This is a genomic window from Dactylosporangium sucinum (assembly GCF_014647515.1).
GTDB lineage: Bacteria > Actinomycetota > Actinomycetes > Mycobacteriales > Micromonosporaceae > Dactylosporangium > Dactylosporangium sucinum.
Genome location: NZ_BMPI01000002.1, coordinates 282,142 through 334,690, shown reverse-complemented (window position 1 = coordinate 334,690; position 52,549 = coordinate 282,142). Strand labels below are relative to the sequence as shown.

Annotated in this window: 55 protein-coding genes and 1 pseudogene (1 of these 56 cut by a window edge); 32 read left to right on the top strand and 24 right to left on the bottom strand. The window is 73.0% G+C overall.

Translation table 11 applies throughout. From position 1 onward, the window contains the following. Both IEZ31_RS56015 and IEZ31_RS02570 read left to right on the top strand, forming a co-directional pair. A partial coding sequence (locus IEZ31_RS56015; protein WP_229834004.1) for a tetratricopeptide repeat protein occupies positions 1-1,617 on the top strand: 1,617 nt, incomplete at its 5' end. Beyond that, positions 1,610-2,611 carry an HAD-IIA family hydrolase gene (locus IEZ31_RS02570; protein WP_190248032.1) on the top strand — a complete coding sequence of 334 codons (1,002 nt, stop codon included), beginning with the start codon at positions 1,610-1,612 and terminating at the stop codon, positions 2,609-2,611. The genes IEZ31_RS56015 and IEZ31_RS02570, both read left to right, overlap by 8 nt. A gap of 92 nt (positions 2,612-2,703) precedes the next feature. On the opposite strand, the gene IEZ31_RS02565 is transcribed toward IEZ31_RS02570, so the two are convergent. Further along, on the bottom strand, positions 2,704-3,042 hold the full coding sequence (locus tag IEZ31_RS02565) for an SCP2 sterol-binding domain-containing protein (protein WP_190248031.1): 339 nt from the start codon (positions 3,040-3,042) through the stop codon (positions 2,704-2,706). 119 nt (positions 3,043-3,161) lie between these two features. On the opposite strand from IEZ31_RS02565, the gene IEZ31_RS02560 reads away from it, so the two are divergent. From IEZ31_RS02560 to IEZ31_RS02530, 6 genes are all read left to right on the top strand, one after another. After that, a complete protein-coding gene (locus IEZ31_RS02560; RefSeq protein WP_229834003.1) occupies positions 3,162-3,827 on the top strand; it encodes a hypothetical protein in 666 nt (221 codons plus the stop codon). Then, entirely contained in the window at positions 3,824-4,021 is a 198-nt protein-coding gene (locus IEZ31_RS02550; protein ID WP_190248029.1) for a hypothetical protein, read from the top strand. The genes IEZ31_RS02560 and IEZ31_RS02550 overlap by 4 nt, the downstream gene beginning before the upstream one ends. 16 nt (positions 4,022-4,037) lie before the next feature. Beyond that, positions 4,038-4,829: a TlyA family RNA methyltransferase gene (locus IEZ31_RS02545; RefSeq protein WP_190248028.1), complete on the top strand. Its 792-nt coding sequence runs from the start codon at positions 4,038-4,040 to the stop codon at positions 4,827-4,829. A gap of 80 nt (positions 4,830-4,909) precedes the next feature. Beyond that, on the top strand, positions 4,910-5,803 hold the full coding sequence (locus IEZ31_RS02540; RefSeq protein ID WP_190248027.1) for an NAD kinase: 894 nt from the start codon (positions 4,910-4,912) through the stop codon (positions 5,801-5,803). 38 nt (positions 5,804-5,841) lie between these two features. Continuing rightward, entirely contained in the window at positions 5,842-7,599 is a 1,758-nt protein-coding gene (gene recN, locus IEZ31_RS02535; protein ID WP_190248026.1) for a DNA repair protein RecN, read from the top strand. 253 nt (positions 7,600-7,852) lie between these two features. Then, positions 7,853-8,599, top strand: coding sequence for a DedA family protein (locus IEZ31_RS02530; RefSeq protein ID WP_190248025.1), 747 nt, complete (start codon positions 7,853-7,855; stop codon positions 8,597-8,599). Positions 8,600-8,609: 10 nt separating this feature from the next. Here IEZ31_RS02530 and IEZ31_RS02525 read toward each other — a convergent pair whose 3' ends face one another. Next, positions 8,610-8,822 (bottom strand): PASTA domain-containing protein, encoded by a 213-nt coding sequence (locus IEZ31_RS02525; RefSeq protein ID WP_190248024.1) that lies wholly within the window; start codon positions 8,820-8,822, stop codon positions 8,610-8,612. 195 nt (positions 8,823-9,017) lie between these two features. On the opposite strand from IEZ31_RS02525, the gene steA reads away from it, so the two are divergent. The 9 genes and pseudogenes from steA to paaI all read left to right on the top strand — a co-directional run bounded on the left by steA (position 9,018) and on the right by paaI (position 19,864). Then, complete coding sequence (gene steA / locus IEZ31_RS02520; protein ID WP_190248023.1) at positions 9,018-10,190, top strand: putative cytokinetic ring protein SteA; 1,173 nt, start codon at positions 9,018-9,020, stop codon at positions 10,188-10,190. Positions 10,191-10,215: 25 nt separating this feature from the next. Beyond that, on the top strand, positions 10,216-11,160 hold the full coding sequence (locus IEZ31_RS02515) for a copper transporter (RefSeq protein ID WP_190248022.1): 945 nt from the start codon (positions 10,216-10,218) through the stop codon (positions 11,158-11,160). Next, a pseudogene (locus IEZ31_RS02510) lies at positions 11,150-11,962 on the top strand (hypothetical protein); the annotation flags it as partial. The gene IEZ31_RS02515 and the pseudogene IEZ31_RS02510, both read left to right, overlap by 11 nt. 203 nt (positions 11,963-12,165) lie before the next feature. Further along, positions 12,166-13,737 (top strand): murein biosynthesis integral membrane protein MurJ, encoded by a 1,572-nt coding sequence (gene murJ / locus IEZ31_RS02505; RefSeq protein ID WP_190248021.1) that lies wholly within the window; start codon positions 12,166-12,168, stop codon positions 13,735-13,737. Positions 13,738-13,796: 59 nt separating this feature from the next. Further along, on the top strand, positions 13,797-14,828 hold the full coding sequence (locus IEZ31_RS02500; RefSeq protein ID WP_373294482.1) for a glycosyltransferase family 4 protein: 1,032 nt from the start codon (positions 13,797-13,799) through the stop codon (positions 14,826-14,828). Continuing rightward, positions 14,828-16,942: a hypothetical protein gene (locus tag IEZ31_RS02495; RefSeq protein WP_190248019.1), complete on the top strand. Its 2,115-nt coding sequence runs from the start codon at positions 14,828-14,830 to the stop codon at positions 16,940-16,942. The genes IEZ31_RS02500 and IEZ31_RS02495 overlap by 1 nt, the downstream gene beginning before the upstream one ends. A 131-nt stretch (positions 16,943-17,073) precedes the next feature. Further along, the gene (pyrG, locus tag IEZ31_RS02490; protein ID WP_229834002.1) at positions 17,074-18,777 is read left to right on the top strand and encodes a CTP synthase; all 1,704 of its coding nucleotides are present in this window, start codon (positions 17,074-17,076) and stop codon (positions 18,775-18,777) included. 83 nt (positions 18,778-18,860) lie between these two features. Further along, complete coding sequence (locus IEZ31_RS02485) at positions 18,861-19,451, top strand: NUDIX domain-containing protein (protein WP_190248018.1); 591 nt, start codon at positions 18,861-18,863, stop codon at positions 19,449-19,451. Beyond that, positions 19,451-19,864 carry a hydroxyphenylacetyl-CoA thioesterase PaaI gene (gene paaI, locus IEZ31_RS02480; RefSeq protein WP_190248017.1) on the top strand — a complete coding sequence of 138 codons (414 nt, stop codon included), beginning with the start codon at positions 19,451-19,453 and terminating at the stop codon, positions 19,862-19,864. The genes IEZ31_RS02485 and paaI overlap by 1 nt, the downstream gene beginning before the upstream one ends. Here paaI and IEZ31_RS02475 read toward each other — a convergent pair. From IEZ31_RS02475 to arfB, 3 genes are all read right to left on the bottom strand, one after another. Further along, a complete protein-coding gene (locus tag IEZ31_RS02475) occupies positions 19,848-20,501 on the bottom strand; it encodes a Rossmann-fold NAD(P)-binding domain-containing protein (protein WP_190248016.1) in 654 nt (217 codons plus the stop codon). The two genes, paaI and IEZ31_RS02475, sit on opposite strands and share 17 nt — an antisense overlap. Beyond that, positions 20,498-21,208 carry an RlpA-like double-psi beta-barrel domain-containing protein gene (locus IEZ31_RS02470; RefSeq protein ID WP_229834001.1) on the bottom strand — a complete coding sequence of 237 codons (711 nt, stop codon included), beginning with the start codon at positions 21,206-21,208 and terminating at the stop codon, positions 20,498-20,500. The genes IEZ31_RS02475 and IEZ31_RS02470 overlap by 4 nt, the downstream gene beginning before the upstream one ends. A 164-nt stretch (positions 21,209-21,372) precedes the next feature. Continuing rightward, entirely contained in the window at positions 21,373-21,798 is a 426-nt protein-coding gene (gene arfB / locus IEZ31_RS02465; RefSeq protein ID WP_373294479.1) for an alternative ribosome rescue aminoacyl-tRNA hydrolase ArfB, read from the bottom strand. A gap of 111 nt (positions 21,799-21,909) precedes the next feature. Between arfB and IEZ31_RS02460 the strand changes: the two genes are divergently transcribed. Then, positions 21,910-22,320, top strand: a complete 411-nt coding sequence (locus IEZ31_RS02460) for an ATP-binding protein (protein ID WP_190248015.1) — start codon at positions 21,910-21,912, stop codon at positions 22,318-22,320. Here the strand turns inward: IEZ31_RS02460 and IEZ31_RS02455 are convergent. Together IEZ31_RS02455 and IEZ31_RS02450 are read right to left on the bottom strand one after the other, a co-directional pair. Continuing rightward, positions 22,302-22,676, bottom strand: a complete 375-nt coding sequence (locus IEZ31_RS02455) for a YchJ family protein (protein WP_190248014.1) — start codon at positions 22,674-22,676, stop codon at positions 22,302-22,304. The two genes, IEZ31_RS02460 and IEZ31_RS02455, sit on opposite strands and share 19 nt — an antisense overlap. After that, the gene (locus IEZ31_RS02450) at positions 22,673-23,608 is read right to left on the bottom strand and encodes an AraC family transcriptional regulator (RefSeq protein WP_190248013.1); all 936 of its coding nucleotides are present in this window, start codon (positions 23,606-23,608) and stop codon (positions 22,673-22,675) included. Before IEZ31_RS02450 ends, IEZ31_RS02455 begins: the two co-directional genes overlap by 4 nt. 81 nt (positions 23,609-23,689) lie before the next feature. Between IEZ31_RS02450 and IEZ31_RS02445 the strand changes: the two genes are divergently transcribed. Next, positions 23,690-24,175 carry an anthrone oxygenase family protein gene (locus tag IEZ31_RS02445; protein WP_190248012.1) on the top strand — a complete coding sequence of 162 codons (486 nt, stop codon included), beginning with the start codon at positions 23,690-23,692 and terminating at the stop codon, positions 24,173-24,175. Between the two features lie 3 nt (positions 24,176-24,178). On the opposite strand, the gene IEZ31_RS02440 is transcribed toward IEZ31_RS02445, so the two are convergent. Then, positions 24,179-24,880 (bottom strand): RICIN domain-containing protein, encoded by a 702-nt coding sequence (locus tag IEZ31_RS02440; RefSeq protein ID WP_190248011.1) that lies wholly within the window; start codon positions 24,878-24,880, stop codon positions 24,179-24,181. Positions 24,881-25,033: 153 nt separating this feature from the next. Here IEZ31_RS02440 and ald point away from each other — a divergent pair, with 153 nt between their 5' ends. After that, entirely contained in the window at positions 25,034-26,149 is a 1,116-nt protein-coding gene (gene ald / locus IEZ31_RS02435) for an alanine dehydrogenase (RefSeq protein ID WP_190248010.1), read from the top strand. A 14-nt stretch (positions 26,150-26,163) separates the two neighbouring features. Then, entirely contained in the window at positions 26,164-27,129 is a 966-nt protein-coding gene (gene xerD, locus IEZ31_RS02430; RefSeq protein WP_190248064.1) for a site-specific tyrosine recombinase XerD, read from the top strand. Here xerD and IEZ31_RS02425 read toward each other — a convergent pair. Continuing rightward, on the bottom strand, positions 27,068-28,177 hold the full coding sequence (locus tag IEZ31_RS02425) for an NAD(P)/FAD-dependent oxidoreductase (protein ID WP_190248009.1): 1,110 nt from the start codon (positions 28,175-28,177) through the stop codon (positions 27,068-27,070). The two genes, xerD and IEZ31_RS02425, sit on opposite strands and share 62 nt — an antisense overlap. A 96-nt stretch (positions 28,178-28,273) precedes the next feature. Between IEZ31_RS02425 and IEZ31_RS02420 the strand changes: the two genes are divergently transcribed. Beyond that, the gene (locus IEZ31_RS02420) at positions 28,274-28,843 is read left to right on the top strand and encodes a TetR/AcrR family transcriptional regulator (protein WP_190248008.1); all 570 of its coding nucleotides are present in this window, start codon (positions 28,274-28,276) and stop codon (positions 28,841-28,843) included. 34 nt (positions 28,844-28,877) lie between these two features. Here the strand turns inward: IEZ31_RS02420 and IEZ31_RS02415 are convergent, their stop codons facing one another. The 4 genes from IEZ31_RS02415 to IEZ31_RS02400 form a co-directional block, all read right to left on the bottom strand. Then, a complete protein-coding gene (locus IEZ31_RS02415; RefSeq protein WP_190248007.1) occupies positions 28,878-29,087 on the bottom strand; it encodes a hypothetical protein in 210 nt (69 codons plus the stop codon). 235 nt (positions 29,088-29,322) lie between these two features. Beyond that, complete coding sequence (locus tag IEZ31_RS02410) at positions 29,323-30,513, bottom strand: hypothetical protein (RefSeq protein WP_190248006.1); 1,191 nt, start codon at positions 30,511-30,513, stop codon at positions 29,323-29,325. Next, complete coding sequence (locus tag IEZ31_RS02405) at positions 30,440-31,066, bottom strand: SigE family RNA polymerase sigma factor (RefSeq protein ID WP_190248005.1); 627 nt, start codon at positions 31,064-31,066, stop codon at positions 30,440-30,442. The genes IEZ31_RS02410 and IEZ31_RS02405 overlap by 74 nt, the downstream gene beginning before the upstream one ends. A 67-nt stretch (positions 31,067-31,133) precedes the next feature. After that, positions 31,134-32,384, bottom strand: coding sequence for a serine/threonine-protein kinase (locus IEZ31_RS02400; RefSeq protein ID WP_229833999.1), 1,251 nt, complete (start codon positions 32,382-32,384; stop codon positions 31,134-31,136). A gap of 168 nt (positions 32,385-32,552) precedes the next feature. Here IEZ31_RS02400 and IEZ31_RS02395 point away from each other — a divergent pair, with 168 nt between their 5' ends. From IEZ31_RS02395 to IEZ31_RS02380, 4 genes are all read left to right on the top strand, one after another. Beyond that, the gene (locus IEZ31_RS02395) at positions 32,553-33,488 is read left to right on the top strand and encodes a ParA family protein (protein ID WP_190248004.1); all 936 of its coding nucleotides are present in this window, start codon (positions 32,553-32,555) and stop codon (positions 33,486-33,488) included. 55 nt (positions 33,489-33,543) lie between these two features. Beyond that, positions 33,544-34,647 (top strand): segregation and condensation protein A, encoded by a 1,104-nt coding sequence (locus IEZ31_RS02390; RefSeq protein ID WP_229834010.1) that lies wholly within the window; start codon positions 33,544-33,546, stop codon positions 34,645-34,647. 695 nt (positions 34,648-35,342) lie between these two features. Continuing rightward, entirely contained in the window at positions 35,343-36,110 is a 768-nt protein-coding gene (gene scpB / locus IEZ31_RS02385; protein ID WP_190248062.1) for an SMC-Scp complex subunit ScpB, read from the top strand. Positions 36,111-36,189: 79 nt separating this feature from the next. Further along, on the top strand, positions 36,190-36,888 hold the full coding sequence (locus IEZ31_RS02380; RefSeq protein ID WP_229834008.1) for a pseudouridine synthase: 699 nt from the start codon (positions 36,190-36,192) through the stop codon (positions 36,886-36,888). 178 nt (positions 36,889-37,066) lie between these two features. Here the strand turns inward: IEZ31_RS02380 and IEZ31_RS02375 are convergent, their stop codons facing one another. Together IEZ31_RS02375 and IEZ31_RS02370 are read right to left on the bottom strand one after the other, a co-directional pair. Continuing rightward, entirely contained in the window at positions 37,067-37,867 is an 801-nt protein-coding gene (locus tag IEZ31_RS02375; RefSeq protein ID WP_190248002.1) for an ABC transporter permease, read from the bottom strand. Further along, entirely contained in the window at positions 37,864-38,799 is a 936-nt protein-coding gene (locus IEZ31_RS02370) for an ATP-binding cassette domain-containing protein (protein WP_190248001.1), read from the bottom strand. Before IEZ31_RS02370 ends, IEZ31_RS02375 begins: the two co-directional genes overlap by 4 nt. 90 nt (positions 38,800-38,889) lie before the next feature. Between IEZ31_RS02370 and IEZ31_RS02365 the strand changes: the two genes are divergently transcribed. After that, a complete protein-coding gene (locus tag IEZ31_RS02365; RefSeq protein WP_190248000.1) occupies positions 38,890-39,864 on the top strand; it encodes a helix-turn-helix transcriptional regulator in 975 nt (324 codons plus the stop codon). 60 nt (positions 39,865-39,924) lie between these two features. Here the strand turns inward: IEZ31_RS02365 and IEZ31_RS02360 are convergent, their stop codons facing one another. Then, positions 39,925-40,485: an NADPH-dependent FMN reductase gene (locus tag IEZ31_RS02360; protein ID WP_190247999.1), complete on the bottom strand. Its 561-nt coding sequence runs from the start codon at positions 40,483-40,485 to the stop codon at positions 39,925-39,927. A 114-nt stretch (positions 40,486-40,599) separates the two neighbouring features. Here IEZ31_RS02360 and IEZ31_RS02355 point away from each other — a divergent pair, with 114 nt between their 5' ends. From IEZ31_RS02355 to der, 3 genes are all read left to right on the top strand, one after another. After that, entirely contained in the window at positions 40,600-41,121 is a 522-nt protein-coding gene (locus IEZ31_RS02355; protein WP_229833998.1) for a MarR family winged helix-turn-helix transcriptional regulator, read from the top strand. Between the two features lie 75 nt (positions 41,122-41,196). After that, entirely contained in the window at positions 41,197-41,868 is a 672-nt protein-coding gene (gene cmk / locus IEZ31_RS02350) for a (d)CMP kinase (protein ID WP_190247997.1), read from the top strand. A 50-nt stretch (positions 41,869-41,918) separates the two neighbouring features. After that, a complete protein-coding gene (der, locus tag IEZ31_RS02345) occupies positions 41,919-43,268 on the top strand; it encodes a ribosome biogenesis GTPase Der (RefSeq protein WP_190248061.1) in 1,350 nt (449 codons plus the stop codon). On the opposite strand, the gene IEZ31_RS02340 is transcribed toward der, so the two are convergent. Further along, entirely contained in the window at positions 43,228-43,548 is a 321-nt protein-coding gene (locus tag IEZ31_RS02340) for a hypothetical protein (protein ID WP_190247996.1), read from the bottom strand. The genes der and IEZ31_RS02340 overlap by 41 nt on opposite strands. Positions 43,549-43,752: 204 nt before the next feature. Between IEZ31_RS02340 and IEZ31_RS02335 the strand changes: the two genes are divergently transcribed. Continuing rightward, a complete protein-coding gene (locus tag IEZ31_RS02335; RefSeq protein ID WP_190248060.1) occupies positions 43,753-45,315 on the top strand; it encodes a Rieske 2Fe-2S domain-containing protein in 1,563 nt (520 codons plus the stop codon). A gap of 268 nt (positions 45,316-45,583) precedes the next feature. Here IEZ31_RS02335 and IEZ31_RS02330 read toward each other — a convergent pair whose 3' ends face one another. The 7 genes from IEZ31_RS02330 to IEZ31_RS02300 form a co-directional block, all read right to left on the bottom strand. After that, a complete protein-coding gene (locus IEZ31_RS02330) occupies positions 45,584-45,934 on the bottom strand; it encodes an MmcQ/YjbR family DNA-binding protein (RefSeq protein ID WP_190247995.1) in 351 nt (116 codons plus the stop codon). A 421-nt stretch (positions 45,935-46,355) separates the two neighbouring features. Then, positions 46,356-46,781, bottom strand: coding sequence for an Hsp20/alpha crystallin family protein (locus tag IEZ31_RS02325; protein ID WP_190247994.1), 426 nt, complete (start codon positions 46,779-46,781; stop codon positions 46,356-46,358). Between the two features lie 96 nt (positions 46,782-46,877). Continuing rightward, positions 46,878-48,275 (bottom strand): VWA domain-containing protein, encoded by a 1,398-nt coding sequence (locus IEZ31_RS02320; protein WP_190247993.1) that lies wholly within the window; start codon positions 48,273-48,275, stop codon positions 46,878-46,880. Continuing rightward, positions 48,275-49,237, bottom strand: coding sequence for a VWA domain-containing protein (locus IEZ31_RS02315; protein ID WP_190247992.1), 963 nt, complete (start codon positions 49,235-49,237; stop codon positions 48,275-48,277). The genes IEZ31_RS02320 and IEZ31_RS02315 overlap by 1 nt, the downstream gene beginning before the upstream one ends. Before the next feature lie 27 nt (positions 49,238-49,264). Continuing rightward, a complete protein-coding gene (locus IEZ31_RS02310; protein ID WP_190247991.1) occupies positions 49,265-50,170 on the bottom strand; it encodes a DUF58 domain-containing protein in 906 nt (301 codons plus the stop codon). Positions 50,171-50,173: 3 nt separating this feature from the next. Further along, a complete protein-coding gene (locus IEZ31_RS02305; protein ID WP_190247990.1) occupies positions 50,174-51,169 on the bottom strand; it encodes an AAA family ATPase in 996 nt (331 codons plus the stop codon). A gap of 23 nt (positions 51,170-51,192) precedes the next feature. Further along, positions 51,193-52,008 (bottom strand): S1C family serine protease, encoded by an 816-nt coding sequence (locus IEZ31_RS02300; RefSeq protein ID WP_190247989.1) that lies wholly within the window; start codon positions 52,006-52,008, stop codon positions 51,193-51,195. Between the two features lie 103 nt (positions 52,009-52,111). Between IEZ31_RS02300 and IEZ31_RS02295 the strand changes: the two genes are divergently transcribed. After that, positions 52,112-52,549, top strand: partial view of a winged helix-turn-helix domain-containing protein gene (locus IEZ31_RS02295; protein WP_190247988.1) — the 5' portion only. Its footprint extends 129 nt past the window's final position; 438 of the gene's 567 nt are visible here — the first part of the coding sequence; the start codon lies at positions 52,112-52,114; its stop codon lies beyond the right edge, outside the window.

Below are 52,549 nucleotides of genomic sequence, written 5' to 3'. Positions count from 1 at the left end.
CGTCCGTCCGGCGGGTACCGGGGTGACCGGGACGGCGGGCCGCGCGGCGACCGGCCGTCCGGCGGGTTCCGGGACCGCGACGGTGCGCCCCGTGGGGACCGTCCAGGAGGCTTCCGGGACCGGGACGGCGGCCGCGCCGGCGGGCTCCGTGGGGAGCGCCCCGGTGGGTACCGGGGCGGGGACCGCCAGGACCGGTTCCGCGACCGGGAGCGGCCGCGCGACGGGCAGTCCGACCGGTTCCGCGACCGGGACTCGGGTGGTCACCCGGGTGACGGGCTGCGGCGGACGGACGCCGGTGGGTACCGGCCGCGGCTGAGTGACCCCGGGTTCGCCGGGGGCGAGGACGTCGAGGGTGCCGTGAGCCGGGTGTCCGACCCGGTGCTGGACGAGGGAATCTCGCCGGCGGAGCTGGACCGCGAGGTGCGGGCGGAGCTGAGCTCGCTCGCCCGGCCGGTCGCCGAGGAGGTGGCGCGACGGCTCGTGGCCGCCGGGCAGCTGCTCGACTCCGACCCGGAGCTGGCGCTCGCCCACGCGCTCGTGGCGCGGCGGAAGGCCTCGCGGGTGGCGGTGGTGCGGGAGGCGGCCGGGCTGGCCGCGTACCACGCCGGGGAGTGGCAGACGGCGCTCGGGGAGTTGCGCACGTACCGGCGGATGACCGGGCGTGAGACGCACATCGCGATCATCGCCGACTGTGAGCGGGCGCTCGGGCGGCCGGAGAAGGCGATCGACATGTTCCGGGAGGCGGACCGCGAGAAGCTGTCCGCCGAGGAGATCGTCGAGCTGCTCATCGTGGCGGCCGGGGCCCGTGGGGACCTCGGGCAGAACGACGCCGCCGTGGCGATGCTGCAGGTGCGCGAGCTGACGTCGGCGCCGGACGCGCCGTGGGCGGCGCGGCTGCGGTACGCGTACGCCGATGCGCTGCTGCGGGCCGGGCGGCGGGAAGAGGCGCGCGAGTGGTTCGCGCGGGCCGCCGACCTCGACGAGGAGCTGCGGACCGACGCGGCCGAGCGGCTGCTCGAGCTCGACGGGATCGTGCTCGACGGCGACACCGACGACGAGTCGGACGAGGACGTCGAGGACGAGTTCCGGGGCCGTGCCGCCGCCGGCGAGGACGACGACGAAGGCGACGAGGACCTCGACGACGAGGACGACGACCGCGACGAGGACGACTACGCGGACGACGAGGACGACGACGAGGACGCGGACGATTACGACGACGAGGACGACTACGACGACGAGGACGAAGACGACCTCGACGACGAAGACGACGACCTCGACGACGATGAGGACGACGATTACGACGACGAGGACGACCTCGACGACGACGAAGACGACCAAGACGACGCCGAGGGTGACGACTTCGACGACGAGCGGGACGGGGACGCCGACGACGAGGACGAGCACCTCGGCGAGGACGCGGACGACGAGGACGAGAAGGACGGCGACGCGGCCGAGCCGGACGACGAGCTCGACGGCGACCACGGTGACGACGCCGACCAGCACGGCGGCAAGGACAGTGGCAAGGACGACAGCAGGGACGACAGCAAGGACGACGGCAGCGGCGCCGGGTCGGTGAGCAAGGACGACGAGCGTGAGGAGCGCGGGCCGCGTGGCTGACGGGCAGGCGGGCGAGGGGGACCTGGTCGGGCACTACGACCTCGTCATCTTCGACCTCGACGGCGTCCTGTACCTGGTCGACCAGGTCATCCCCGGCGCGGCCGAGGCGTCTGCGCGGCTGCGCGAGCGGGGGATCCCCAGCGCGTACGCGACGAACAACGCCTCGCGGCTGCCGCAGGACGTCGCCGCGCTGCTGACCCGGATCGGGATCCCGGCCGAGACCGGCGAGGTGGTGACGTCGGCGCACGCGACGGCGCTGCTGCTCGCCGAGCGGTACCCGGCCGGGACGCCGGTGCTCGTGCTCGGCGCCCCGGCGCTGCGCGACGAGGTGGTCGGGGCCGGGCTCACGCCCGTCACCGAGGCCGGGGAGGCGCGGGTCGTGGTGCAGGGGTACGGGCCGGACGTGCGGATGCGCGACCTCGGCGACGCCTCCGTGGCGATCCGCGGCGGCGCCGACTGGATCGCCACCAACGCCGACAAGACGCTGCCGTCGCCACGGGGGCCGCTGCCCGGCAACGGGTCGCTCGTGGTCGCGCTGGCGACGGCGCTCGGCCGGCAGCCGGACATGATCGTCGGGAAGCCCGACCCGGGGTTGTTCCTGGAGGCCGCCCGCGAGCGCGGCGCCAGCCGGCCGATCGTGGTCGGGGACCGGCTGGACACCGACATCGAGGGCGCGTACCGGGCCGGGATGGACAGCCTGCTCGTGCTGACCGGGGTCTCCGACGCCGCCGAGCTGCTCGCCGCCCCGGTCGAGCGGCGGCCGACGTTCGTCGCCGAGGACCTCGGTGGGCTGTTTGAGCCGGCACATGCGGCACACCCGGGGGAATGGACCGTCAAGGAGCTCGACGGGGCCTGGGAGCTCTCGGGCGACGGGCGGGCCGTGGACGCGCTCACCGCGCTCTGTGCGGTCGCCTGGGCCGCCGGTGCCGTGCGGCCCGTCGTCGGATCCGGGGAGGCCGCCAAGGCCGCCCTGCGTCGCCTGAAGCTCGCGTAGAAGGGCCGGCAGGCACCCGGCGGAGAGGCCCAGCGGCCGCCCGGAAAGGCGGCTGGGGGCGAGGCTCCGGTGCAGCGGCTCGGAGCGCCGGGCTAGAGGAGCTTGCGGAGCTTCAGCAGGTCGAAGACGCCCGCGTCGATCTTGATGCGGCCGCTCGTCCAGGCCGACATGACGTTGAGCTCGCCGTTGACGAGGGCGACCAGGTCGTCGCTCGACGCGGTGAGCTTGATCTTCGCGCGGGGGTCGTCGCCGTCGGTGAGGCCGCTGATCTGGCCGCCCTGCAGCTGGCCGTGGAAGGCGATGTCGAGGTCGGTGACGCGGCAGGCGAGCGACCGGTCGAAGTCGAGCTTCTCGCGCGCCTCGGCGGCGTTGGCCGCGAGCTTTGCCGCGAGCTTCTGCAGCGCCTCGCGGCACTCGTCGACCGTGGCCATCCGATCCCCCGTTCCGTCCACTACGGACGCTGTGACACGTGGAAACCGACGGTACCGTACGCCGCCCCGAACCGCCCGGTAGCGTGAAGGCGGTACACCACTTGGAGGAGAGACGCAATATGGCGCAGGAAGCATGGCGGGCGTACCTGGAACTGGCCTACGGCATGACCGAGGCGACGACGAAGAAGGCCACCAAGACGGTGCGGCGCCTCGTCGGCAAGAGCGGGGCGACGGCGGAGCAGCTCCAGGCGATGGCCGAGGACCTGCTGAAGGCCGGCTCGGCGAACCGTGAGGCGGTGACGAAGCTGGTCCGGTACGAGCTGGACCGGGCGCTCGGGGCGGTCGGCCTGGCCACCGCCGACGAGGTCTCGGCGCTCACGACCCGGGTGCACGAGCTGGAGGCGCAGCTCAAGGCGGCCACGGCCGCTCCGGCGGTGCCGGCGGCGCCCGCCGAGCCGGTCGGAGCCGAGGCGGTCAAGGCGGCTCCCGCGAAGGCTCCCGCGAAGGCTCCCGCCAAGGCTCCCGCGAAGCGGACGGTGGCGAAGAAGACGGCCGCGGAGCCGGTCGGGGCCGAGGCGGTCGCGAAGCGGACCACGGCGAAGAAGGCTGTGGCGCCGGTCACGCCGCCGCCCGCGAAGCGCGTCCCGGTGAAGAAGAGCGCGCCCGCGAAGAAGGTCGCCGCGAAGGCCGCCATCAACCAGATCGCCGAGGCGTCCGAGGCCGGGCCCGCCTCTGACAAGCTGCCGGTGAAGAAGACCACCCGCGCGCGGAAGACGGCGTCGTGACCGCCCCGGTTCCCGGGCCGCCCGTCCCCGGTCCGGTGCCGGGTCCGCCCGGCGCGGCCAGTTTGGGGCGGGTCGAGGCGGCGGTCGAGTCGTTGCGCGAGGTAGCGTCGCTTCCGCTGAAGCAGCAGGTGTCCGTCTACGCCGACGCTCACCGCACGCTCCAGGAGACGCTGGGCACGATCGAGGAACGCTGAGGGAGCTGCAGGCAGGATGGCGCGCCGGACCCGACTCGACGCGGAGCTGGTGCGCCGCGGGCTGGCCCGCTCGCGCGAGCAGGCGGCCGCGCTGATCGCCGAGGGGCGGGTCGAGGTGCGTGGCAACGTGGCGGCCAAGGCCGCCGCACAGGTCGACCCGGCCGACCCGGTGCGGGTGGTGGAGGTCGCCGGCGACGAGTACGTGTCGCGGGGCGGCCACAAGCTCGCCGGGGCGCTCGACGCGTTCGAGAAGCTGCCGGTGCGGGGGCGCCGCTGCCTCGACGCGGGCGCCTCGACCGGCGGGTTCACCGACGTGCTGCTGCGCCGGGGCGCGGGCTCCGTCGTCGCGGTGGACGTCGGCTACGGCCAGATCGCCTGGTCGCTGCGCACCGATCCGCGCGTGACCAACATCGAGCGCACCAACGTGCGCACGCTCACCCCGGACGCGATCGGCGGGCCCTGCGAGCTCACCGTCGCCGACCTGTCGTTCATCTCGCTGCGGCTGGTGCTGCCGGCGCTCGCCGCGTGCACCGCGCCGGACGGCGACCTGGTGCCGATGGTGAAGCCGCAGTTCGAGGTCGGCAAGGAGCGCGTCGGCGACGGCGGCGTGGTCCGCTCGCCCGAGCTGCGCACCGAGGCCGTGCTGGACGTGGCCGCGGCCGCCGCCGGGCTGGGGCTGGGCGTGGCCGGGGTGACGGTGAGCCCGCTGCCCGGGCCGTCGGGCAACGTCGAGTTCTTCCTGTGGCTGCGGCGGGACGCGCCGCCCGTGGACCCGGCGGCGGTGGCTTCCTGTGTGGAGGGTGCGTGAGCGGTCCGGAGCGCAGCGGAGGGGCCGGTCACCAGGGGCTCAGCGAGGAGCTCGGGCGACCGGAGCGAAGCGGAGGTCGAATGAGCGCGCGTGAGGCCCTGCTCGTCACGCATACCGGCAAGGCGAGCAACAACGAGCACGCCCGGGTCGTCGCGGCCGACCTCGTCGACAACGGCTTCACCGTGCGGGTCCTCGCCGAGGAGGCGGCGCAGCTGGAGATTCCGCGTGCGGTGCCGGTGAGTGGTGAGGCTGCCGCGCAGGGGGTCGAGATCGTGTTCGCGCTCGGCGGCGACGGCACCCTGCTGCGCGCGGCGGAGCTGGCCCGGCCCGCGAAGGCGCCGCTGCTCGGGATCAACCTGGGCAAGGTCGGGTTCCTCGCCGAGGCCGAGATCGGCGACGTCGACAAGGCGGTGCGGGAGGTCGTCGAGGGGACGTACACCGTCGACGAGCGGCTCACGATCGACGTCACCGCCGAGCACGACGGGCGGCTCATCGGGAACTCCTGGGCTCTCAACGAGGTCACCGTCGAGAAGGGCGCCCGCGAGAAGATGCTGGAGCTGCTCGTCGAGGTCGACGGGCGGCCGTTGTCGCGGTACGGCTGCGACGGGGTGGTGTGTGCCACGCCGACCGGCTCGACCGCGTACGCGTTCTCGGCCGGCGGCCCCGTCGTGTGGCCCGAGCTGGAGGCCCTGCTGCTCGTGCCGATCAGCGCGCACGCCCTGTTCAGCCGGCCCCTGGTGATCGCGCCGTCGTCGACGATCACGGTCAACGTCGAGCCGTTCACGAGCTTCGCCCTCCTGTCGTGCGACGGACGGCGGGTCATGGATCTCGCGCCCGGATCGACGGTGACGGTACGGCGGGGAGCGTTGCCCGTCCGCGTGGTCCGGCTGCGTGAGCGGGCGTTCACCGACCGGCTCGTGGCGAAGTTCGGTCTCCCGGTCGAGGGTTGGCGGCACAACAAACGGCACGGCTGAGTGGAGAACTGTCGTACCTCGCGGCTAGTGTCTCTGACGTGCTGGAGGAACTCCGCATTACCGGACTGGGCGTGATCGAAGACGCCACGCTGCCCCTCGGGCCGGGCCTGACCGTGATCACAGGTGAGACCGGCGCGGGCAAGACCATGGTCGTGACCAGCCTCAACCTGCTCTTCGGCGGCCGCGCCGACGCGGGGCGGGTGCGCGCCGAGCCGGGCCGGGCCACGGTCGACGGCCGGCTGACCCTGCCCGCGCACGTGCGCGCCGCCGTGCAGAGCAGGGTGTCCGAGGCGGGCGGCGAGGTCGAGGACGACGGCACCCTGCTGATGAGCCGCACGCTGACGGTCGAGGGCCGCTCCCGCGCCCACGTCGGCGGGCGCACGGTGCCGGTCGCGGTCCTGGCCGAGGTCGGCGAGCGGGTGTTCGCCCTGCACGGCCAGTCCGACCAGCTGCGGCTGCTGCGCCCGGCCGAGCAGCGGGGCGCGCTCGACCGCTACGCGGGGCCGGAGCACGAGAAGCTGCTCGGCCGGTTCGCCGAGGTCTACCAGCGGTGGCGGGCCGTCGAGGAGGACCTCGCCGACCGCCGCGCCAACGCCCGGCAGCGTTCGCAGGAGGCCGACCTGCTGCGGCTCGGCCTCGACGAGATCAGCCGCGTCGACCCGCAGCCCGGCGAGGACGAGCTGCTCCGCGAGGAGGCCCAGCGCCTGGAGCACGTCGAGGGGCTGCGCAGCGCGGCCCAGCTCGCGCACGTGGCCCTCGCGGGCACCGGCGAGGGCGACGACGTCACCGACGTGCTGAGCCTGATCTCGACGGCCCGCCGCACCATGGAGGCCCAGGCCGGCGTCGACCGCGTGCTCGGGGAGCTGGCGGCCCGCCTCGACGAGGTGGCGACCCTCGCCGGTGACGTGTCGACCGAGCTGGGCACCTATCTGGCGTCGCTTGACGCCGACCCCGGGCGCCTCCAGGAGGTGTATGAGCGGCGGGCGGCGCTGCGGGCCCTCACGCGGAAGTACGCCGAGGACGTCGACGGGGTCGTCGCCTGGGCCGACAAGGCCCGCACCAAGCTCGCCGAGCTCGACACCTCCGACGAGCTGCTCGAGGAGCTCGACCGGGAGCGGCAGCGGCTCCACGGCGAGGTCGCCGAGCTGGCGACGGTGCTGTCCACCGCGCGCCGCGAGGCCGCCGGCCGCTTCGCCGCCGACGTGACGGTCGAGCTGGCCGGGCTGGCGATGCCGCACGCCCGCATCGAGGTCGTCGTCGTCCCCAAGCCGGCCGGCAACGGCCCGACCGTCCCCACGCCCACCGGCGCCGAGTGCGGCGTCGGCCCGGACGGCGCCGACGACATCGAGCTGCGCCTCCTGCCGCACCCGGGCGCCCCCGCCCAGCCGCTGCAGAAGGGCGCCTCGGGCGGCGAGCTGTCCCGGGTGATGCTCGCGATCGAGGTCGTGTTCGCGGGCGTCGGCGGCCCGCCCACCCTGGTCTTCGACGAGGTCGACGCGGGTGTCGGTGGCACGGCGGCGGTCGAGATCGGCAAGCGGCTGGCCCGGCTGGCCCGCGACCACCAGGTGCTCGTGGTGACGCACCTGCCGCAGGTGGCCGCCTTCGCCGACCGGCATCTGGTCGTGGCGAAGGACACCGGGGGCGCGGTCACGACGAGCGGGGTGCGGGTCGTGGAGCACACGGATCGGGCTCGGGAGCTGGCGCGGATGCTGGCCGGGTTGCCGGATTCGGATCTGGGGATCGCGCACGCCGAGGAGCTGCTGTCGGTGGCGGATCGGGAGAAGGCGTCGCACTAGTCCGGGCGGCCTCCCTCCGGCCCTGGGGGAGGGGTGTGCCCGCCGCAGGGTGTCCCGTGGGGTGAGGTCCGCAGCGGACCTGCTGCCCGTCGGGGGTTCGGGTGCGCCGGTGACGGGGTGCGACACTCGGCTGGGCCGTCGTGGCATCGGAGTAGGTCGAGGCGGGTGGCGTCCGGGTTCCGCGGGCGAGTTGACCTCGTGCGGTCAACAATGAGCCGCTTGGTGTTCGTCTCGTCGCCGTAGGTTGCGCGCTGTGGTGGACACCGTCGCGGCCTCGCCCTGGATCATCGTGATCGTGTTCGTGGTGGCCGGCCTCGACGCCATCGTGCCGTTGTCGCCCAGCGAGTCCACGTTGATCGCTGTCGCTGTTGCCTCCGCCGAGACCGGGCATCCCGCCATCGCGCTCGTCATCGCGGCCGCCGCCAGTGGGGCTTTTGTCGGGGATGTCGTTTCGTACCGGATCGGGGTCCGGGCCGGGGCCGGGGTGCTGCGGCGGCTGCAGGGGAAGTCCCGAGGGCTGGCCGCGTACTCCTGGGCTCGCCGCACCCTCGCCAGCCGGGGTGGGCAGGTGCTCGTCTTCGCGCGGTACCTGCCCGGTGGGCGGTCGGCCTCGGCCCTTGCCGCCGGAGTCGTCGGCTATCCGCCGCTGCGCTTCCAGGCCTGGACGGCGGTCGGGGTGAGCGTCTGGGCGACGATGGCCGGACTCATCGGGTACGCCTGCGGGCTCTTCTTCCAGGGCCGGCCGTGGAAGGCGTTGCTGCTCGCGTACGCCGGGGCGGCCCTGCTGCTCGGGTTCGCCGAGCTCGTCCGGCGGTGGACGCCGCCGCCACCGGCCGAGCTCGCCGAGGCGCCGGCCAGCCCCGCCGCGGAGGAGGGCGCGGTCGTGGGTGAAGGCGCGGTGCTGGGTGACGGCGCGGTCGTGGGGGACGGCGCGGTCGTGGGAGAGAGTGCGGTCGTGGAGCGGTCGGATCGTGCCGCGACCGAGCCGGACGGTGCGTAGCCCGGGCGGGTCACCCGACGAGGAGGTTCACCCGGGTTCCCACCGGGGCCACCGTCAGGGCGAGCGTCGACTGCTCGCGGACCGTGGGGCGGGTGGAGGCGCCGACCTCGCGGATCACGCCCAGCTCCAGGCCCGCGGCGCGCAGGGCGGCCGCGGCCTCGGTCGGGGTCTGGCCGGCCAGGTTGGGCACGCGGGTCAAGCGGATCGACGACAAGGTCTCCATCTGGCGCTCCTCACGGTGGTCCCTCTGCAGACTTGAGGGGGCGGGGAGCGTCGTAAATACGCACGCCGAGTGTCGGCTGCTTGACACTACCGGGACGTGACGGGCGTCACGTCCAACCCCTGAAGAGGGCGTTCCACCTGGTCGTGAACATGTCGCGCGCGGCTTTCCGGAAGGGTCCATGCCAGGATGGATGCGATGCGACTACCAACTCTACGCCGCACCCGGCCCGCCGAGCCGGGTGTCATCGGTGGCGTTGTGCGGCTGGATCGGCGGACGAAGCGCCTGGTGGGTCGCCTGCGCCCGGGTGACATCGCGGTCATCGACCACGTCGACCTGGACCGGGTCGCGGCCGACTCTCTCGTGGCGGCCGGGGTGGCGGCGGTGCTGAACGCGAAGCCGTCGGTCTCCGGCCGCTATCCCAACCTGGGGCCCGAGGGGCTGGTCAAGGCCGGCATCCCGCTCGTCGACGGCCTGGGCGAGGAGCTGTTCGAGCGGCTGCGCGAGGGCGACGTGGTCCGCGTCGAGGGTGACACCGTCTACGTGGGCGAGGACGCCGTCGCCAAGGGGGTGCGGCAGGACGCCGACTCCGTGGCCGAGGCGATGGCCGACGCGCGCGAGGGGCTGTCGGTGCAGCTCGAGGCGTTCGCCGCGAACACGATGGAGTATCTCAAGCAGGAGCGCGCCCTGCTGCTCGACGGCGTCGGCGTGCCCGAGGTGCAGACCGAGATCGCCGGGCGGCACTGCCTGATCGTCGTGCGTGGCTACGACTACAAGGCCGACATCGACGTGCTGCGGCCCTACATCCGGGAGTACAAGCCGGTCCTCATCGGCGTCGACGGCGGCGCGGACGCGCTGGTCGAGGCCGGGTACACGCCCGACATGATCATCGGCGACATGGACTCGGTGAGCGACGACGTGCTGCGCTGCGGCGCGGAGGTCGTCGTGCACGCGTACCCCGACGGGCGCGCGCCCGGCCTCGCCCGCGTGCAGCGGCTCGGGGTCGAGGCGATCACCTTCCCGGCCGCCGCGACCAGCGAGGACATCGCGATGCTGCTGGCCGACGAGAAGGGCGCGTCGCTCCTGGTGGCGGTCGGCACCCACAACACCCTCATCGAGTTCCTCGACAAGGGCCGCGGCGGCATGGCCTCGACCTTCCTGACCCGGCTGAAGCTCGGTGGCAAACTGGTCGATGCCAAGGGTGTCTCCCGGCTGTACCGGCAGAGCCTCTCCGGCTCGTCGCTGATCCTGCTGCTCGCATCGGCAATCGCCGCGATGGCCGCCGCGCTGGCCGTCACCACGATCGGGCGGGCCTACCTCAGCGTCATCGCCGAGTGGTGGGACAACCTGATCTTCACGCTGTTCTCGTAGTGGGCGACTAGACAGGCGATTTGTTGTGATCAACTTCCGGTACCACGTGGTGTCGCTGGCCGCCGTCTTCCTGGCGCTCGCCATCGGCCTCGTCGTGGGGACCGCGGCGGCCAACGGGCCGCTCGCCGAGAACCTCAACGACCAGGTCAACAAGATCACCGACGAGAAGCAGCAGCTGCGGGACGACCTGGAGCAGTCGCGGGCGGAGCTGAAGAAGAACGCCGACTTCGCGACCGAGGTCGCCCCGATGCTGCTCAACGGCAAGCTGACCAACCGCAACGTGCTCCTGGTCAAGTTCGACGGCAGCGACGACGACGTCGACGCGGCCACCGAGGGCATCGCCAACACGCTCGAGACGGCCGGCGCGAAGCTCACCGGCACGCTCACCATCAAGGAGAAGTTCACCGCCGCCACCAGCAGCGACTTTCTGCTCGACCTGGCCGACTCGTCGGCGCCGCCGGCCGTGAGCGGCGCGCTGCCCGCCGAGTCCAACGGCGTCGACACCTCGGCCGCGCTGCTCGCCGCGGTGCTCGTCGGCAAGTCCGGCGCGGCGCAGGTCGAGGGCACGCGCACGGTGCTCAGCAGCTACGAGAGGAACGGCTTCATCGGCCTGCAGGGCGACTTCAAGACCCCCGCGGAGGCGGTGATCGTGGTCGCCGGGGCGCCCGCCAGCGGCAAGGACGCCAAGGAGCGCAACGCCGCCGCGCTGACCATCGCCAGCCGGTTCGACCTGGCCGGGCGGGTCGTGGTCGCCGGGCTCTCCGCCAACGGCCTGGTGTCGGCGGTCCGAGGTGACGCCTCGATCGCCAAGTCGGTGTCCACGGTCGACAACGCGGTGACGGCGTACGGGCAGGTCGCCGCGGTCATGGCGGTGGTCGAACGGCTGGGCGGCAAGACCGGCCACTACGGCATCGGCGACGGCGCGACCAGCCTGCTACCGAAGACGGTGAGCGCGGCCAATGGTTCGTAGGCTGCTCCGCCTGCTGGCCGGTCCGGTCGGCGGCACCGTCGCCCGCGCCTCCGTGCGCGCCCTGGCCGGCAACCCGGCGCTCGACCGCACCAACTTCCGCGGCCGCACCGTCTCCCTCGCGGGCGGCCCGGCCCTGGCCCTGGGCGCCACCGCGGGCGCCGTCGTCGGCGCGGCCACGGGTCGGAAGGCGGGCGGCCGGGTGGTTGCCGCGACCGCGGTGGCGGGCCTCGGCGCCGGTGCGGTCGGGTTCTACGACGACCTGGTCGGCGGGCGGCCCGAGCACGCCGCCAAGGGCTTCCGCGGCCACGTCGGCGCGCTGCGCGAGGGCCGGGTCACCAGCGGCCTGGTCAAGATCGCCGGGGTCGGCGCCGCCGGCCTGGTCGCGGCCGCGCTGCTGCCCCGCAAGCGGGCGGTCGACGTGCTGCTCGGCGCCGGGGTCATCGCCGGCGCCGCGAACCTGTTCAACCTGCTCGACCTGCGCCCCGGCCGGGCCGTGAAGGCGGGCCTGATCGTCGGCGCGCCCCTGGCGGGCAGCGGCATCGCGGCCGGCACGCTCGGCGCCGCGAGCGCGCTGCTGCCGGCCGACCTCGACGAGGAGATCATGCTCGGCGACGCCGGGGCCAACGCGCTCGGCGCGCTGCTCGGCACCGCGTACGCCGCCCGCACCGGGACCTTCGGCCGCGCCGCCGCGCTCGCCGGGATCGTCGCCCTGACCGCGGCGAGCGAGAAGGTGAGCTTCACCAAGGTCATCGAGCGCAACGCCCTGCTGCACCGCATCGACCAGTGGGGCCGCCGTCCGGCCGGCGCCCCCGTGGACGCGGCCGACGAGGCCGGCGAGCGGGCGGAGGAGGCGCTCTGGGAGGTGCGGGCCGACCGCCAGGCGCGGGAGGCGCTGGGCGGCATGGACGACCGCCAGGCGCGGGAAGCACTGTGGGAGGTCGAGGCGGACGACCCGGGGACCGACGAACGAGACGGGCGGCGCAGGCCGCGGCCGTATCCGCGCGGGTGACGCCGAAGCGGCTGTTCGGCGCGGCGGTCCTCGTCGCGGGCCTCACCGTTCTGAGCCGCCTTGCCGGATTTGCCCGCATTCTCGTCTTCAACTGGTCCGTCGGCCCCACGTACCTCGGCAACGCCTACCAGGCCGCCAACACGATCCCCAACATCATCTTCGAGCTGGTCGCCGGCGGCGCCCTCGCCAGCCTCGTCGTCCCCCTGCTCGCCGGCCCGGCGGCCAAGGACGACCGCGAGACCGTCGGCCGGACCGTGTCCGCCCTGCTCACCTGGGTCGTCCTGCTGCTCACCCCGATCGCGCTGATCACGGCGCTCGCCGCCCGGCCGCTCGTCGGCCTGCTCACCGACGGCCAGCCGGCCGAGGTCGTCGACGCGGGCACCGGCATGCTGCGGGTCTTCGCGCCCCAGCTGCCGTTGTACGGCGTCGGCATCGTCCTGGCGGGCGCGCTCCAGACGTACCGCCGCTTCGCCTGGCCCGTCATCGCCCCGCTGCTGTCGAGCCTCACCGTGATGACCGTCTATGTGGCCTTCGGTCTGCTCGCCGGCCGTGGCACGGATCTCGGCCGGGTCAGCGGCGGGCACCTCCTGCTGCTGTCGGGCGGCACCACCCTCGCCGTCGCCGTCCTCTCGCTGTGCCTGGTCGTCCCGATGAGCCGCCTCGGGCTGCGGGTCCGGCCGTCGACCCGGCTGCCGGTCGAGACGGTCCGGACGCTGCGCCCGCTCGCCGTCGCCGGCATCGTCACCGTCGGCACCCAGCAGCTCGTGCTGGGCCTGGCCATCCGCCTCGCCAGCTACGCCGGGGAGGGGGCGATCGTCGTGTACAGCCTGGCGCAGACGATCTTCCTGCTGCCCTGGGCGGTGCTTGCCGTGCCGGTGGCGACCACGACCTACCCGGCGCTCGCCGAGCACGGCGCCAGGCAGGACCGCGCGGGGTTCGCGCGGGTCCTCGCCCCGGCCGTGCGCACCGTCGTGCTGCTCACCACGCTCGGCGCCGCCGGGCTGATCGTGCTGGCCCGGCCGATCGCGGTGCTGCTCGCCGCCACGGCTTCCCACCCGCCCGCCATCGGGCCGCTGGCGGGGGCGATCGCCTGGTTCGCGCCCGGCCTGCTCGGCTACGGGCTGTTCGCGCTGCTGTCCCGCGCCCTGTACGCGGGGGCCAACGCGTACCCGGCCGCGGCGGCGACCGCGCTCGGCTGGGCCGCGGTCGCCGGCGCCGCGCTGCTGCTCGCGGTCGTCCTGCCGGTCGCCGACCGGGTGCCGGCGCTCGCCGCGGCGAACTCGGCCGGCATGGTCGTGCTCGGGGCGGCGCTGCTGTTCGCGATCCTCGGCAGGGCGGGCGCGGCGGCGTTAGCCGGCACCCTCCGTACCCTCGCCGCATCCGTCGCGTCGGGAACCGTCGCGGTCGTCGCCGGGCTCGCCGCCCGTGGCGCGATCAGCACCCCCGGTGCGGGTGGAGCCGTTGCGCAGGGCATGCTGTGCGGAGTCGTGGTGGTGGTGGTCTTCCTCGCCGGGGTGGCGGTCGCCGACCGCCCGGCCTTGCGGCGAATCGTCAAGAGAAAGGGCTGAGCGTGCGCATCGCGTTCGTGCTGGCCTCGACCACGGGCGGCACCGGACGGCACGTCGGCATGCTGGTCGACGGCCTGGTGGCGCACGGCGCGCAAGTCAGCGTGCACGGGCCGGCGGCGACCGACCAGCAGTTCCGCTACGCCGAGCGCGGCGCCGTGTTCGTGCCGGTCGAGATCCCGCCCAACCCGCAGCCGGGCGACGTCCTGGCCGTGCGCACGCTGCGGCGCTCGCTGAAGGGCGTCGACGTCATCCACGCGCACAGCCTCCGGGCCGGCCTGGTCGCCGCGCTCGCCCGCCCGGCCGGCGTGCCGCTCGTCGTCACCTGGCACAACCTGGTGCTGGCCCAGGGCCTGCGGGCCCGGCTGTACCACCCGCTGGAGCGCCGGGTCGCCCGGGCCGCCGACGTCACGCTCGGCGTCTCCACCGACCTCGTCGAGCGGGCCCGGGAGCTCGGCGCGCGGGACGTCCGCCTGGCCAAGGTGCCGGCGCCGGTCCTGCGCCCGCCCGCCCGCGGCAAGGACGCCGTCCGCGAGGAGCTGGGCGTCGAGCCGGGGCAGCCGCTCGTCTTCGCCGCCGGCCGCCTGCACCCGCAGAAGGGCTTCGAGACGCTCGTCGCCGCGGCCGCCCGCTGGCGCGACCGCGACCCGCAGCCCTACGTGGCCATCGCCGGCAGCGGCCCCTCCTACATGCCGCTCGCCCAGCGCATCTCCGTCGAGCACGCGCCGGTGCACCTGCTCGGGTACCGCGACGACGTGCCCGACCTGCTCGGCGCGGCCGACCTCGTCGTGGCGACCAGCGTGTGGGAGGGCCAGCCGCTGTTCGTGCAGGAGACGATGGCGGCCGGTGTACCGCTGGTGTCGACCGCCGTCGGCGGCGTGCCCGAGCTCGTCGGCTCGGCCGCCCGGCTGGTGGCGGTGCACGACGTCGACGGGATCGCCGGCGCGGTCGCCGAGCTGCTCGACGACCCGGGCGCCCGCGAGGAACTGGGCCGCAAGGGCCTCGCCCAGGCCGCCACCTGGCCGACCGCCGAGGACACCGTGGAGCAGGTCGAGGCGGTGTACGCGCAACTGCGCACCCGCGGGGAGGGCTGATGCGGCACCGGCTGCATCGCTTCACCCCGGCCCTGCTCGCGCTGCTCGTCGGACTGCTCGGCATCGTCGCGCTCATCCCGCGCCCGGCCGCCGACCCGGTCGCCCCGGCGGCCGACTACGTGATCGTCGTCGGGGTCGCCGGGCTGCGCTGGGACGACGTGAACCCCGACGACACCCCGACCATGTGGCAGCTCGCCCAGGCCGGCTCGATCGGCGCGCTGTCGGTCCGCTCGGCCCGGCGGGTCACCTGCGCCGGCGACGGCTGGCTGACCCTCGGCGCCGGCAACTTCGCGATCTACACCGCCGGCGCGGTCACCCCGACCTGCCCGCCGCTCAGCGTCGCGATCGAGCCGGACGCGCCGGACAAGCCCGGCGCCTTGCTGCCCGACCAGGCCGACGTCGTCGCGCGCAACCGCAACCTGCACTGGGGCGCCCGGCCCGGCGCGCTCGCCGAGGGCGTGCGGTGCACCACGGCGATCGGCCCGGGCGCCGCGGTCGCCGCCGCCCGGCCCTACGGGCGGGTCGACCGGTACGCCGACGGCGTCGACGAGGGCCTGCTGTCCGCCTGCGCGCTCACCCTGGTCGACGCCGGGCAGATCGACGGCGGCGGCGCCGCGGACCGGGCCGGCGACGCCCGGCGGGCCGACGCGGTGCTGGCGAGCGTCATGGCCGGTCGGCCGGAGCGGGCCGTCGTCGTGCTCGCCGGCCTGTCCGACCTCGACGCCACCGGTCGGCTGCACGTCGCCATCGCCCAGGGGCCCGGGTACACCGGCGGCTGGCTGACCTCGCCGTCGACGTCGCGCCCCGGCTACGTGCAGGTCGTCGACCTGGCCCCGACCGCACTCTCGGCGCTGGACCGGCCGATCCCCGGCAAGCTGTTCGCCGGCGGGGCCGCGTCGATGACCGCCGGCCGGCCGGCCGACCTGGCCGCGGCCGTCGACGACCTGGCCGACGCCGACCGCGAGGCGAGCATCCAGCGGCGGGTCGGCTCGAACTTCTTCACCGGCCTCGTGATCGCCGAGCTGCTGATCTTCCTGGCCGCGGTACCGCTGCTGCGCCGGGCGAGAAGGCCCGGCGGACCGCAGTCGTACACCCCGACGCCCAAGTGGCTGCAGCGCTGCGCCGAGGTGCTGCTGCTCGCCGCCTCCCTGGCTGTGCCGGCCGCGCTCGTCGCCGACCTGCTGCCCTGGTGGCGGTGGTCGTGGCCGGGCCTCATGTTCGGCGGCGTGACCCTCGGGGTGCTCGCCGTGGCCACCTTCGTCCTCGCCTACATCACCGCGCGCAGCCGGGCCATCGCGCCCCTCGGCGGGGTGGCCACGATCGCCGCCCTCGCCGTCGCGTTCGACGTGCTCACCGGCTCCCGGCTGCAGCTCAACGGGGTGGCCGGCTACTCGGCCGTGGTCGGCGGCCGGTACGCGGGCGTCGGCGTCATCGGCCTCGGCCTGCTCGTCACCGGCGTGCTGCTCGGCGGAGCCGCCCTCGCCCAGCGCTTCGAGCGGCGCTGGCGGCCGTTCGTGATCGCCGTCGTCGGGGCCGTCGGCATGGTGGTCATCGGCAGCCCGTACCTCGGCGCCGACGCGTCCGGCGCGGTCGCCCTCACCGCCGGGGTCTGCGTCGCCGCGGCGATGGCCGTGGGCGGCTGGCTGACCATCACCCGGCTGCTCTGGGCGCTCGCGGCGGCGCTCGTCGTCACCACCGGGTTCGCGGTGCTCGACCTGTTCCGCCCGGAGGAGCAGCGCAGCAGCGTCGGCCGGCTGCTCGTGTGGACCCAGGACGGCACGGCCGGGTTCATCGCCCGGCGCATCGGCGAGGCGAACGTCGTCACCACGGTCACCAGCCCGCTGACCGTGCTGGTGCTCGGCTCGCTGGTGTACGCCACCTTCGTCCTGATCCGCGACTGGGGCGGCCTGCGCCGGCTGCTCGGCGTCTTTCCACCCGTCCGGGGGGCGCTGGCGGGGCTCGTGGTGGCGTCCCTGCTGGCCGGCCTGGTCGAGGGCGTGTCGTTCAACGTCCTCGGCGCGGCCCTCGCGACGGCACTACCGCTGGTCGTGCTCGCGTGCCTGCGCGTCCTGGACCACGCCGACGACCGTTCCAGTGAGTGGTCCGGAGCGTAGCGGAGGAGCCGCTCGCCATGGGCTCAGCTTCTTGCACCTCCGCCGTAGCGAAGCGGAGGTAGAGATGTGACGAGAGTGACGCGGGGTGTGTCTTCTGCACCGGCGTTCACCTGCTGTTAGGCTGGACTCCCGTGGATCGCTCGATACGGACCGGTGCCAGCCGGCAGACCAAGCACATCTTCGTCACCGGGGGCGTCGCCTCCTCGCTCGGCAAGGGTCTCACCGGCTCCAGCCTGGGCAGTCTGCTCAGTGCCCGCGGTTTGCGGGTCGTCATGCAGAAGCTCGACCCGTATCTCAACGTCGACCCGGGAACGATGAACCCGTTCCAGCACGGTGAGGTCTTCGTCACCGAGGACGGCGCCGAGACCGACCTCGACATCGGGCACTACGAGCGGTTCCTCGACCAGGATCTCTCGCGCAACGCGAACGTGACCACGGGCCAGATCTACTCGGCCGTGATCGCCAAGGAGCGGCGCGGCGAGTATCTCGGCGACACCGTCCAGGTCATCCCGCACGTCACCAACGAGATCAAGGCCCGCATCCGGGCGATGTCCGCCCCCGACGCCGACGGCGTCGCCCCCGACGTCGTCATCACCGAGGTCGGCGGCACGGTCGGCGACATCGAGTCGCTGCCGTTCCTGGAGGCGATCCGCCAGGTGCGCCACGACATCGGCCGGGACAACTGCTTCTTCCTGCACGTCTCGCTGGTGCCCTACCTGGCGCCCAGCGGCGAGCTGAAGACCAAGCCGACCCAGCACTCCGTCGCCGCCCTGCGCAGCATCGGCATCCAGCCCGACGCGCTGGTCTGCCGCTCCGACCGGGAGATTCCGGACAAGACGAAGAACAAGCTGGCACTGTACTGCGACGTTGACGCCGAGGCGGTCGTGTCCGCGCCCGACGCCCCGTCGATCTACGACATCCCGCGCGTGCTGCACGAGGAGGGCCTCGACGCCTACGTCGTGCGCCGCCTCGGCCTGTCGTTCCGCGACGTCGCGTGGAAGAAGTGGGACGACCTGCTCGACCGGGTCCACCACCCGCGGCAGACGGTCACCGTCGCCATCGTCGGCAAGTACGTCGACCTCCCGGACGCGTACCTGTCGGTCACCGAGGCCGTCCGCGCCGCCGGCTTCGCGCACCGGGCCCGCGTCGAGATCCGCTGGGTGCCCAGCGACGCGTGCACCACCCCGGCCGGCGCCGCGCAGGCCCTGGCCGGCGTCGACGGCGTGGTCATCCCCGGCGGCTTCGGCGTCCGGGGCATCGAGGGCAAGATCGGCGCCGCGCAGTACACCCGCGAGCACGGCATCCCGACCCTCGGCCTCTGTCTCGGCCTGCAGTGCATGACCATCGAGGTGCTCCGCCACGTCGGCGGGATCGACGGCGCGAACTCGCTGGAGTTCGACGCGGACGCGTCCGACCCGGTCATCTCGACGATGGCCGACCAGGAGGACATCGTCGCCGGCAAGGGCGACCTGGGCGGCACGATGCGCCTCGGCGCCTACCCGGCGCACCTCGCGCCCGGCACCCTCACGGCCGAGGCCTACGGCGCGTCCGAGGTCTCCGAGCGTCACCGCCACCGCTACGAGGTCAACAACGCGTACCGCGAGGCGATGACGAAGGCCGGCCTGACGATCTCCGGCACCTCGCCGGACGGGCGGCTCGTCGAGTTCGTCGAGCTCGACCGGGAGACGCACCCGTTCTTCGTCGCCACCCAGGCGCACCCCGAGCTCAAGAGCCGCCCGACCCGCGCGCACCCGCTGTTCGCCGCCTTCGTCGGCGCGGCCGTCACCTACAACGCGGCCGACCGCCTCCCCGTCGAGCTTGAAAGCGTCGCGTGAATGGTCCGGAGCGGAGCGGAGGGGCCATTCACCATGGGCTCAGGGATGACATGCCGGCGCCGGAGCGAAGCGGAGGCGACGGCATGAGCCACACGTACGAGGTTCGGTCGCACACCGAGCGGCTGCGCAACCGCGTGTTCTCGATCGTCACCGACGAGGTCGTGATGCCCGGCGGTGAGGTCGTCACCCGCGACTACATGGTGCACGTCGGCGCCGTTGGCGTGGTGGCGCTCGACGCCGACGGCCGCGTCGCGCTGGTCCGCCAGTACCGGCCGGCCGTCCGCACCGTGCTGTGGGAGCTGCCGGCCGGCCTGGTCGACGTGGCGGGGGAGCCGCTCGCCGCCGCGGCCGCCCGGGAGCTCGCCGAGGAGGCCGACCTGGTGGCCGCCCGCTGGGACCTGCTCGCCGAGCTCCACCCGTCGCCGGGCGCCTCCAACGAGAAGATCCGGCTCTTCCTGGCCCGGGAGATCGCCACGGTACCGGAGGCGGAGCGGCACGAGCGGACCCACGAGGAGGCCGAGCTCGAGCTGCACTGGATCGACCTCGACGAGGCCGTCGGCATGGCGCTCGCCGGCGAGATCACCAACGCCGCCGCGGCCTGCGGCGTGCTGGCCGCGGCCCGCGCCCGGGACCGCGGCTGGTCGACGCTCCGCCCGGCGTCGGCCGCCACCTGATGGACCCGGCCTCGGTCGCCCGAGCCGGCGCGGAGGCGATGTACGCCGCCGACGTCGCCTCCCGCTCGCTCGGCATCACCGTCTCCTCCGTCGGCCCCGGCCGGGCCACGGCGGCGATGACCGTCCGGCCCGACATGCTCAACGGCCACGCCATCGGCCACGGCGGGTTCGTGTTCCTGCTGGCCGACACCGCGTTCGCGTTCGCCTGCAACACCTACGGCACGCCGACCGTGGCGGCCGGGGCCGACGTGGAGTTCCTGGAGCCGGTCCGGGAGGGGGACGTGCTCACGGCGGTGGCCGTGGAGCGCGTCCGCCGCGGCCGCGCCGGCGTCTACGACGTGACGGTGACCCGGGCCGACGGCACGGTGGTCGCCGAGTTCCGCGGCCGGTCCCGGGCTATCCCGCCTCGTTGACCGCCAGCTCGTTGATCGCTTTCGAGTCCCACACGCGCTCGTCGGGGCGTTCCCGGGCGACCCGCAGCATGGCCCGGCCGAGCCGCTCGGTCGTCGTGGCGATGCCCGGGAACGCCCGCACCACCACCGCCGACAGGGGCGTGAGGGCGACGTACAGCGCGTGGTAGTACCACACCTTCGACCGCGCGCCGTGCATCGGGCGGATGAAGCCGGGCCGGAACGCGTAGCCGCGCACCTGCGACGCGATGACGTCGTCCTCGGTGCGGCCCTTGACCCGCTGCCACATCTGCCGGCCGTCCGGGTCGGTGCCGGCGCCCGACACGTAGACGAAGACCTGGTCGTCGGGCATCGCGCGGACCGCGGCCATCGCGTAGTCGTAGGTGATGCGGCGGTAGTCGGGCTCGGACATGCCGACCGAGGAGACGCCGAGGCAGAAGTAACAGGCGTCGTAGCCCGCGAAGTCCACGCCCGTGAAGTCCGCGAAGTTGTCGTGCTGGTGCGTGCGCAGCTTGGGGTGCGTCGTGGCGAGCGGGCCGCGGGTCACGGCGAGGACTTCCTCCACGTCGTCCGCGAGCAGGCACTCGCGGAGCACACCCTGGCCGACCATGCCCGTGGCGCCGAAGACAATGACCTTCATGCCTTCACTATGGACAGCGTCGCGCCGTTCAGCGTCGTGTAGAGGTCGGAGTCGGTGAAGTTCTTCGTCGTCTCCTCGCCGATGTAGACGTCGACGTGCTTGCTGCCGCCCAGGCCGGGGGTGAACTCGTCGACGACGGTCCAGGTCGGGGCCTTGAGCTTGGCGCAGACGTCGGTGGTCACGTCGGCGGTGCCGCAGCGCAGGATCGTGAAGCGGCTGCCCTGCTTGAGGACGTCGCCGTCGGCCGCGGCCGAGACCCAGGGGACCAGCGGGCGGCCGGCCGTGTCGCGCGGGGCGGTGTCCATCCAGTACCCGGTGTCGTAGGACCAGTTGAGGTACCGCCCGTCCGGTACCTTCCCCGTACCCTCGTCCTTGACCGCCTCGACGAACGACTCGGGGAAGCGGCCCAGGTCCTGCTGGCGGCTGTTCCTGGTGCAGTCGATGGTCGGGCAGCCGGTCACCTTGACGGCGCGGTCGGTGTGCAGGCCGGCGACGGCGGTGTAGTAGACGGTGACCTCCCAGCCGCCGACCTCGACCGGGCTGCCGGTGGGGGACGGGAGGCCGGGCAGGACGGCGGTCTGCGGCGGATGCCCGGGCGTCTCGTCGGTGCCTGCCGGGCCGCCGCCGTCGCCGCGATCACCGTTCGAGCACGCGGCAAGCACGAGGGCGGCACTGAGTGCGACCAGTCGAGCACGTTGCGCAGTCACCCCATGATCGTAATGCGGCGCCCGTCCAGGCCCGCACCCGCCGCCCGCCGCCCTCCCCCTGCGTCGATCTTGCAGTTGTGGTGCCTGACAAACCCGGACATTCAGGGAGTGTCTCGGCACCACAACTGCAAGATCGACGCGGGGAGAGGGGGGCGGGAGGGGGGTTAGTCGTCGGGGCGGCGGCGTTGTTGTTTGCGTAGTGACGTGTGGCGCTTGTCTGACAGGCGGCGCTCGATCACGCCTCGGGACGGTTTGGTCCGTTTCCGCGGCCTCGGGGGCGGGGCCACCGCCGCCGCCAGGATCGCGGCCAGCCGCTCCTCGGCCGCCCGGCGGTTCTGCAGCTGGGAGCGGTGCTCCGACGCCACCACCGACAGGACGCCGTCGACCAGGCGGGCGGCCAGCCGGTGTAGCGCCCGCGCCTTCAGCGGCTCGGGCAGCGCGGCGGTCGCGGCCAGGTCGAACCGCAGCTCGACCCGCGAGTCGGTCGTGTTCACCGACTGCCCGCCCGGGCCGCCCGACCGGCTGAACCGCCAGGTGAGCTCGGCGCGGGGCAGGGCGATGTCGGGGGTGACCCGCAAGTCGTCGTCCACGCCGCCAAGCATGCGGTGCCCGGATTGCATGTTGCACTTCAGGGTGACTTCGCCGCCGGCCCGCGGACGGCGGGAGGTAGTCTCGGCGGGACGCAGCGGAAAGGTGACGCCGTGGCCGATGCCGTGCAGACGACGGCGTTGCTGGTCGAGGACTTCGACGCTGAGCAGATCACCGCGGTCCGCCACGCCGTCGGCCGCGGCGCCGCGGCCGCCGGGCTGCGCGATCAGCGGCTCGAAGACTTCGTGCTGGCCGTGAACGAGATCGTCACCAACGCCGTGCGCCACGCCGGCGGCCGTGGCTCGCTGCGGATGTGGGTGATCGACGGCGAGCTGGTCTGCGAGGTCACCGACAAGGGCGGCGGCATCCCGGCCGAGCGGCTCAACGGGCAGGCCCTGCCGCCCAGCCACGCGACCAGCGGCCGCGGCCTGTGGCTGGCCCGCCACCTCGTCGACGGCGTGGAGGTGCGCACCGGGGCCGGCGGCACCATCGTGGTCCTGCGGATTCAGGCCTCGTCGACGTAGCGCCAGGCGCCGTCGACCTTCACGAACCGGCTACGGTCGTGCATCGTGCCCGGGCGGCCGTCGGCCGTGTAGCGGGCCCGGAACTCGACGACGCCCTCGGTGTCGAAGATGCCGCCGCCCTGCCGGTCGAGAATCGCCAGCCCCTGCCAGGCCTGGTTGGCCTCCAGCGTGAGCGCCCGCGGCCGGGTCTTCTCGTGCCAGGTGCGCAGCAGGAATGCGCGGTCGCCGACCACGTACGCCGCATACCGGGCCCGCATGAGCAGCTCGGCGCTCGGCGGCTCGGCGCCGCGGTGATACTGGCCGCAGCAGTCGTCGTAGGGCTCGCCGAGGCCGCAGGGGCACTTCTCCGCAATCACGCCACGGATTCTCCCCGATGCTGCCGCGGTGACACGCCGCGCACCCGCTTGAACGCCGCGCTCAGCGCGAACGCGCCGCCGTAGCCGACCTGCCGGGCCACCGCGCCGAGCGTCGCGCCGGGCTCCAGCAGCAGGTCGGCGGCGAGCGCAAGGCGCCAGCCGGCGAGGTACGCCATCGGGGGCTCCCCGACCAGCTCGGCGAAGCGGCGGGCCAGCAGCGCCCGGGACACCCCGACCCGGGCGGCCAGCGACGCCACGGTCCACGGCGCCGCCGGCTCGTGGTGCAGCAGGAGCAGGGCCGGGCCGATCACCGGGTCGGACTGGGCCCGGTACCAGCCGGGCGCCGTGCCGGGCCGGGCCAGCCAGGTGCGCAGCGCCGTGATGAGCATGAGGTCGAGCAGCCGGTCGAGGACCGCCTCCTGGCCGGGCCGGTCCTTGGCGATCTCGTCGGCGAGGAGCGTCACGAGCGGCGTGTCCCAGTCCTCCCGCGGCACCACCAACGCCCGCGGCAACGTGCCGAGCAGGCGGCGGCTGACCTCGCCGGCCAACTGGTAGGCGCCGGTGAGCACCAGCGTCGGGCCGCCGGGGTCGTCGCCCCAGGTGCGCACCCCGAGGTGCATGAGCTCGGCGAGGTCGCGCCCGTCGGGCGTGGTGCAGCGCTGGCCCGGGTGGATGACGACCTGCGGCGGGCAGTCCGGCGGGTCGGCGACCGTGTAGTGGCCGGGCCCGCGGACCACCAGGACGTCGCCGGGGCGCAGCTCGACCGGTTCGCCGTCGTCGGGCACGTACCAGGCCGCGCCGCGCACGACCGCCGCCAGCGCCAGGGCGGCCTCGTCGCGGACGCGCAGCGACCACGGCGGGGTGAGCACCGAGCGGAGCAGGAACGCGCCGCGGGCGCGGGGCCCGTCGAGGAGGGCGGTCAGGGCGTCCACCCCCTCACCGTAGACGCCCGCGCATGGATCCGCGCGCCTCGGCCATGGCACGTCTCGGCCGGAGCCGATTCACTGAGATGCATGGAACAGCTCCGGACCACCGTCCTCGCCGCCGCCACGCTCCTGGTCGGCCTCTCGGCCGGCGTCTTCTTCGCCTACTCGACCTCCGTCATGCTCGCGCTGAAGCGGGTCGACGACCGCACGTTCGTCGACGTCATGCAGAAGATCAACGCGGCCATCCTGAACGGCTGGTTCCTGACGGTGTACGTCGGCGCGCTGCTCGCCGCCGTCGCCGCGGCCCTGCTGCACCTGAGCGGCGGGCACCGCCGGGCGCTGCCGTGGCTGATCGCCGCCGCGGTGCTCTACGGGGTGGTCTTCGTCGTCACCGCGGCGATCAACGTGCCGCTGAACAACCGGCTGGACGCCGCCGGGCCGGTTGCCGGGATCGCGGATCTCTCAGCGGTACGGGCGAGCTTCGAGGCGGACTGGGTGCGCTGGAACCTCGTGCGGACCGTCGCCTCGGCGGGCGCCCTGCTCACCCTCGCGGTCGCCCTGCTGCGTCGCTGAGGGTTACTGCTGAACGACCCAGCGCTGGTTGGGGGAGCCGTCGCAGTCCCACTGGCGGGCCTCCGCCCCCGGGTCGGTGCGCCCGCCGTCGACGCCGATGCACTTGCCGCTGTTGACGCTCACCAGCCGGTAGCCGTCGCCGTCGCGCTGCAGCCGCCACTGCTGGTTGGGCCCGCCGTGGCAGTCCCACTGCACGATCTGGGCCCCGTTGTCCTTGGACCCGCCGTTGACGTCGAGGCAGCGGTTGTCCTGGGCGTTCACCCAGCGGAACGTGTCCTGGCTGCCGTCGAGGACCTGCGGCACCCACAGCTCGGTGCGGTTGTTGCCGTCGCAGGGCTGCTGCACCCCGATGCTGCCGTTGCCGTCGTTGGACTGCAGGCACAGCTGCGAGTGGGACGCCCGCAGCAGGCTAGGCTTGGCCTCGACCAGGGCTTTCGGCTTCGTCGGCGACGGGGTGGGGGAGGCGGTCGGCGACGGCGGCGCGCTCGACGGCGGTGCGGCCGGCGCCGAGGACTGGGTCGCCGCCGGCAGGCCGCTCCCGCCCTGGGCCGTGCTCGGGCCGGCCGGGTCGTCGGCGACGAACGCCTGGGCGGCCAGGACCGCGCCGACGATGATCGCCACGACGAGGAACGCGAACGCGCCGAGGATCACCGGGTCGGGCTTCGGGGCTGGCGGCGTCGGGCGTGGCCCGCCGTACACGGTCATGGCCGCACAGCATAGATCAGCCTCTGGCCGGACAGTCTGTCAATCCAGCCCGGGAGGAGTTCACACTGTGACGCCCGCGACGGCACCCCGCGGGCCATAAACTCCCGCTTGTACACACAGCGTGACGGACGCTGGTGGAGAGGGGTCGCACTAGTGAAGGTCGCAATTCCGCGCGAGGTCAAGAACCACGAATACCGGGTGGCGATCACACCGGCCGGCGTCCACGAGTTCGCCGCCAACGGCCACGAAGTCTACATCCAGGCCGGAGCCGGTGAGGGCTCCTCGATCACCGACCAGGAGTACCACGAGGCGGGCGCCATCATCCTGCCCACCGCGGACGACACCTGGGCCGCCGGCGACCTGGTGCTCAAGGTGAAGGAGCCGATCGCCGAGGAGTACCACCGCATGCGCGAGGGGCAGGTGCTGTTCACCTACCTGCACCTGGCCGCCTCGAAGGACTGCACGCAGGCGCTCGTCGACCGCAAGGTCACCGGCATCGCCTACGAGACGGTCGAGCTGCCCGACCGGTCGCTGCCGCTGCTCGCCCCGATGTCGGAGGTCGCGGGCCGGCTCGCCCCGCAGGTCGGCGCGTACCACCTGATGCGCGCGGGCGGCGGGCGCGGCGTGCTGCTCGGCGGCGTGTCCGGGGTGTACGCGGCCAAGGTCGTCGTCATCGGCGCCGGCGTGTCCGGGCTCAACGCGGCCGCGATCGCGCTGGGCATGCAGGCCGAGGTGCTGATCCTGGACAAGAACATCTCCCGGCTGCGCGGCGCCGACGCGATCTACCAGGGGCACCTGCAGACCGTCGCCTCCAACAGCTACGAGATCGAGCGCGCCGTCCTCGACGCCGACCTGGTCATCGGCGCGGTGCTCGTGCCCGGCGCCAAGGCGCCCAAGCTCATCACCAACGACCTGGTCAAGCGCATGAAGCCGGGCAGCGTGCTGGTCGACATCTCGATCGACCAGGGCGGCTGCTTCGAGGACTCGCGGCCGACGACGCACGACGCGCCGACCTACCGGGTCCACGACTCGATCTTCTACTGCGTCGCGAACATGCCCGGTGCCGTGCCGCACACCAGCACGTACGCGCTGACCAACGTCACCCTGCCCTATGCCCTGGAGCTGGCCAACCGCGGCTGGCGGGAGGCGCTGCGCCGCGACCCGGCGCTCGCCCTGGGCCTCAACACCCACGAAGGTCAGGTCACCTACGGGCCGGTCGCCGAGGCGCACGGCATGGACCACGTCGCACTGGCGGACGTGCTGGCCTAGATACTGGACAGGTGGTGGTCGAGGGTCCCGGGGGCCCGGTCGAGGTGGGTGCGGCGCTGCGCCGCGCCGTCGACACGTACCTCGACCACCTCACCGTCGAGCGCGCGCTGGCGTTGAACACGCTCGCGTCGTACCGGCGCGACCTCGACCGCTACGTCGAGTGGCTGGCGTCGGCCGGGATCAAGGACCTGGCCGACGTCACCGCCCGTGACATCGCCGGCCACGTCGCCGCGCTGCGCTCGGGCGAGCCGGCGCTGTCCGCCTCCTCGGCCGCCCGGGCCGCCTCCGCGGTCCGCGGCCTGCACCGGTTTCTGCTGCTCGAGGGGCTGGCCCCGGCCGACCCGTCCCGCGAGGTGAAGCCGCCCTCGCTGCCGAAGCGGCTGCCGAAGGCCCTCGACGTCGACCAGGTCGCCCGCCTGCTCGCCGTCCCCGACGGCGCCGGCCCGCTCGGCCTGCGCGACCGGGCGCTGCTGGAGTTCCTCTACGGCACCGGCGCGCGCATCTCCGAGGCGGTCGGGATCGCCGTCGACGACCTCGACCTGACCGGCCGGCACGGGATGGTGCTGCTGCGCGGCAAGGGCGGCAAGACCCGCCTGGTCCCGATGGGCTCCTACGCCCAGTCGGCGCTCGACGCGTACCTCGTGCGCGGCCGCCCGTCCCTGGTCGCCAACGGGCGGGGCGTGCCCGACGTGTTCCTCAACGCGCGCGGCGGCCCGCTGTCGCGGCAGAGCGCGTGGACGATCCTGCGCAAGTCGGCGGCCCAGGCCGGGCTGCCGGTGGAGGGCCCGTCCGGCGTCTCGCCGCACACGCTGCGCCACTCCTTCGCCACCCACCTGCTCGACGGCGGCGCCGACATCCGCGTGGTCCAGGAGCTGCTCGGGCACGCCTCGGTGACCACGACCCAGGTGTACACCCTGGTCACCGTGGACAAGCTGCGCGAGGTGTACGCGACCGCCCACCCGCGAGCCACGCTGTCGTGATCCGCGGCGGGACCGTGCCCGCGAAGACCCCCAGGAACCTGGTCGTGCGCGCCTCGCTGCCGGCGACCGCCCGCAGCAGGGGCCGCAGGATCGCGCCGGGCGGCCTGAGCCGGGCGATGCGCTGCGTGGTCCGGAACATCGCGGTCCGGTCGACGACCTGTTCGGCGTCGCGCAGGGCGTTGCTGATGCCCTGCGCCGTGACCGGGTCCATGACCATCCGCGCGTCCCCGACGAGCGCCCAGCCCGGCCCGGTCGCCTGCCGGACGCGGTTGGGCAGGTCGTTGGTGGTCCGCACCCGCTCGATCCGCCTCCCGGCGCGCACCCGCGCGCCGAGGTCCCCGCAGTTGCCGAGCGAGTCGAGCAGGCTGCGCTCGGGGTCGCGCCGCCACGTGTCGAACTCGTCGAGCGGCGCGCACGCGTACACCATCGTCAGCCCGTCGTTGGTGGGGAAGGCGGCGACGGCCCGGCCGCGGCGGTGGTACAGCTCGCCGTGGCCGAGCTCGACGCCCTCCCAGTAGCTGTAGCTGGCGACGGTGCGCACGGGCGCCTCGACCACCGTGCGCGCCCCTACCTCCCGGGCGACCAGGCTGTGCTTGCCGTCGGCCCCGACGACCAGCCCGGCGCGGTGCTCGCTGCCGTCCCGCCCACGGATCCCGACCACCCGCCCGTCGTCGGCCCGGAGCAGCCCGGCGACGTGATAGCCCTGGACGACCTCGGCTCCGGCGCCGGCGGCGGCCTCGACGAGCGCGGCGTCGAGCACGGTCCGGCGGGGGCTGTAGAGCCGGCCGCGCTGCGGAAACGCCCCGTCGATGACGATGCCGTCGATGTCGAACCGCACCCGCTCGTGCCCGGGTGCGTTGCCGACGGCCTTGAGCAGCCCCCAGCGCTCAAGCATGTCGATGCCGGCGGGCTGCACCTGGTGCGTGCTGAGCGTGTCGCTCGGGAACCGCACCCGGTCGACGAGCAGCACGCGGGCACCCCGGCGGGCCTGGAGCAGGGCGGTGGCGGCGCCGGCGACCCGGGCCCCGACGATGACGACATCCCACACGGCAACTCCCCGTTGGCTGCTCGTTGGATTGACTGCGATCGACTGTAGGAGCGGCCGCGCTGGTATGTCAACGGGTGTTGGCCTACAGTTGTGGGCATGAACGACGCGCAGCCGCCGCGGCGGTCGGACGGGACCCGGGCCGCCATCCTCCGGGCGGCCCGGGCCCGGTTCGCCGCCGACGGGTACCAGAAGGCGACCATCCGGGCCATCGCCGCCGACGCGGACATCGATCCCTCGATGGTCATGCGGTACTACGGGAACAAGGAGCGGCTCTTCGCGGCCGCCGTCGACGTCGACCTGCGGCTGCCCGACGTCAGCACCGTGCCCAGGGACCGGCTCGGTGCCGCGCTCGTGACGCACTTCCTGCGCCGGTGGGAGGACGACCCCTCCGACGACGCGCTGCTCACGCTGCTGCGCTCGGCGGCGACCGACGACGCTGCCGCCGAGCGGCTGCGCGGCATCTTCGCGGCCCAGATAGTGCCGCTGGCGCAGACCCTCAGCCCGGATCCCGCCGAGGCGGCCGAACGGGCGGCCCTGGTCGCGTCGCAGATGCTGGGGCTGGCCTTCACGCGGCACATCCTGCGGTTGCCACCCGTCGTGGCGCTCTCGCCGGAGGCGGTGGTGGCCCGGATCGGGCCGACGGTTCAGCGATACCTGACCGAGTGAGGGGCCCCGTCGCCGGAGCCCCGCACCGTGTCGGTCACTTGTGTCGGTTGTACATCCGCGGGGTCTTCGGGTTGCTGCCCTTGCCGCCCCCGCCCTTGCCGCCGCCCCGGCCACCCGAGCCGGGCGGGAGCGAGCGGGCGGCCTGGGCGCGGCGGACGGCCTCGAGCGGGTTGGCCGGCGGTGGAAGAGTCTCCTCGGTGTTCTCCTCGGCTGCGGCGCCGGATGAGCTGGACTCGGCAGGCATGCATGTCTCCTTCGCGAAAAGCTGGTGTGCTGGACAGCGGCGAATGGACAGGCGTGGCCGCGCGGAACGCGAAGCGGGGATTGTCCGAAACCCACAACGGGGACCGGCCTCCTGCACCCGAAGGGCAGTCGGCGGCACGCGCGGCGTCAATGGGCTCAGAAACGCATGCAAACACCGTAGCAGCCGCGGCCCGCTCTCCGCACACCAGATTCGCGTGCGGAGAGCGGGGACCCGGTCAGGTGCCGAAGACGTCGGTGACGGCGGGCCACGAGCCCGGGTCGGTGGGGTCGGCCGGGGTCATGCGCTGGGCGACCACCGCCGGCGGTACGTTCGCCGCGTCCTTCGGCGACGAGTACTCCACGAGCACGAGCGCGCCCGCCTCGTTCACGAGCAGGCAGGTGGACATGCTGTCGGACGGGCAGGCCGGCCGGCCCTTGACGACCTTGCCGTTCGGCGTCGGCAGGCCGACCGCGAGGGTCACCACCAGGTAGTCGCCGAAGTCGACCGGGCCGGTGAGCGGCGTGCGGATCGGCTTCGGGGTCAGGCGCACCGCCGAGACCAGCCGCTCGCCGCTTGCCACGTCCTGGCCGTAGCTCGCGGCCGCCAGCGAGTAGTTCTTCGGTACCACCTGGGCCTGGAAACCGATCGGGAACGGCCTCGGTGCCGCGGGGGACAGGCCGTCGGCGATCGCGACCAGCTCGTCGCGCGTCGGGGTCTGCTCCCAGGTGGTCCAGTAGACGGCGGCCCAGGCGTCGTCGGCGTACTGCCAGGAGATCGCCGGGATCGGGGTGCCCGTCATGGCGTACTTGTCGACGAGCGCCTTGTCGACCTGCGGCGCCGTCTGCTGGCCGGCGTAGTGCAGCAGGGCGGTGCCGGAGCGCAGCGGGATCTTCTCCGCCGGCTCGAAGGCGCTGGGCTCGAAGGCGCCCGTGCGGTACACGATGAGCGTCCCGCCCTGCCGGGTGGCCCCGCGCGGATCGGTCTTCAGCTCCGTCGCCGAGACGGACGGCGAGACGGACGGCGCGGCCGGCAGCGGGGCGGTGTCGTCGATGCTCGACTGCTGGTAGGCGGTCGTGACGAGGTTCGGGTCGCTCACCGCATAGCGGCCGGCCTTGTAGCCGCCGTACGTCGTGACGAACGGCGCCGCCTCGGCGAACCGCGCCGGCGTGGGCGACGGTCGCGCGGGCAGGCCACTCGGGTCGAGGGCCGGCGTGATCGGCTGGGGCGTGGTGCTGAGCACCACCACCGCGGCGACGGCCGCGACCGCGGCGACGGCGGAGCCGGCGACGGAGGAGAGCACGGCGACCCGGCGGCGCCGGCGCACGAGCTGACGGCCGGCGTTGGTGATGTCGTCAACGCTGAGCCGCGGTGGCGGCGCGTCGTCCCTGGCCGTAGTCAACAGACTGCGCAGATCCTGCGGTGCCATGCCCTTCCCTCCTGTTCTCGTCGATGCCTGCGGGTTGACTGTCAGCAATGCCGTCCGTGACCCGGAGATCCTCCGTCCCGAGCAGCGCGCGGAGCGCCGTGAGCCCCCGGGCAGTCTGACTCTTGACGGTGCCCGGCTGTCGGCCGAGCACTTCGGCGGTCTCCTCAACGCTCAGCCCCTCGTAGTACCGCAGCACCAGCACCGCGCGCTGGCCGGGTGCCATGCGGGCAAGCGCGGCGCGGATCCGGATCCGCTCGTCGACCTGGTCGGCGTGGTCCGGCCCCGGCAGCTCGGGCAGGCTGTGCCCGGCCGACCGCTCGCGGCGGCGCCACGGCCGCCGGCTCTCGTCCACCAGGGCGTGCACGATCGCGCGCCGGACGTACGCCAGCGGCGTGTCGACCTTCTTCCAGCGCACGTACAGCTTGGCCAGGGAGGCGGCCACGGCGTCCTCGGCCGCGTGCCAGTCCCCGCACGTCAGGTAGGCGAGCGAGCGCAGCCCGTCGAAGCGTGCGGCGACGAACTCCCGGAAGTGCGCTTCGTCGTCTTCGTTCACCCGTCTGGGCTCCCTTCGTCCGGGGGTAGACGGAATCCGCCCGGGAAGGGTTGCACAGGACAGTGAACTATTGCGTCGGGGTGGCGTCCGGAGACGCCGGCGGTTGTGACGACGGCTGGGCCGGGGGCGTGCTCGGCGCCGGCGGCTCCGACGACTTCGGCGGCTCGGTCTGCGGCGCCGGAGAGCTGGGGGCGAGCGACGACGGCGCGACCGAGGTGGACGTGGGGGCGGTCGGCTCGGTCGTCTCGGCCGTCGGCGGGCCACCCGCCGCCTTGGAGGTCACGGCCGGGCTCGGCGCGGCGGAGCTGGTGGGCGGGGTGCCCGGGTCGGCGCCCTGCAGCGCCTCGCGGCTCAGCGCCCAGACGGCGAGCACCACACCGGCGGCCAGCGCGGCGAGGGCCAGGCCGGCGGCGACCGGGACCCAGGCCGGACGGCGCCCGCCGTCGTCGTCCACCGTCTCGAACTCGGCGGTGTCGCCCACCGCCGGGCGCAGCGGTACCGTGCCTTCCTTGGCCTCACGAGCAGCCTGGGCCAGCGCGGCGGCGGTCGGGAAGCGGTCGTCCGGATCCTTGGCCATCGCCCGCTCGACCACGGCGCGGGCCGCGGCCGGCAGCGACTCGGGCAGCGGCGGCGGCTCGTCCTGGAGGTGCTTGATCGCGATCTCCAGCGGCGAGCTGCCGGTGAACGGCGGGCTGCCGGTGAGGCAGTGGTACGCCACCGCGCCCAGCGCGTAGATGTCGGTCGACGGCGAGATCGGCTTGCCCGACGCCTGCTCCGGCGACATGTAGAGGGCGGTGCCGATGATGGCGCTGACCTTCGTGACCGACGTCACGGACTCCGAGCGGGCCACCCCGAAGTCGACGAGCGTCACGCCGCCGTTCTCGTTGACGAGCAGGTTGTTGGGCTTGACGTCGCGGTGGATGATGCCGCGGGAGTGCGCCGCCTGCAGCGCGTCGGCGGCCTGCGCCACGATGTCGAGGGTGTCGCCGACCGGCAGGGTGCCCTCCCGGTTGATCCGCTCGCCGAGGGGTTTTCCGTCGACGAAGGCCATCACCAGGTACAGCGTGCCTTCGGGACTCTCGCCGTAGTCGTACACGCCCACGACGCCCGGGTGGCCGATCGACGCCACGATGCGCGCCTCGGCGCGGAACCGGGTGCCGAACTCGGTGTTGCTCATGTGCCCGGGCAGCAGGACCTTGACGGCCACGGTGCGGTGGAGCGTCAGGTCGGTCGCGCGGAACACCTGCCCCATGCCGCCGCTGGCGACGAACTCGTCGAGGCGGTAGCGGTCGCCGAGCACGTCCCCTGGTCCTAACACGCGAAGAACCGTACCCAACGACGAGCTTCGCGACACGCCGGGCGCCCTTTGCCATATGTACCCTGCGGTGACGTACAGTCGGGCAACGGCCGACTCGCTTCCCCCAGATCGCCGACGCCGAATCGGTCCCAGGGTGGAGTTGGCCGGCCGGGAGGGGCGTAGACAGCGATGACAGGCATGGGCGACCAGGCGGAGTCCTGGACCACCACGATGCGTGCCGAGCAGGCATCGCTGGACCTCGGCGCGGAGCTGGGTCCGGCGGACCCCACCGCGTATACGATGCGCAAGCCGATCCCCGAGCCGATGCCGATGGACCGGCACGGCCCGGCGCGGATCATCGCCATGGCCAACCAGAAGGGCGGCGTGGGCAAGACCACGTCGACCATCAACCTGGGGGCGGCCCTCGCCGAGTACGGGCGGCGGGTCCTGCTCGTGGACTTCGACCCCCAGGGCGCCCTGTCGGTCGGCCTGGGGGTGAACCCCCACAATCTGGACCTGACGATCTACAACATCCTGATGGACTCGGATGTCACCGTCGAGGACATCCGGATCAAGACGGACATCGCGGGCCTCCACCTCCTGCCGGCCAACATCGACCTGTCCGCCGCCGAGATCCAGCTGGTGACCGAGGTCGCCCGCGAGATGGCCCTGGCGCGGGTGCTCCGCCCGGTGCTCAAGGAGTATGACTTCATCCTGATCGACTGCCAGCCCTCACTGGGCCTGCTGGCGATCAACGCGCTCACCGTGGCGCACGGCGTGATGATCCCGCTGGAATGTGAGTTTTTCTCACTTCGGGGTGTCGCGCTGCTCCTCGACACGATCGACAAGGTCCGCGAGCGGCTCAACTTCGACCTGGAGCTCGAGGGGATCCTCGCGACCATGTATGACAGCCGCACCACCCACTGCCGCCAGGTGCTGCAGCGGGTCGTGGAGGCGTTCGGGGACAAGGTGTACCAGACCGTCATCACCAAGACGGTGAAGTTCCCCGAGTCGACCGTCGCGGGCGCGCCGATCACGGTGCTCGACCCGGCCTCGTCGGGGGCCCGCAACTACCGGCAGCTCGCCCGCGAGGTGATCGCCCAGCAGGCCGAGCGGCGGTTGTAGCGAGTTCACGCAGTTCTTGCGCTACGTTCTTCCGGTGACCGAACCTGACGCCGCGCTGCCGACGCTGCCCGCGGCCTCTCCGGAGGCGGCGGCCTCCGCCGGGTTCCAGGTTCGGCTGGCCAACTTCACCGGGCCGTTCGACCTGCTGTTGCAGCTGATCGGCAAGCACAAGCTGGACGTCACCGAGGTCGCGCTGCACACGGTGACGGACGATTTCATCGCGTACATCCGGGGGATGGGCGACGACTGGGACCTGGACGAGGCGTCGGAGTTCCTGGTCGTCGCGGCCACCCTGCTGGACCTGAAGGCCGCCCGGCTGCTGCCCTCGGCGACGGTCGAGAACGAGGAGGACCTGGCGCTGCTGGAGGCGCGGGACCTGCTCTTCGCGCGGCTGCTGCAGTACAAGGCGTTCAAGGAGGCGGCCGCCCACATCGCCGGCCTGGAGGCGGTCGGCTCGCGCCGCTACCCGCGGTCGGTGACGCTGGAGCCGCGGTACGCGGAGGCGCTGCCCGACCTGGTGCTCGGCGTCGGCCCGCAGCGGCTGCACAAGCTGGCGCTGAAGGCCTTCACCCCGAAGGCCCCGCCGGTGGTGTCGATCGCGCACATCCACATGGTCCGCGTGAGCGTCCGCGAGCACGCGAACATCGTGAGGGACCGCCTGATCGAGCAGCGCGAGGCCACGTTCAGCGCGCTGTGCATCGACTGCGAGTCGACGCTGGAGGTGGTGGCCCGCTTCCTGGCATTGTTGGAGCTGTACCGGGAGAACCTGGTGAGCTTCGAGCAGGCCCAGGCCCTGGGCGAGCTCCTGGTCCGCTGGACGGGCACGGACGACGCCGACGTGTCGATCGAGGTCGAGGAGTACGAGGGCGCGCCGCCCCCACCCGCGGGCGCCCCGCCGCCTGATGCCGCCGCTGCGGACGGCTCGCCCGCGGACGGTGCTGTCGCTGATCACGTCTCCTCGGACGGTCCTGATCGGGCCGATGTGTCCGCGGGGTCGTTCTCTGAGGAGGCGTTGTCCGAGGGGGCGTTGTCTGAGGGGGCGTTCTCTGAGGGGGCGTTCTCTGGTGAGGCTTCGCTTGCTGCGGAGCCTGATGATCCCGGCGAGGCGGCGACGGTGCGGGACGAGGACGACGAAGCGGACAGCGAGGTGGCGAAGTGAGCGAGGATGACCAGCGCAGCAGGTCGCTAGCCGACCAGGCGGCGAGCTGGATCCCGCCCTGGGAACGCCCGAAGCCGCCCGCCCAGCCCACCCCGGCCGAGACTGCCGAGACTGCCGAGACTCCGGACAACGCTTCGCCTGAGGCTCGGACGGAGACTGCGCCCGAACCCCCGGCCACCGCGTCCGACCCTGTGGCCGAGGTTACGGCTGACGTCGCTGCTGACGTCGCGGCCGCCGCTCCGGCCAATGCTCTGGTTGGCGTGGACGGCACTCAGGCCGGTGCTCTCACCGGCGTCCTGGTCGACACCGCGGAGGCGGTCCCGGACCCTCCGGCCGCCGATGTCGAGCCGCCGGCCGCTCCCGGGGCAGTCATCCCGGCACCGAGGGACGCGGAGCCCGCGGCGGCGGCGGCGTCGACGACGGAGCCGACAGGTGGATCGACGGACGAAGCGGCAGAGGTCGAGCCGCCGGTTGATGTCCTGGTCGAGCCGCCGGCCGATGTCCTGGCCGAGCCGCCGGCCGATGTCCTGGCCGAGCCGCCGCTCGATGTCGTGGTCGAGCCGCCGGCCGATGTCGTGGTCGAGCCGCCGCTCGATGTCCTGGCCGAGCCGCCCGTCGAAGCCGCAGAATCGCTAGCGATCGATGGTGGGGAAGAGGCGGCGATCACTGACGCGGAAGCGCCTGCGATCGACGAAATGCCTGTGATCGATGACGCGGAAGCAGCTGTGGTCGATGACGGCCAGGAAGTGTCCGCCGTCGATGTCACTGAAGAGAGCGCCTCCGATCTTCCCGAAGTGAGCGTTGTTGACGTCGCCGAAGCTGGCTCGGTCGATGCCAGTGGCGGCGAGGCGGCCGACGCCGATGTGCTGTTTGCCGTCGACAATCTTCAGGCGCCCGCTGACGAGCCGGTCGTTATGTCCGAGAATGAGCTGCGCGGGGCCGTTGAGGCGATTTTGCTCATTGTCGACGAGCCCGCCAGCGAGATGACGCTCGCCCAGGTGTTGGAGCAGCCTGTTGATCGGGTGCGGGTGGTGCTTGAGGAGATCTCCCGGCAGTACACCTCGATGGGGCTCGGCTTTGACCTGCGGCGCGTTGCCGGCGGGTGGCGGCTGTACACGCGGCCGGAGTACGCCTCGTATGTTGAGAAGTTCGTGCTCGACGGGCAGCAGGTTCGGCTGACGCAGGCTGCCCTGGAGACACTGGCCGTGGTCGCGTACAAGCAGCCGGTCACGCGGTCGCGGATTTCGGCCATCCGCGGCGTCAACTGTGACGGCGTGGTCCGTACGCTGGTTACCAGGGGGCTGATCGAGGAGGTCGGGAGCGAGCCGGAGAGCGGCGCGTTCCTCTACCGCACCACCACGCTGTTCCTGGAGAAGCTCGGGCTCGACAACGTCGACCAGCTGCCCCCGCTCGCCCCGTTCCTGCCCGACGACATAGATGAGATCGCCGATGCCCAGCGCTGATGCCGAAGAGTTCACCTCGTCCGCGTTCGACGCGCCGCCCGACGCGCAACCGCCGCGCAACCCTGAGCGGCTGCAGAAGATCCTCGCCGCCGCGGGGCTCGGGTCGCGGCGCACCTGCGAGCGCATGATCGACGAGGGGCGGGTCACCGTCAACGGAAAGGAGGCAACGCTCGGCGACAAGGCCGACGCCGTGCGTGACGCCATCCACGTCAACGGGCAGCGGCTCGTGACCGACACGCGGCTCGTGTACCTCGCGTTGAACAAGCCGCGCGGGGTGGTGTCGACGATGGACGACGACAAGGGGCGCGACGCGATCGCGGACCTGCTGCCGAACATCGACACGCGTGTCTTCCACGTCGGGCGGCTCGACGCCGACAGCGAGGGGCTGCTGCTGCTCACCAACGACGGCGGGCTGGCCCACAAGCTGATGCACCCGTCGTACGAGGTCGCCAAGACGTACCAGGTCGAGATCCCCGGGCCCGTCCCGCGCGCGATGGGGCGGGAGCTGAAGGCCGGGGTCACGCTGGAGGACGGGCCGGTCAAGGTGGACTCGTTCCGGGTCGTGGACGCGTACGGGAAGGTCGCCCTCGTCGAGGTCGTCCTCCACGAGGGGCGCAACCACATCGTGCGGCGGATGTTCGACGCGGTCGGGTTCCCGGTGCAGCGGCTCATCCGGACGCAGATCGGGCCGATCCGGCTCGGCGACCTGCGGCCCGGCCGGACCCGGCACCTGTCCCAGGCCGAGATCGGCGCCCTCTTCAAGGCCGTCGGCGAGTAGCCCGGCCCGCGGGTCGGGCGCGCCGGACCGCGGGCCGGGCGCCCACCACGCCGCGTCGATCTTGCAGTTGTGGTGGTTGACAAACCGGAGCATTCCGGGAGTGTTGCGGCACCACAACTGCAAGATCGACGCGGACATGGGGCGGCGGGCGGCGGGCGGCGGCGGGGCGGGTGGGGGGTTACGTGGAGCGGTGCATCGCGCGGATGCCGACCCACAGGCCCACCAGCGCCGTGGCGGCCGCCGCCACGAAGCCCCACGCCACGTCCGCCTCGCCGATCCGGCCGGCGAACAGCAGGCGCTCCGCGGTCACCATGTGCGCGAGCGGGTTGAACTCCGCGGCCGTGCGCATCCAGGCCGGGCCCGTCTCCAGCGGCAGCAGCATGCCCGAGAGGATCATCAGCGGGAACAGCAGCGTCTGGTGTACCACCCAGAACATCCAGTCGGTGCGGCGGACCGCGACCGCCAGGGCGTAGCTCAGCGAGCCGAGGCCGATGCCGAACAGCGTCAGCAGGACGAGGCCGAGGAGGGCGCCGGCCGGGTACAGGTCGAAGCCGAACGGCAGCATCACCAGGACGATGATCACGGCCTGGCCGGCCAGCGGTACCAGCTCCTTCAATGCCCGGCCGACCAGCAGCGACTGGCGGCTCAGCGGCGTCACCAGCATCCGCTCATGAGCGCCGGTGAGAAACTCGCCCAGCAGGTTCGCGCCGACGGTCGACGTGCCGAACAGCGTCGTCATCACCAGGATCGCCGGGACGAACCACTGCCACACGTCGGACCCGAGGCCGCGCGACGAGCCGGACAGGGAGCCCGCCAGCAGCGGGCCGAACAGCGCCAGGAACACCAGCGGCTGGATCATCCCGAAGATCAGCGAGAACGGCGAGCGGACGAGCGGGCGCAGCTCGCGGCCGGCGACGATGCCGGCGTCGCGGACGAGGCCGCGGACGCCACCGCTCGGAGCCACGGACAGGGTGCTCATGAGTTCTCCCGGAGGTTGCGGCCGGTCAGGGCGAGAAAGACGTCGTCGAGGGTCGGTCGACGGACTTCGGCGGTTCGCAGGTGTACCCCGGCCGCGTGCACAAGCTCCGGCAGTGCGGCGGGCCCGTCATTGACGCGGACCTCGATCCCGGCATCGGTCACCGTGAGATCCCGTGCGCCCGGCAGCGCCGTGGCGAGCGGCGCCAGGGCGGGCCCGTCGCCGGTGGCCACCAGCAGGTCACCGGCCAGCTTCGCCTTCAGCGCGGCCGGCGTGTCGTCGGCGATCACCTCGCCGTGGTCGACGATCACCACCCGCTCGGCCATCGTGTCGGCCTCGTCGAGGTAGTGCGTGGTGAGCACGATCGTCATCGCGAACTCGGCCCGCATCCGCTGGATGTGCGTCCACAGGTTGGCCCGGTTCTGCGGGTCGAGGCCGGTCGACGGCTCGTCGAGAAACAGCAGCGACGGCGCGTGCACCAGCCCGATCGCCACGTCCAGCCGGCGCCGCTGGCCGCCGGACAGGTCGGTGACCTTCCGCTTGCCGAGCTCGGCCAGGTCGAGCGCCGCCAGCAGCTCGTCCGCGCGGCGGGCGGCGGTACGCCGGTCCAGCCCGTAGATGCGGCCCTGCACCTGCAGCTCGTCGCCGACCAGTTGGGTGTGGGCGGCGCCGTTGCCCTGCCCGACGTACCCGATCCGCCGCCGCACCTCGGCGGCCGCCCGGACGACGTCGTGCCCGGCCACGGTCGCGGTGCCGGCCGTCGGCGCGATGAGCGTGGTGAGCATGCGCATGGTGGTGGTCTTGCCCGCGCCGTTGGGGCCGAGCACGGCCACCAGCTCGCCGGGACCGATATCGAGGTTGATCCCTCGCACGGCATGGACGGTCGTCTTCTTGTTGACCACGAAGTCCTTCGTCAGTCCACGGGTGGTGATCACGGAAGCCCCTTTCAAACAACCGGAAGCAACCACGACTCTGCCCGGGGTTCAGGACAGCTTCTGTCCGCATCGGGCGGAATACTGAACAGCATGTTGGAGACCTCGGCCCGGCTGCTCGCGCTCCTGTCCCTGCTGCAGGCGCGGCGCGACTGGCCCGGCCAGACCCTCGCGGACCGGCTGGAGGTGAGCCCGCGGACGGTACGGCGGGATGTCGACCGCCTCCGTGAGCTGGGCTATCCCGTGGTGGCGACCCGCGGCCCCGAGGGCGGGTACCGCCTCGACGCCGGCTCCGAGCTGCCCCCGCTGCTCTTCGACGACGACCAGGCCGTCGCCGTGGCGGTCGCGCTGCAGACGGCGACGATGAGCGTGCAGGGCGTGGAGGAGGCGGCGCTGCGCGCCCTGGCGACCGTCCGGCAGGTGATGCCGGCCCGGCTGCGCCACCGGGTCGACGCGCTCCAGGTCACCCGGGTGGTGAAGGGACGGCGCTGGGACACCGACGTCGACGCTGAGGTGCTGCTCACCGTCGGCCTCGCGGTACGCGCGAGGGAGGTGCTGCGGTTCGACTACACCGGGCGGCGCGAGTTCCTGGAGGGGGAGCCGGAGCAGCTGCGCCCGCCGCGGCGGACCGAGCCGCACCATCTGGTGACGTGGGGCGGGCGGTGGTACCTGATCGGGTGGGATCTCGATCGCGGCGACTGGCGGACGTACCGCGTGGACCGCATGACGCCGCGGTCACCCAACGGCCCCCGGTTCACGCCCCGGCCCCTGCCGGCGCCGGACGTGGCGGCGTTCGTGGCCGAGCGGTTCGAGCGGCAGGACCACCTGCCCTGCCGGGGCTCGGCGGTCCTGCAGGCGCCGGCCGCGGCCGTGAACGACTGGGCGCGGGGGCAGGCGATCGTCGAGGTCGTCACCGCCGAGAGCTGCCGGGTGACGGCGAGCAGCTGGTCGTGGGCCGGGCTGGCGGCGTGGCTCGGCATGTTCGACGTCGACATCGAGATCGAGGGCCCGGACGAGCTGAAGGCGGCCGCGACCGTGCTCGCCGACCGGTTCTCGAGAGCAGTGTGAAGCCGGCCGGTAGACCTCCCTCAAAGCCACCGGCCGGCTGGTCCAACCCCCGTCGAAGCGCTACCCCTTGCGCACCGGCTCCAGCGCCCTGCCCCAGGCCACGACCTGGTCGAGCACCGTGTTCAGGGTGCCCTCGTGCTGCGGCGCCGGCTTGAACACGGTCCAGTTCTCGAAGTCGGTGTACAGCGACAGCGCCACCTGCGCGCGCACGTCCGCGACCTGCAGCTCGCCCATGATCAGGCGCAGGTGCTCGACCGCGCGCGTGCCGCCGGCGCTGCCGTAGCTGACGAAGCCGGCGGCCTTGTTGTTCCACTCCGAGTACAGGAAGTCGATCGCGTTCTTCAGTGCGCCGCTCGTCGAGTGGTTGTACTCCGGCGTCACGAACACGAACGCGTCGAACGAGGCGATCTTCGCGGCCCACTGCTTGGTGTGCTCGTTCGCGTACTGCCCCATGGCCGGCGGCATCGCCTCGTCCAGGTGCGGCAGGTTGTAGTCGAGCAGGTCGACGAGCTCGAACTCGGCATCCGTGCGTCGCGAGGCGATGTCGTAGACCCACTTCGCCACCGACTCGCCGGCGCGCCCGGGACGCGTGCTGCCGAGGATGATTCCGACCTTGGTCATCTCCGTCGTGCCTCTTCCCTGATCAAAACCGCACGTCACCGGATGGGTGACGTGTCACCGACACAGTAGCTCCTAACAAGGGTGATGTGTCACCGATTCCCGTACCCTTGGGGTGTGACGACCGACCCAGGCCTCGAGCCGAACTGGCTGGACGAGCGCGAACAGCGGGCCTGGCGCGGCTGGATCGCGCTGCAGGCCGAGATCAACCGGCGCCTGGCCCGGCAGCTGCAGCGGGAGACCGGCCTGACCGGCGCCGAGTATGCGGTGCTGGTGAGCCTCTCGGAGGCGCCCGGCGGGCGGATGCGCGTCTTCCAGCTGCGCGAGGCCGCCGACTGGGAGAAGACCCGGCTGACGCACCAGATCACCCGGATGGTGCAACGGGGCCTGGTCGCCCGCGAGCCGTGCCCCGAGGATCCCCGCGGCGCGTTCGTGGTGCTGACCGACGCCGGCTGGGAGGCGATCACCCAGGCGGCGCCGCGGCACGTGGCCCACGTGCGGCACTGGTTCTACGACGCGCTGAGCGACGAGCAGGTCGACGCCCTGATCGACCTGTCGCGCACGGTGCTGGCCCGGCTTCCGGAGGCCGACCGGACGATGGGGGAGCCGTGCACGGGAGAAATCGGCGGCCTCCCGTAGGACGGCGTCACCGGCGGGTCAAGTACTGTCGAACCGGAGTTTCTGCGGTCGTCATTCGGGGTGAGGAGAACGGGCGTGCGCGACGAGAGCCGGCAACTGGTGGTTGCCGTCGACGGGCCCTCCGGCTCCGGCAAGTCCACGATCTCGCGCCGGGTGGCGCAGGCCCTCGACGCGCGGTATCTGGACACCGGCGCGATGTACCGCGCGGTGACCTACGCGGTGCTGCGCGACGGCGTCGACCTCCACGACCCCGACAAGATCACGGCGGTGGCGGAGACCGCGGTGCTGGAGATCGGCACCGACCCCACCGGCCCCTACATCAAGGTCGACGGCGCCGGGGTCGACCGCGAGATCCGCGGGCCCGAGGTCACGCGGGCGGTGTCGGCCGTCTCGGCGGTGCCGGCCGTGCGGGCCATCCTCGTCGCCCAGCAGCGGGCGATCATCGCCACCGCGCCGCGGATCGTGGTCGAGGGCCGCGACATCGGCACGGTGGTCGCGCCGGACGCCGATCTCAAGGTGTACCTCACCGCCTCCGCCGACGAGCGGGCGCGCCGCCGCAGCAGTGAGAACGCGGCCAGTCAGGCGGCGACTGCGGCGGATCTCGAGCGGCGTGACAAACTGGACTCGACGCGCGCCGCGGACCCCCTCCGTCAGGCCGAGGACGCCGTCGTGCTCGACACCACCGCGCTCGGCATCGACGAGGTGGTCGAGCTTCTCCAGCGGATGCTGGAGAAGGTGACGGCGTAGAGCCGCCTGACGATAGGGACCCCCGCGTGAGCACTGAGGCCGACCTCGACATGGCCGAGGATGGCGACATCGAGCTGAGCCTGCCGATCGTCGCCGTCGTCGGCCGGCCCAACGTGGGCAAGTCGACCCTCGTCAACCGGATCCTCGGCCGCCGGCAGGCGGTCGTCGAAGACGTCGCCGGCGTGACCCGGGACCGGGTCGCCTACGACGCCGAGTGGACCGGCCGGCACTTCACGGTGGTCGACACCGGCGGCTGGCTGCCCGACGCCAAGGAGCGGGCGAGGGCGATCGCCACCCAGGCCGAGATCGCCGCGCAGACCGCCGACGTCGTGCTGTTCGTGGTCGACGCCACGATCCCGCCGACCTCCGACGACGAGGCCGCGGTGCGGATGCTGCGGCGCAGCGGCAGCCCGGTGATCCTGGTCGCCAACAAGGTCGACAACGCGCGCATCGAGGGCGAGATCGCCAGCCTGTGGGGCCTCGGCCTCGGCGAGCCGTTCCCGGTCTCGGCCCTGCACGGCCGGGGCGCCGGCGACCTGCTCGACAAGATCCTGGAGGCGCTGCCCGAGGCCCGGCCGGTCGAGCCGCGCGCCGGCGGGCCGCGCCGCATCGCGCTCGTCGGCCGGCCCAACGTCGGCAAGTCCAGCCTGCTCAACAAGCTGGCCAAGGAGGAGCGGGCGGTCGTCGACTCGGTCGCCGGCACCACCGTCGACCCGGTCGACAGCCTGGTCGACTTCGGCGGCGAGACCTGGCACCTGGTCGACACCGCCGGCCTGCGCAAGCGGGTGTCACACGCCAGCGGCACCGAGTATTACGCCTCCCTGCGCACCAATGCCGCGATCGAGGCCGCTGAGGTGGCCATCGTCCTGCTCGACGCGAGCGAGCCGATCTCCGAGCAGGACCAGCGCATCCTCACGATGGTGATCGAGTCCGGGCGGGCACTGGTCATCGCGTTCAACAAGTGGGACCTCGTCGACGACGACCGGCGGTACCAACTGGGGAAAGAGATCGAGCGGGAACTGCGCCGCGTGCCGTGGGCCGTGCGGGTCAACGTGTCGGCACTCACCGGCCGGGCCGTCGACAAGCTCGCCCCCGCGCTGCGCACCGCGCTCGCCAACTGGGAGCGGCGCGTCCCGACCGGCCAGCTCAACCAGTGGCTCACCGCGCTCGTCCAGGCGACCCCGCACCCGGTGCGCGGCGGCCGCGCCCCGCGCGTGCTCTTCGCCACCCAGGCCGGGGTGTCGCCGCCGAAGTTCGTGCTGTTCACCACCGGGGCGCTCGATCCGGGCTACGTGCGGTTCGTCGAGCGCAAGCTCCGCGAGGAGTTCGAGTTCACCGGCACGCCGATCCACATCACGGTCAAGCCGCGGAAGAAGAACGGCGTGCGCGGCCGGAAGTGAGCTCGTCGGCCAGGCCGGTGAGCCGCACGGCCTGCTGCTCGATCACGTTCGCCATGCGCCGCTCGTCGGGGCCGACGCGCTCGCCGAGGATCTCCGCATAGCCGCGGATCGATGTGAGCGCCGACCGTAACCTGATCGAGTGGTCGTCGTCACCAGCGCCTTCCCGGCCGGGGCCGGCGCCGGGGTCCGGGTGTCGCGGCTTCCCGCGCCGCGGCCTGGGCAGCAGCGACTCGGCGGCCACCGCCAGCACCAGCAGCACCACGAACACCGCGAGCCCCACGCCGTCTCCCTTCGTCAGGGCTGACTTCGGCCCGCCGGCCGGATTGCTGAGCGCTTCACGGCTTCCCTTAACGGTGCGTGAGGGGTTCGGTACGGGTCGTCTTCCCGACGTTGATGCCGGCGGAGCGTGCCTCGTGAGTTGTCAGACCCGTCGGGTAGGTTCGACGCGGAACAGGAACCTTCTCCAGCAAAGGGAGTAGCGGTGCTGCGCATCACCGGGACCGGCCACGCGAGCATGCGAATCGACACCGCCGCCGGCAGCATCCTGTGCGATCCGTGGGTCAACCCGGCGTATTTCGCGTCGTGGTTCCCGTTCCCGGACAACTCGCTGCTCGACTGGGAGACGCTCGGCGACGTCGACTATCTCTACGTCTCGCACCTGCACCGTGATCACTTCGACGCCGCGCACCTCAAGCGGTTCGTGTCGAAGAAGGCGACCGTGCTCCTGCCGGAGTTCCCGACGTCGGAGCTGCGCGACGAGCTGGAGGAGCTCGGCTTCAAGCACTTCCTCGCGACCAAGACCAACGAGGTGCACGAGCTCGACGGCGGGCTCAAGATCCTCGTGCAGGCGCTGACCTCGCCGACCGACGGCCCGATCGGCGACTCGTCGCTCTGGGTCGAGTATGACGGCGTGCGCCTGCTCAACCAGAACGACGCCCGCCCGACCGACCTCGGCTTCTTCACCGAGCTCGGCCATGTGCACGCGCACATGCTGCAGTTCTCCGGCGCGATTTGGTATCCGATGGTTTACGAGCTGCCCGAGGCCGCCAAGCGCGCCTTCGGCAAGCAGAAGCGCGATCGGCAGTTCGACCGGACGTGGCGGTATATCGACGACCTCAAGGCGTCGCACGTGTTCCCGATCGCCGGCCCGCCGTGCTTCCTCGACGACGAGCTGTGGCAGTTCAACGACATCTTCGGCGACGAGGGCAACATCTTCCCCGACCAGTCGGTGTTCCTGCAGGAGTATGCGAAGGTCGGCGGCGCCAACGGCGTCGTGCTCCTGCCCGGGTCGGTCGCCGAGCTGACCGCCGACGACTGCGTCACCACGCACCCGGTGCCGGTCGACGAGTTCTTCGCCAACAAGGTCGCCCACCTGGAGGACATGCGCGAGCGCAAGAAGGCGATCATCGCGCACGAGAAGACCACCTGGCGCCACCCCGAGATCGACGTGCTCAAGGAGCTGCAGCGGCGCGTCGAGCCGCTGCTCGAGGAGTCGGTGTATCTCGCGAAGGGCGTCGGCGGCCCGGTCCGCTTCGACCTGGTCGGCTATGACGGCGAGTCCGTGGAGTCGATCGTCATCGACTTCCCGGGCAAGCAGGTTCGCCACTACGTCGACGAGAAGGTGCGCTACCGTTTCCGCACCGAGCGCGCCCTCGTCGAGCACCTGCTCTTCACGGGTGAGGTCGACTGGGCCAACTCGCTGTTCCTGTCCTGCCGCTTCTCGGCCGCGCGCATCGGGCAGTACAACGAGTTTGTCTACGCGTTCTTCAAGTGCCTGTCGGAGGAGCGGCTGCAGTATGCGGAGGGCTGGTATGACGAGCACCAGCGCACCTCGGACGCCGAGGACATCCGCCTCGGCGACTGGAACGTGCAGCGCCGCTGCCCGCACCTGAAGGCCGACCTGACCCGCTTCGGCATCGTCGACAACGACGTGCTGACCTGCCAGCTGCACGGCTGGCGCTTCGACCTCAACTCCGGCAAGTGCCTGACGAGCGTCGGCCACCAGATCCGCGCGAGCAAGGCCGACCAGCCGGCCCCCCAGTCCTAGGACGGTTTCCCCGCCGCGCTGGCCCGGGACTCTTCGCCGAGGCCCGGCCGGCCCGGCCCCGGCTGCGTCGACTGCCGGCTGGGCGCGGCTGTGCCCGGTGCCCGACCGGGGTGCTGAGCGGCTGCCCGCGAACGCCTGGTGACGACTCCGGCCGGCGCGCTTCCGCGCTGCGGTTCCGGACTTCGCCCTAGGCTCCGGCTCCGGACTTCGCCCGGGCTCCGGTTCCGGACTTCGCCCCGGGCTCCGGTTCCGGGTTGAGCGGCGAGTCCTAGCGTGGGTTGCGGGCCAGGTACTCGGTCCACACCTTCTTGGGCACGCACATCATCCAGGCGTCCTCGACCAGCTCCCGCATGCGGTCGGCGTCGAGGGCCTCCATCCGGGCGCAGATCCAGTTGTATCGCAGGTCGCTGTCGGGCGGCATGAGGAAGACGCCGGGTTCGGCCGCTACGCGGGCGGCGCGCTCCTCCTTCGGGTACCCGAGGCCGATGATGGTCTCGTCGCGGGACAGGGCGGCGAACACGATCTGTCCGACGCGCCATTTCACGCGGTCACGGACGAGCACCTCGTACGCCCTCGGCAGCCGTACCGCCACCGCCCGCACCTCGTCGACGCTCACCATCCCGGTCGCCCCCGTTCCCGCCCTCGGACTGCCGCATCACCTTGAGGGTAGATCGACCGACGTCGGCCCGGCTGCCCCACCGTCGCGCCGGACCGGAGCCTCGCCGCGCCGGTCGGCTTCGCGTCGAGCGCGGTCGAGCGGCGTCGAGCGGGGTCGAGCGGGGTGTGGTCGCGTGTGGTCGGGGTGGTCGGGGTGGTCGGGCGCGGTCGGGCGAGTCGGGCGTGGTCATGATCGTGGGAAGGATCTGGTCGCCGGGGGCAGCCAGATGGTTTCCACGATCATGGGAAGCATGATCATGGGAAGTGGGCGCGGTGGAGCCGGGCATCCGCGCCCCGGCCAGGCGGGCTGCCGCCGAGCGGGTCCGGCAATGCCAGAACGCGGGTCGCCCTCGGGGGCAACCCGCGTTCTCATCGGCGGCGCGTTACTTCGACTGGGTGGTGACCTCGATGCGGCGGGTCGAGCGGGCAACGTACGCGCCCGCGACGCGGACCGTCAGGACACCCGCGTCGTACTCCGCGGTCACGGCCTCGTCGGTGACGTGCTCGGGCAGGGCGAACGCGCGGTGGAACGAACCGTAGCGGACCTCGCGCAGCGTGCGGCCGTCGCGCTCCTCGGCGCGCTCGTCGCGCCGCTCGCCGCGGACGACCAGGTGGCCGCGGTCGAGCTCGACGGTGACGTCGCGCTCGACGTCGACGCCGGGCAGCTCGAGCCGCACAACCGCGTCGTCGCCGTCGCGGCTGACCTCGGCGGCGGGGTTGAAGCCCGTGGCCCGCTGCTCGAACGTGCGGCGGACGAGCGCGTCGAACTCGGCGAAGGGATCGCGGCGGCGCAGGGTGAGCGTGTTCATGGCTGGTGACCTCCTCGGGGTACCGTGTCACCCACTAGAACTTGAGTCGGGTCGACTCAATTCCCGGTGGCGTCAAGATTTTCCCGAGGAGGTCGCTCAGCCGCGCCGCCGGCCGTCGGGCTCGTCGGGTGGCAGGACGCCGAGGTCGATCTCCAGGGGCCTCGGGGCGTCGGCCCGCTGCGCCGTGGTGACGGTCGGGACCGAGTACCGCGGACCGGGCGGCCCGGCGTCGCGCCTCGAAGCGGCTGCCGGTGCCGCGGCGATCCTCATCGGCGGCCCGGAGGAAGGCGAAGGCCCGGCGGAAGCCGGAGGACCAGCGGGCGGAGGACCCGAGGAAGGCGAAGGTCCGGAGGAAAGCGGAGGACCGGAGGAAAGCGCACCAGGCGGGGGCGAGGCAGCGCGCGCCGCGAGGGCCGCGGCGGGCAGGCCCGGGAGGCGGGAACGGTTCCACCACTGCGACAGCGCCACCGCCGCCGCGATCAGCAGGGCGCCGACCAGGACGAACCACGACGTGATCTCGGTGTTCCGCCGCTGCAGGGTCACCTGGCTGGGCAGGTCCTGCAGGACCTCGGTGAGCGCCTCGGCGTTCTCGGCCTTGAAGTACTTGCCGCCGGTCATGTCGGCGACCTTTGTCAGCGTGGCCTCGTCCATCTCCTGGAAGCGGCCGCGGCCGCCGCTGAAGCCCCCGAAGTTGCCGAACCCGCCGCCCGGGCCGCGGAACGTGTCGCCGCTGATCTGGTCGCTGGTGCAGACCATCGGGGAGGGCACCTCGGTGCCGAAGCCGATCGTGTAGACGCGCAGGCGGCGGGCGGCGGCGGCCTCGGCCGCGGTGATCGGGCTGACGCCGTCGGTGTTGCGGCCGTCGGTGAGCACGACGATCGTGTCGGGCTCGTAGTCGCCGGTGCCGCTGCCGGGCGGGTTGGGGACCTCGACCCCGGTCGGGGGCACGTCCGGGTTGATCTCGGCGATCGCGTCGATGGAGGCCAGGATGGCCAGCCCGATCGCGGTACCGCGGGAGGTCCGGAACCCGTCGATGGCCTTGAGTAGCTGGTCCTGGTCACGGGTCGGCGGCACGAGCAGGCCGGCGATGCCCGAGAAGGCGACCAGGCCGATCTTCGCGCCCCCGTCGTGGTCGCGGATGAACTTGCGGGCCGCGTCCTGGGCCGCGGACAGCCGGTTCGGGTCGACGTCGGTCGAGCACATCGAGCCGGACACGTCGACGGCGAGCAGGATGGTCGCCGCGTCGTCGGGGACGACCACGGAGGCCTGCGGCCGGGCCGCCGCGGTGCCGGTCACGACCAGGCCGGCCGCGAACAGGGCGAGGGGAATGCGGCGCTTCCACGAGGTGCGCCCGGGCAGGGCGGCGGCGACGAGCGCGACGCTCGACAGCCGGACCGTCTCGCGGCGCCGGCGGCGGCGCGTCCACCAGCGGAAGGCGAGCAGCAGCGGGAAGGCCAGCAGCGCGGTGAGGGCCCACGGCCAGTGCAGCGACATCAGAGGATCCGTCCGAACCAGGTGGTCATCAGCAGCCCCCCGATGGTGAGCAGCAGCAGCGCGATCGCCGCGGCGGCGCCGGTCAGCTCGACCGGCTTGCGTTCGGTGGTCAGCCGCAGGTCCAGCGAGTCGTAGACGTCCCGCAGGCCCTCGGCGGTCTCGGCCCGGTGGTACGAGCCGGTGGTCGTCTGCGCGAGCGTCGTCAGCAGCTCCTCGTTGAGCGCCGTCGCCACGCGGTAGCCGTCGACCTCGACGGTCGTGCCATCGACGGTGCCGACGCCGACGGTCTCGATGTGCACGCCGGCCGTGGCGGCGAGCTGGGCGGCGGCGACCGCGTCGGGGCCGCCGGTGTCCTCGCCGTCGGAGAGCAGCACGATCGTGGCGTTGCCGAAGTACCCGAGCTCGGCGGGCGGCTCGGCGGCGTCGGGGTCGGGCAGGCTGACCGGCTTGCCGACGATGACCGTGAGCGAGGCGAGGATCGCCTGGCCGAGCGAGGTGCCGCCGTTGACCTGCAGCCGCTTGATCGCGGCCGTGGTCGCGGTCCGGTCGGAGGTGGGCTGCTGGGTGGTGAGCGCGCCCTGGTCGAAGGCGACGATGCCGATGCTCACGCTGTCGGGCTGGGCCTCGACGAACGAGACGGCGGCGGTCTGGGCGGCCGCGATGCGGCTCGGGGCGACGTCGTCGGCGGCCATGCTGTTCGACACGTCGAAGGCGAGCACGACGGTGCCGGCGGCGCGGGCGACCGGCAGGGTGGCCTCGGGCCGGGCGACCGACAGCAGCAGCAGGGTGAGCGCGGCGAGGAACAGCACCGGCGGCACGTGCCGGCGGACGGCGCGGCCCGTCGTCAGGCCGGCCGCCGCGAGGGCCTGGGACCGCTGCCGCTGCAGCCACCAGTACCCGAAGCTGAGCCCGCCGGCCACGAGCACGGCGACGACCAGGAACCCCGGGCTACCAAAGGTCATGCTGCCTCCGCTTCGCTCCGGAACCGCTCATGCGCGCCTCGCCTTCGTCCGGCGGACCATCGCGACGAGGGCCTGCAGCGGGTCCTGGTCGGTGCCGACCAGGTGGGCGGTCACGCCGGCCCGCCGCATCGCGGCGGCGACGGCGGCCTCGCGCTCGTCGACGCCGGCCCGCAGGCGCTGCTGGAACAGCGGGTCGCTGGTGTCGACGAGCACCTGCTCGCCGGTCTCGGCGTCCTCGACCACGACCAGCCCGAGGTCGGGCAGGTCGAGCTCCATCGGGTCGACGACCCGGATCGCCACCACCTCGTGCCGCATGGTGAGCCGCCCGAGGGAGGCCTCCCAGCCGGCGTCGCCGAGGAAGTCGGACACCACGAACACCACACCGCGGCGGCGGGCGGTCGCGGCGGCCAGCCGGAGCATCGCGTCGAGGTCGGTGGTGCCGGTGTCCTTCTTCCCGCGCCGGGACTCGGCGAGGGCGGCGGTGCGGGTGATCTCGCCGGCGAGGTGCAGCACGTGGTTGCGGCCGCCGCGCGGCGGCACCACCCGCTGGACCCGGTTGTCGTAGAGGATCGCGCCGACCCGGTTGCCGCCGAGCGTGAACAGCCGGGCGAGGGTCACGGCCAGCTCGGCGAGCACCGAGTCCTTGCCGCGCTCGGCCCCGCCGAAGCGCATCGACGCCGACAGGTCGAGCACCAGCCAGGCGGTGACCTCGCGGTCCTCGGTGTACTGGCGCACGTACGGCTCGTCCAGCCGCGCAGTCACGTTCCAGTCGATGTGCCGGACGTCGTCCTCCGGCGTGTACTCCCGCAGGTCGGCGAAGTCGATGCCGCTGCCGCGGAAGACCGTACGGTACGACCCCTGCAAACGCCCGTCGAGCCGGCGGATCACCTGCCACTCCAGGCGCCGCAGCAGGCGGTCGGGTGCGGTGGCCACGGCTCAGCGATTTCCGGCGGCGACAGGCGTGGGCACCGGCAGCGCGTGCAGGACGCGGGTGAGGATCTGGTCGGCGGTGACGTCGTCGGACAGGGCCTCGTAGGACAGCACGAGCCGGTGCCGGAACACGTCGAGGGCCAGCTCGGCGAGGTCGCTCACCAGCACGTAGTCGCGGCCCCTGAGGTAGGCCATGGCCCGGGCGGCCAGGACGAGGTTGATGGACGCCCGTGGGCTGGCGCCGAAGCTGACATACCGCTGGAGCTCACCCAGCCCCACCTCGGCCGGGTCGCGGGTGGCGTTGGCCAGGCGGACCGAATACTCGATCAGGGCGGGGTCGACGTAGACCTGCTCGACCTGTGACTGCATCTCGATGAGCCGGCGCGGGTCGACGATGGCGTGGGTGATCGGCGCCGGCGCGATGGCCCGCTCGACGATCACGAACTCCTCGGTCGGGCTCGGGTAGCCGACCAGGACCTTCATCATGAACCGGTCGACCTGCGCCTCGGGCAGCGGATAGGTGCCCTCCGACTCGATCGGGTTCTGGGTGGCCATCACCAGGAACGGGCGGGGGATGCGGTGGGTCTCCCGGCCGATCGTCACCTGCTGCTCCTGCATGACCTCCAGCAGCGCGCTCTGCACCTTGGCCGGCGCCCGGTTGATCTCGTCGGCGAGCAGCAGGTTGGTGAACACCGGCCCGAGCGAGACCTGGAACTCGCCGCTGGCCTGGTGGTAGACGCGGGTGCCGACGATGTCGGCGGGGACGAGGTCGGGGGTGAACTGCACGCGGTGGAAGTCGCCGCCGATCGCCTGGGCGAGCGCCTTCACGGCGAGCGTCTTGGCCAGGCCGGGCACGCCCTCGACGAGGATGTGCCCCCGCGAGAGCAGGGCCACCATGAGCCGTTCGAGCAGCGCGTCCTGCCCGACGATGGTCTTCTTGACCTCGTACAGCACCTGCTCGACGGCGCCCGTGGGCCGGTGGCCGTTGTCTGTTACGTCCATACGTGCGTCCTTCGCGGGTCTCGTCACTGCTGAGGTGCGTCCTCGCCGGGGCCGGCGCCCGCGGCGAGGGCCGCGCCGATCGGCACGGCGAAACCGACGCCGACGAACGTGCCGGCCTCGGTGGGGTTGGCGAGGGCGACGACGATGCCGATCGTCTCGCCCTTGGCGTTGACGAGCGGCCCGCCGGAGCTGCCCGGGTTGACCGCGGCGTCGAACTGGATGAGGCCCTTGAGCTCGCTGCCGTCCTGGCTCTTCGCGGTGCGGCCGAGCCCGGAGATGACCCCGGTGGTCGCACTGCTGGTCAGCCCGAGCTGGTTGCCGACGGCGAGCACGGTGTTGCCGACGGCGATCCGCTCGGAGTTGCCGATCACCGCCGGCACCAGGACCTCGGGCAGCCCGCCCGGGACGAGCACGGCGATGTCCAGCTCGGGGTCGGCCTGGGCGACCTTCGCCGCGACCCGGGTGCCGTCGGCGAACGTGACCTGGATGGCGCCGGCGCCGGCCACGACGTGGTTGGCGGTGAGGATCGCGCCGGTCTGGCTGGCGATCACGCCGGTGCCGCTCGCGACGGCCGCGCTGCCCTCGACGGCGGTGATCGTCACGACGGACGGGGCGACGGCCGCGTAGATCTGGGCGATCGTCGGGGGCGCGGTCGGGCTCGGCGAGGCCTTCGCCGAGGGCCGCGCGGCGGGCTCGTCGTCGCCCGACCCGAGCTTGAACGCGATCGTCGCGGTGAGCACGAGGGCCACCGCGACGCCCAGGATCGGCAGCCATCGCCGGATGTGCGCCGATTTGTGGCCCTGCGGGTCCGGTGCGGCCGGACCGTCGAGGGTTGCCATGCGCTCAACATAACCGCGATTCCTGTGAGTTCGGTGAACTCGAATCTGAGAGTATGCTTCTGAAAGACACTTTCAGAGTTGCCGAGCTGACCGGAGGGATCGAATGGGGCGCGAGGCACGCCGCACCATCACCGAGCCGGGCGCCATGCGCGCACTGGCCCACCCGGTGCGGTACGAGGTGCTCACCCATCTCATGGCGAACGGCCCGGCGACGGCGTCCCAGTGCGCCCGGGCGGTCGGCGACACCCCGTCCAACTGCAGTTACCACCTGCGGGCCCTGGCCAAGGCCGGGCTGGTCGCGCCGGTCGAGTCAGGCGACGGCCGGGAGCGGCCGTGGCGGGCCCTCATCACCGGTTTCTCGTTGCCGCCGGACGAGGAGCAGGCCACGGTCGTCGCGGCCGTGGCGATCCAGCGCGACCAACGGCTGCTCGCCGAGTACCTGGCCCGCCGCGACCGGGTGCCGCCGCGCTGGCGCGACGCGGGCCAGCACGGGACGTACACCCTCCGGCTCACCCCGGACGAGCTCACCGAGCTGGGCGAG

What these genes read in the sequence shown, in the direction of transcription:
- IEZ31_RS02500 (WP_373294482.1), top strand. Translation starts at nt 13,797, where the DNA reads ATGCTGGTCGACGGCCTGGTGGCGCACGGCGCGCAAGTCAGCGTGCAC.
- IEZ31_RS02415 (WP_190248007.1), bottom strand. Translation starts at nt 29,087, where the DNA reads ATGCCTGCCGAGTCCAGCTCATCCGGCGCCGCAGCCGAGGAGAACACC.
- IEZ31_RS02315 (WP_190247992.1), bottom strand. Translation starts at nt 49,237, where the DNA reads ATGACCTTTGGTAGCCCGGGGTTCCTGGTCGTCGCCGTGCTCGTGGCC.
- IEZ31_RS02375 (WP_190248002.1), bottom strand. Translation starts at nt 37,867, where the DNA reads ATGAGCACCCTGTCCGTGGCTCCGAGCGGTGGCGTCCGCGGCCTCGTC.
- IEZ31_RS02485 (WP_190248018.1), top strand. Translation starts at nt 18,861, where the DNA reads ATGAGCCACACGTACGAGGTTCGGTCGCACACCGAGCGGCTGCGCAAC.
- IEZ31_RS02420 (WP_190248008.1), top strand. Translation starts at nt 28,274, where the DNA reads ATGAACGACGCGCAGCCGCCGCGGCGGTCGGACGGGACCCGGGCCGCC.
- IEZ31_RS02475 (WP_190248016.1), bottom strand. Translation starts at nt 20,501, where the DNA reads ATGAAGGTCATTGTCTTCGGCGCCACGGGCATGGTCGGCCAGGGTGTG.
- IEZ31_RS02545 (WP_190248028.1), top strand. Translation starts at nt 4,038, where the DNA reads ATGGCGCGCCGGACCCGACTCGACGCGGAGCTGGTGCGCCGCGGGCTG.
- IEZ31_RS02445 (WP_190248012.1), top strand. Translation starts at nt 23,690, where the DNA reads ATGGAACAGCTCCGGACCACCGTCCTCGCCGCCGCCACGCTCCTGGTC.
- IEZ31_RS02305 (WP_190247990.1), bottom strand. Translation starts at nt 51,169, where the DNA reads ATGGACGTAACAGACAACGGCCACCGGCCCACGGGCGCCGTCGAGCAG.
- paaI (WP_190248017.1), top strand. Translation starts at nt 19,451, where the DNA reads ATGGACCCGGCCTCGGTCGCCCGAGCCGGCGCGGAGGCGATGTACGCC.
- IEZ31_RS02410 (WP_190248006.1), bottom strand. Translation starts at nt 30,513, where the DNA reads ATGGCACCGCAGGATCTGCGCAGTCTGTTGACTACGGCCAGGGACGAC.
- scpB (WP_190248062.1), top strand. Translation starts at nt 35,343, where the DNA reads ATGCCTGTGATCGATGACGCGGAAGCAGCTGTGGTCGATGACGGCCAG.
- IEZ31_RS02525 (WP_190248024.1), bottom strand. Translation starts at nt 8,822, where the DNA reads ATGGAGACCTTGTCGTCGATCCGCTTGACCCGCGTGCCCAACCTGGCC.
- IEZ31_RS02365 (WP_190248000.1), top strand. Translation starts at nt 38,890, where the DNA reads ATGTTGGAGACCTCGGCCCGGCTGCTCGCGCTCCTGTCCCTGCTGCAG.
- IEZ31_RS02395 (WP_190248004.1), top strand. Translation starts at nt 32,553, where the DNA reads ATGACAGGCATGGGCGACCAGGCGGAGTCCTGGACCACCACGATGCGT.
- IEZ31_RS02560 (WP_229834003.1), top strand. Translation starts at nt 3,162, where the DNA reads ATGGCGCAGGAAGCATGGCGGGCGTACCTGGAACTGGCCTACGGCATG.
- IEZ31_RS02325 (WP_190247994.1), bottom strand. Translation starts at nt 46,781, where the DNA reads ATGAACACGCTCACCCTGCGCCGCCGCGATCCCTTCGCCGAGTTCGAC.
- IEZ31_RS02330 (WP_190247995.1), bottom strand. Translation starts at nt 45,934, where the DNA reads ATGGTGAGCGTCGACGAGGTGCGGGCGGTGGCGGTACGGCTGCCGAGG.
- steA (WP_190248023.1), top strand. Translation starts at nt 9,018, where the DNA reads ATGCGACTACCAACTCTACGCCGCACCCGGCCCGCCGAGCCGGGTGTC.
- der (WP_190248061.1), top strand. Translation starts at nt 41,919, where the DNA reads ATGGCCGAGGATGGCGACATCGAGCTGAGCCTGCCGATCGTCGCCGTC.
- IEZ31_RS02495 (WP_190248019.1), top strand. Translation starts at nt 14,828, where the DNA reads ATGCGGCACCGGCTGCATCGCTTCACCCCGGCCCTGCTCGCGCTGCTC.
- IEZ31_RS02565 (WP_190248031.1), bottom strand. Translation starts at nt 3,042, where the DNA reads ATGGCCACGGTCGACGAGTGCCGCGAGGCGCTGCAGAAGCTCGCGGCA.
- IEZ31_RS02320 (WP_190247993.1), bottom strand. Translation starts at nt 48,275, where the DNA reads ATGTCGCTGCACTGGCCGTGGGCCCTCACCGCGCTGCTGGCCTTCCCG.
- IEZ31_RS02540 (WP_190248027.1), top strand. Translation starts at nt 4,910, where the DNA reads ATGAGCGCGCGTGAGGCCCTGCTCGTCACGCATACCGGCAAGGCGAGC.
- IEZ31_RS02360 (WP_190247999.1), bottom strand. Translation starts at nt 40,485, where the DNA reads ATGACCAAGGTCGGAATCATCCTCGGCAGCACGCGTCCCGGGCGCGCC.
- IEZ31_RS02300 (WP_190247989.1), bottom strand. Translation starts at nt 52,008, where the DNA reads ATGGCAACCCTCGACGGTCCGGCCGCACCGGACCCGCAGGGCCACAAA.
- IEZ31_RS02440 (WP_190248011.1), bottom strand. Translation starts at nt 24,880, where the DNA reads ATGACCGTGTACGGCGGGCCACGCCCGACGCCGCCAGCCCCGAAGCCC.